Here is a 57,078-nt window from a genome sequence, read left to right as displayed (position 1 = left end):
GGTGCAGAAGGCCGTCGATTGCTACAACGCCGGCGCCACCGTGCTGCACGTGCACGTGCGCGAATCGGACGGCAAGGGCTCCAAGCGGCTGTCGATGTTCAACGAGATGCTCGACCGCCTGCGCACCGCGGTGCCCGACATGGTGCTGCAGGTGGGCGGCTCGATCTCGTTCGCGCCCGAAAGCGAGGGCGAGACCGCGCGCTGGCTCAACGACGACACGCGTCACGGCCTGGCCGAGCTCACGCCCCGGCCCGACCAGGTCACGGTGGCCATCAACACCAGCCAGATGAACACGGCCGAATTGAAGGCCGACACCGACGTCGTCGGCACCTCCTGGGAAGGCCTGGAGAACAGCCCCTACCGCGAAATGACCATCCCGGCCGGCCCCGCCTTCGTCGACGAGCACATCCGTCGCCTGGTGGCCAACGGCATCCAGCCACACTTCCAGATCGGCCACCTCGCGCAACTCGAGACGCTGGGCCGCATGATCCGGCGCGGCAAGTACATGGGCCCGCTGGTGCTCAACTGGGTGGCGATCGGCGGCGGCATGGACGGCCCCAACCCGCGCGCGATGATGGAGTTCATCAACCACGTGCCCGACGGCGCCGTGCTCACCATCGAGGGCACCAACCGCCCGACCTGGCCGCTGACCACCATGGGCATCTGCCTGGGCATGCACGTGCGCTGCGGCATCGAAGACACGCTGCAGGACGACCTGGGCCAGCGCATTCCGTCGGTGCGGCAGGTGGAGAAGCTGGTGCGCATCTCGCGCGAGCTCAACCGCGACATCGCCACCGGCAAGGAAGCCGGCCGCATCTACCAGATCGGCGTGCAGTACCACAGCATCGAGGAGGCGCTGGCGAAGAACGGCTATCCGCCGCTGCGCAAGCCCGGCCAGCGCGGTTTTCTGCACTACGACGGCGCCTACGTCGCGGGCGAGAGCCAGCGCGCGGTGGAAGCGCCGCGCCATGCGCGCGTCGAGCGGCGCCTGGCACTGCTGGCCGACCGGGCGTGGAGCGCGACCACGGCCGAGGCGCTGCCCTCCTGAGCGCGAGGCCGCACATGCGTCGATTCATCGCATCAGGCGCTCGCGCGTGGCTGGCGGCCGGCCTGCTGGGCCTGGCCATCGCCGCGGCCCTGGCGCCGACCAAGGCCGCGCGGGCGGCGGACTGGCCCGACAGGCCGATCCGCATCATCGTGCCGGCGCCGCCCGGCGGCATCACCGACGGCGTCGCGCGCCTGCTGGGCGACCAACTGCGCACCCACCTGGGCCAGCCGGTCATCGTGGACAACAAGCCCGGCGGTTCGGCCGTGGTGGCGGAACGCGCATTGATGGCGGCGCCGGCGGACGGCCACACGATCATGGTGGCGCCGTCGAGCATCCTCACGGATTTTCCGCTCACCGTGAAGACGCCCTTCGACCCGCTCGCGACCTTCACCTATGTGTCCGACGTGGCGAGCATGGTGCACGTGCTGGTGGCCAACCCGGCGCTGCCCGCCGCCACGGTGCGCGAGGCGATCGCGCATGCGAAGCGCACGAAGAACGCGGTCGCCATCGCCAACCTGAGCGCCGGCACGCGTTCGCACCTGCTGGGCGAGATGCTGCGCGAGAAGAGCGGCGGCGGCATCGTGAGCGTGCCCTACAAGGGCTCGGCGCCGGCCCTGGCCGACCTGATCGGCGACCAGGTGCAGTTGACCTTCGAGGTGGTGAGCAACGTGGCGCCGCTGGTGCGCAGCGGCAAGCTCAAGGCGCTGGGCGTGGTGTCGCGCGAACGCTCGGCCCTGCTGCCGGACGTGCCCAGCCTGGGCGAGGCGGGCTACCCCGAGCTCGTGATGCCCGACGCCAGCGTGGGCGTGTTCGTGCTCGGCAGCATGTCGTCGGCGATGCAGAAGCGCATCCGCGATGAGACCGAACGCATCAAGAAGTCGCCGCGCTTCCGCGAGATGCTGGCGGCCCAGGGCCTCGAAGCGCCGGTGCCGAGCAGCCATGCGGAGCTGCAGCAGAAGCTTGCCGGCACCATGGCGCAGAACCGCGCGATCCTGGGCCGGCTGGAACTGTCGACCGCAGCGAAATGAGTCAAGGCTGCGCGCGGCTTTCCTTGGCGCTGCGGTTGAACTGCGACTGATACCAGCGCGAGAAGCTGCTGGGCGTGAAGCCCAGCAGCTCCGCCACCTCGGTGAGCGGCCGGTCGCTCTCGTGCACGTAGCGCACGGCCAGTTCCTTGCGCAGGTCGTTGACCAGGCCCGAGAAGCTCTGCGATTCCTCCGCGAGCCGGCGCTGCACCGTGCGCGGTGCCAGCCCCAGGTGCTCGGCCACCTTCTCGATGCTGCAACGGCCTGTGGGCAGCAGCAGCATGACGGTGCGGCGCGCGTCGTCGAGCATGCTCGCTTCGCGTTGACCCAGCGAGGCATCGACCAGCGGCTGCGCATAGCGCACCATGGCCGGGTCGGCCCAGGGGTTGCGCGTGTCCAGGTCGGACCGGTCGCACACGATGCAGTTGAACTCGCAGTCGAATTCGACATTGGGGCCGAACAGTTGCACGTGCTGGGACAGATCCTTCGGCGCCGCATGCTCGAAGCGCACCCGGCGCGGCCGCCAGTCGCTGGCCAGCAGCTGGCGGATGGCGCGGACCATGACGCCCAGGGCCAGCTCCACGCGCTGGCGCGTCGGCTCGTGCGTGCCGCCGGCGATCAATGCCTCGCGGATCACCACCGTGTGCTCGTGCTCTTCGATGGCCAGCGTGAGCGCGCCGTTCAGCATGGCCTGGTAGCGCATCAGCAGCGCGAGCGATTCGCGCAGCGTGGGCTGGTCGCGCATCAGCAGGCCCACCGCGCCGAGGTTCGACAGGAAGCGCGAGCGCGCCATGTCCAGGCCGAAGCACTCGTTGCCGGAGGCCTGGGCGCAGGCCTGCAGCAGGCGGCCCGCGCGCTCCACGGGAATCATTAGGTCGGGTTCGTCGAGCACGGCCGGGTTCAGGCCCGCATCGAGCAGCATGCGCTCGGGGTTGAGCCCGGAAGCGCGCGCGACTTCACGGAAGTTGGTCAGGCAGGCGGCGCGGACAAGCGTGGCCATGGGTCGTGGGTCCACTCGGTGACGTGAAATGCCAAGCGCATGTCATCGGAAGACAAGCGTCGAACGTGGGGGCCGTCGACACTCGATGCATCGAACGATTCTACAAAGAGGCATGCTGGCATGACGCAAGACAGACGAGCCGCGCCGGCCCTGATGCGGGCGACTTCGCGCGCCACATCCATCCGGGTCGAAGCGTTGACCGGCACCATCGGCGCCGAGCTCTTCGACGTGCACCTGGGTGCGGTGGCCGAGGACGACGACCTGTTGGCCGAGGTGCGCCGGCTGCTGCTGCAGTACCGCGTGATCTTCTTCCGCGACCAGGACATCACGCGGGCCGAGCATGTGGCCTTCGCGCGGCGCTTCGGCGAGCTCGAAGACCACCCCGTGGTCGGCAGCCATCCCGACCACCCGGGCCTGGTGCAGATCTACAAGACGCCCGAGAGCCCCCCCGAGCGAAACGAGAACTCGTGGCACACCGATGCGACCTGGCGCGACGTGCCGCCCATGGGCTGCGTGCTGCGCTGCGTCGAATGCCCGCCCGTGGGTGGCGACACCATGTGGGTCGACATGGTGGAGGCCTATCGCCAGCTGCCCGAGGACATCAAGGCCAAGATCGAGCCGCTGCGCGCGCGCCATGGCATCGAGGCCAGCTTCGGCGCGGCGATGCCGATCGAGAAGCGCCTGGCCTTGAAGGAAAAATACCCCGATGCAGAGCACCCGGTGGTGCGCACGCACCCCGAGACCGGCGAGAAGATCCTGTTCGTGAACGGCAGCTTCACCACGCACTTCGTCAACTACAACACGCCGGCCAACGTCCGCTTCGGCCTCGACAAGGCGCCGGGCTCGACGCAGCTGCTGAGCTACCTCGTGAGCCAGGCCAACATCCCCGAGTACCAGGTGCGCTTTCGCTGGCGGAAGAACAGCGTGGCCTTCTGGGACAACCGCTCGACACAGCATTACGCCGTGATGGACTACCCGCCCTGCCACCGCAAGATGGAGCGCGCGGCCATCGTGGGCGACCGGCCCTTCTGAACGCACCCATGACCATGCCGAACCACGACATCTCCGCCGTCGACGACATCGACGACATCCAAGACTTTCCCGACGCGACCGTGCTCATCGTGCCGGGCCTGCGCGACCACGTGCCCGACCATTGGCAGACGCTGCTGGCGGCCCGATTGCCCAAGGTGCGCAGCGTGGCGCCGCTCGAGCACGACAAGTTGAGCTGTGCGGCGCGCGTCGATGCCATCGACCGCGCGCTGGCCGACATCGAAGGCCCGGTGATCATCGTGGCCCACAGCGCCGGAACCATGATGGTGGCGCACTGGGCGCGCCACGCCGCACGCGAGATCCAAGGTGCGCTGCTCGCGGCGCCGGCCGACGTCGAAACGCCGATGCCCGCGGGCTACCCGACGCGCGACCAGCTGCAAGCCGAGGGCTGGCTGCCCGTTCCCTTGACCCGGCTGCCCTTCGCGAGCATCGTGGCGGCGAGCAGCGACGATCACCTGACGACGCTCGCGCGGGCGCGACGCTTCGCCGATGCATGGGGCAGCCGATTCGTCGAGCTGGGCGCGGTGGGGCACTTGAACCCTGCGTCGGGCTTCGGAGAGTGGCCGCAGGCACTGGCGTTCATCCGCGAACTGGGCGGCGATCCGGTTTCTGGGCTGCGCCAATCGGGTTCAGTGCAGCACGAGAAGGCAGCATGAAGACACGCAAGCACACGAAGCGGCACGCGGTCGCGCTGATCGTCGCTACCGCGCTCGCAGCGTGGAGCGGCGCGTCGATGGCGCAAGCCGCGTGGCCCACCAAGCCGATCCGCCTGATCGTCGCCGGCCCGCCGGGCGGCACGGCCGATGCACTGGCGCGCCAGGCGGCCGAGGGCTTGAAGGGCGAAGGGCAGCCCGTCGTCGTCGAGGCCAAGCCCGGTGGCTCGGGCGTCATCGCCATCAACGACCTGCTCGCCAACGGCCAGGACGGCCACACGCTGCTCGTGATCCAGGTCGGCGCCGTGAGCGAGATGCCGCTGGTCAACAAGGTCAAGTTCAAGCCCTTCGCCGACCTCAAGCCCCTCGCGCAGATCAGCCGCACCGGCCTGGTCCTCGTGGCCAACAAGTCGCTCGGCCTGACCCGGATCGACGACGTGGTGAAGTACGGCCAATCGCAGAAGGACGGCGTGGATTTCGCCTCGTACGCGACAGGCATGAAGGGTCACACGCTGGGCATGCAGTTCGGCCACCTGAGCAAGGTCAAGATGCGCCACGTGCCCTACAAGGGCTCGCCCCAGGCCCTGGTCGACCTGATGGGCGGCCAGGTGCCGCTGATGTTCGACGGCGTGACCACCTCGCTGCCGCTGATCAAGAGCGGCAAGATCGATGCGATCGCCGTGAGCTACCCCACGCGCATCGGCGCACTGCCCGAGGTGCCGACCTTCAAGGAACTGGGGTACCCGCAGCTCGCGCAGGCCAGCTGGTTCGCGGTGTGGTCGCGCCCCGACGTCGCGCCGGAGATCCAGCAGAAGATCCGCGCTGCGACGCTCAAGCATTTCGACCAGGCCTCGGTGAAGCGCAGCCTGCGCGACATGGGCATGGAGCCGGGCGAGCCACTGAGCTCGCAGGCCATGATGGCCGACGCCAAGGCGGCCTACGACGAACAGGCGGCGCTGCTCAAGGCGATCGACTTCCAGCCGGAGTAGGCGCGCCTGCCCGACGCGAGCGGTGGCTCTGCGATACCTGTGTCGGCTGCGCTGCCGCGCTGTCTCAGGGCAGCAGTTGCGCGAAGCGCAGCAGGTCCGTCAGCTTCACCTTCTGCTCGGCGGCAGGCGCCGCGGTCGGAATGCGGGGTCGCCACTCCGGCGCATGCAGGAAGTTGCCTTCGGTGAGCCGTGCGAGCTGCACCAGCACGTCGGCGACGATGAAGCTGCCGGTGGTGCCGAGCCGGCCATCGTTGCGCGTCGCCGCCTCGGCCAGCACGTAGTACCACAGCGGCGTGGCCTGGTCGAAGCCGCCGGCGGTGAGCGCGGCGAGCTGTCCGGCGGCGCCGTCCGCATCGGCGGCAGTTGCCACGTCGCGCAGGTCCTGCGGCGTGAGCGGCACGATCACGCTGCCGCCCAGCCTGTCGCGTGCGGCATTCGCCACGGCCTGCCCGGTCGGCAGGCGCAGCAGGTAGCCGCGGATCAGGTTGCGCACCGCGAGGATGTTGACGTCGTTGCCGCCGATCACGCCCTGGTGCTGGGGCAGCGTCATGAGCCCGGCCGCCAGCAGCGTGTCGACACGGCGCGTGGGGTTGAGCGTCGACCCGTCCTGCGCCGCGACCCAGCGCGACCAGTCGATGATCCAGTTCTGCGGCAGGGTCTGAAAGCCGGCGTTCTGCCCGCTGAAGGCCGTGAAGGTGAACAGCAGGTCGAGCGTGGCGATCGGCGTGCCGTCGGCGCCCGAGAAAGACGAGTTGTAGTTGTAGGCGTTGCGCACCTGCGAATGGCCGAAGCGGAAGGCCGCCACCGCGAATTCGAGCGGCATGAAAGGGTCGGCCGCGGTGGGGCGGTAGAACACGCCCTGTGTTTGTTCGAGCACGGCGCTGACCACTTCCGGCACGCAGACGGTGGGCAGGTAGTCGTGCACGACGATCGATTGATGCAGGCGCTGCAGTTCCAGGTCGGCCTCGGCCGCCGTCAGGCCCAACTCGTGCACCAGGCGCCGGTGCGTGCGCAGGAAGGCGACGTGCAGTTGCGCGACGACCAGGTTTTCGTCGTTGCGCGGGTCGCCGATCTTCGCGCGGCGGTCCAGGTCTTCGTTGACGGACTTGGGCTCGCGCGGCAGGTCGTGCAGCGCTGCGAGTTCGGCCGGCTCCTGGAAGGGCAGCGTCGGACGCGGCGGCGCGCCGTCGGCCGTCACCGTACCGACGACCAGCGCGCCGCGGTCGTCGCGCGGCGCCGCGCTGGAGAGCACGCTGTCGAGGTTCAGGGTCGGCACGCGCTTGTTGACGAGCAGTGCCATCGACTCGTCGTCGAGCGGTCTAATGTCGCGCCCGGCCATTGCGACGTGGAAGGCCGCTTCCATGTTGGACGTGAGCGCGGGCAGGGTCTCGGTCTTGGTGATGTCGTGGTCGATGAACTGGCCGAGGTAGGTGTAGACGGCAGGTATCGGCGTGTTGCGGCTCGCGTTGCGGTCGCCGCCCTGCATCGACTGGGCCAGGTCGAACAGCCTGGCCGCCATGCCCGGGGTGTCGGGAAGACGGTCGTTCCACAACGCGGGAAACATCGGCCCGAAGCGGAAGACGTTGGGCCGCGCCGGCGTCTTCGCGGCTTCTTCACGCGAAAGGATGGTGGAGTAGCGGGGTACGCCGTCTTCCGTCGCCGTCAGCGCAGCGTCGAGTGGCACCTGCGTGACCTGTCCGTGGATGCTCGATTTCATGGAAAAACCTCTCCTGAAGCCCTGACGACCTTGCCAGTCGAGCGATTTTTCGTGCGGGGTCGCCGTGCGTCATCCTCCGCGGTGGTGATGAAGCGAGTTCGCGGCCGCGCAATGGGTCGAAGCGCCTACTCCAAATCTCGCGGTCGTGCAAGAGCACTCACGAAGGAGGCGCGACGGCTTTTTCGGGTCCACACTGGCGCACAGTGAGGAAGAAACGTTGATGAAAAAGATCCAGCTCAACGATGAACAGTGGCGCACGCTCGAAGCGCTGCGCGACGCGGCGTCCAAGCAGCGTCCACCCAACACGATCAAGGTTTCCAGCCGGCTGCGCTCCAACGGCCTGGTGGTGGAAGACCGCCACGGCAGCTGCATGCTGACCGACCAGGGAATCAGCCGGCTGAACCAGGGCCGCTGAAACCCGGGCGGCCGAGGCCCAGGCTGCAGTTTTCGCCGACGCTCAGCCAGCGATCGGGTCGAGCGCCCAGAGCGCGGCGCCCGGCAGTTGCGCGAACGCCTCGGTCAGGCGGATCACGCCGTCGCGCAGCACGACGGTCTCGCCCGTCAGCGCGTTCTCGAAGCGCGTGCCGTCGGGCATTCCATCCAGCCGGACGACCGTGTCGTCCCAGCACGCGCCGACAGGCGGCTCGCGTTGCGGTGCCAGGGTGCTGTACAGCCGCGCCGTGGCCAGCACCAGCAGCCGGCCTTCATGGCGCCGCGCGAAAGCCACCACGTGCGCAGCCTTCGGGCCCTGCGCTGCCAGCCCCTGGTAATCGCCTTCGCGGAAAAGCTCGGCCTGGGCGCGCCGCAGCGACAGCATGCGCCAGGTGAACCACAGCTTGGCGCGTCCGTCGCCCACCGTGCGCAGCAGCTCGGTCGCCTGCTGCGCGAGGTTTGGCGCGCGGGCCATCGCATCCAGTTCGTCGAGGCCGCGCGAGCGGGCGTCGTAGTCCACCGGGCGGCGGTTGTCCGGGTCGACCAGGCTCAGGTCCATCATCTCGTTGCCCTGGTACAGGTCGGGCACGCCGGGTGAGGCGAACTTCAGCAGCGTCAGCGACAGGCTGTTGAGCGCGCCGTACCAGGCCAGCGTGCGGCCCAGCGCCTGCAGGTCGTCCAGGAAGCGAGGGTCGGCATCGGGGCCCAGCAGGGCGCGCACGAAGCCTTCGAGCGCCTTTTCGTAGGCCTCGTCGGGGTAGGTCCAGCGCGTGTGGACCTTGGCCTCGCGCGCGGCCTTCTGCATGTAGGCCACGATGCGTTCGGTGAAGGGCGCGCGCGCTTCGGCGTCGAAGCGGCCTTCGGGGAGGGTGCCGAGCAAGGTCTGGTAGAGCAGATATTCGTCGCTGCTCGACGGCGCACCGGCCGGCGCGCCTTCGGCTTCGAGCCGCCGCCGCACGTTGCGCGTGAGGTTGCGCCAGCGGCGCAGCGCCAGGCGCCAGGTGGCCGGCATCTCCGACAGCACGTCGATGCGGCAGCGCACGTCTTCCGAGCGCTTGTTGTCGTGCGTGGAGCTGGCCAGCATGGTGTGCGGCCAATGCTTCGCGCGGTCGGCGCTGGCTTCGTGGAACTCGTCCAGCGTCATGCCGAAGCGGGCCGGCTCGCCGCCCACTTCGTTGAGCGCGGTGAGCGGAAAGTAGCGGTAGAACGCGGTGTCTTCCACCCCCTTGGCCGTCACCGGCGCACTGAACTGCTGGAAGCGTATCGCCAGCCGCAGCACGCGCGCCTGCAACGCCTCGTCGGCGCTGGGCACGGCGCGGCCCAGCAATGTCTGCTCCACGAAGTCGTAGATGGTGCGGTCGGCCTCCAGGCTGCCGCGGCGCGCCTCGCGCACGGCCCAGGCGATGAAGCGTTCGTCCTGCGCAGAAGGCGCTTCGAGGATGTAGGTGCGATACACCTGCAGGCAGGCCGCCACTTCGCCGAGCGCACGCTGCATGGCGTTGAAGGTGTAGTCGCGCGTGTGCCGGTCGGCCCGGGCGATGCGCAACAACTCGGTGGCCAGCACGGTCAGCTCCGAGGCCAGCGCGCTGCGCATGATGTCGCGCTTGCCTGCGCGTGCCAGTTCCTGGAAGCTGTCGCGCACGCCGGTGAAGTTGCGCCAGATCTTGCCGAACTTGTCGGCTGCCTCGGTATCGATCAGCACGCCGTTGGCGACGTTGGCGAAACGGTAGCCGGTGGTGCCGTGGATGTGCCAGTCGCTCGGCACTTCCTCGTCGTCGGCCTTGATCTTCTCGGCCACCACGTAGAGCGGGCGCATGGGTCGGCCGGCCTCGTCGCTGTCGGCCAGCACCAGGCCGGCGCGGCGCGCGTAGCCTTCCTGCAGCTGCCGGAAGTACTGCGCCGGGTCGTACAAGCCGTCCGGGTGGTCGATGCGCAGGCCGTCCACCACGCCGGCCGCGGCCAGGTCGAGCGCGAGCGACTGGGTGGCCTCGAACACGTCGTCGCGTTCCATGCGCAGCGCGGCCAGGGTGTTGATGTCGAAGAAGCGGCGGTAGTTGATGTCGTCCGCCGCCACGCGCCAGTAGGCCAGGCGCCAGGCCTGTTCCTCGATCAGCGCGTGCAGCTCGTCGCGCGCGCTCGGCATGTTGAGTTCGGCCACGCGGGCCGCGATGGCGCGTTCCACCGCGGGCTGGCGCGCCGCGAGGCCGGCCAGCTGCGTCTTCAGCAGCTCCTTGTCGCGGGCGCGCTCGGCGCGCGCGCCGTCGTCGCTGGCGTCGCGGCCTTGCAGCCTCGCGAAGCCCGAGGCGGCGCCGGCCAGCTCCAGCGCGAGCTGCGGATCGTCCAGCCGCAGGCTGGCGGAGGCAAGCACGCGCGGGTAGCTCTCGGGGGCCAGCGGGAATCGGTTCTCGAAGTAATACACGGCCAGGCTGCCGCCTTCGGGTTCGAAGCGCAGCACCAGCTCGCCGTGCTCCAGCACGTCGCCGTAGTGGTCGCCCAGCACGGGCACCAGCACCTTGCCGGCCAGCTCGGGGTTGAGCGGCTGCCAGTCGATGTCGAAATGTTGGGCGAACAGCGAGGCCGGACCGTTCTCGAGCACGTCCATCCACCAGGCGTTGTCGGCACCCATCACGCCCATGTGGTTGGGCACCAGGTCGAGCAGCTGGCTCATGCCGTTCGCGCGCAGGGCCGCGGCGAAGCGGTCGAAGCCTTCGCGCCCGCCGAGTTCGGGGTTGACCTCGTCGTGCGCCACCACGTCGTAGCCGTGCATGCTGCCGGCGCGCGCCCGCTGGATCGGCGAGCAATACACGTGGCTGATGCCCAGGCGGGCCAGATAGGGCAGCAGCCGGATGGCGTCGTCGAAGCGGAAGTCGTGGTGGAACTGCAGCCGGTAGGTGGCCCGCGGCACGCGCGTGCGCACCGGTGCGCCACCCTTGCGGCCGGCGCGTGCATGCGGGCGCAGGCGCGTGAGCGTGCGGCCGAGCGAGGCCATCGCGTCGCTGCGGGCCAGCGCCTGCAGGTCGGCGGGCAGCTTGCGGCGCCAGTTGGGCTGCTCGTGCGTGGTGCCGGGCATGTTGATCTGCTCCGCGGCGCCGAGCACGTCTTCGAGCTGGACCATCATCACGGCCGACGGCGCGGCGGCCAGGAAGGCATGGATCGCCTCGACGACGGCCGGCGTGAGCGTGGCGCCGGCGCCGCCCTGCGCGATCTCGTCGGTGCCGATCAGGCCCGCGCGCTGCAGCGTGAAGAGCAGCTGCAGCCGCTGGCGGGCGCGCTCGATGGTCTGCTGCTCGAGCTGCGCCGCGTCGGCGATGAGGCCGAGCGACAGGCGCAGGCGCAGGTCTTCGCCGCGCCACCAGCCGGCCAGCGTGGGCAGGTCGTGCGTGCCCACGGCGGCCAGTGCCTGCGCCGGGTAGGCCGCGGGTGCGCGGAAGGCGCCGTCGCCCTCGCGTTCGAAGAAGAGCAGGCGGTACGACAGCACGCCCGCGCGCGACAGCGCCTCGCGCATGGCAGGCGCGACGGTGCCCAGGTCTTCGCCGATCACCAGGCAGCGCAGGCGCTGGCTTTCGAGCGCGACGATGGCCAGCAGCTCATCGAGCGGGTAGTGCACGTAGCCGCCTTCGCGCGCCGTGCGGCCGGCGGGAATCCAGAACAGGCGCATCAGGCCCATGACGTGGTCGATGCGCAGCGCGCCGGCGTGCCGCATGTTGGCGCGCAGCGTGTCGATGAAGAAGCGGTAGCCGGCGGTGCGCAGCCGGTCGGGCCGCAGCGGCGGCAGGCCCCAGCCCTGGCCGCCGGGATTGAACTCGTCGGGCGGTGCGCCCACGCTGGCATCGGCCGCGAAGCCGGTGCCCTCGGTCCACACATCGGAGCCGCCGCGGTCGCTGGAGACCGCGAGATCCAGGTACAGGCCGATGCCCAGGCCCAGCGCCTTGCACTGCGCCGCGGCGCGCGCGAGCTGGGTGTGGGCCAGCCATTGCAGGTACTGGTGGTACTGCACGCGCGCGGCATGCGTGCGGGCGAACTCGGCGACTTCGGCACTCGCCGGGTCGCGGTAGGCCTCGGGCCACATCGGCCAGCCCCACACCTGCCCATCGGCGGCATGGAAATGCGCCTGCAGCGCCTCGAAGAGCGCATGGCCCCGCAGGGCCGCGCCGCCTTCGGCGACGAAGCGAAGGAACGCGCGGCCGGCATCGTCGCGCGCGGCCGTGCCGTCGGCATCGAGGTGCTGCGCGCGGAAGTGCGCGAACAGCAGCTCGAGCGCCTCGAACTTGGCCTGCGACACGCCGGCGTAGTCGACCAGCTCGGCCTCGCGCAACGCTGCCAGCCGGCCCTGGAAATCGGGCGAGCCCACGAGCCGCTGCGCGGGCTCGCAGCCGGCGAAGTCGGCCACCGCTTCCACGTCGATATAGAGCACGTTGAGCCAGCGGCGCGACGACGGGCTGTAGGGGCTCGCATGCGCCGGGTTGTGCGGAAACAGCGCGTGCAGCGGGTTGAGCCCGATCACCTCGGCCCCGTGCTGCGCCATCTGCGACACGAGCGTGACCAGGTCGCCGAAGTCGCCGATGCCCCAGTTGCGGCTGGATCGCAGCGCGTACAGCTGCACGGCCGTGCCCCAGACGCGGCCGCCGTGGTCGAGCGCGGCCGGGCTCCAGCAGCGCTCGGGTGCGCTGACGACCAGCGTTTCGCCGGCCAGGCCGTCGATGCGCAGCCGGTGGTAGCCCATAGGCAGGGCGATGCCCAGGCGCAGGGGCCGGTCGCTCCAGCGCTCGCCGGCGATGTCGGCGCTACCGGTTTCGTGCAGCGCATAGGCATCGAGCTCGCCCTGCTGGTGCACGGTGCCGGCCTCGTCGATCAACTGCCAGCGCAGCTGCTGCATCGACGAGGGCATGCGCAGCGGCACGGTCCAGTGCGCGTCGAGCGCACGGATCGCGAGCACCGGCGGCAGGGCCGGCGGTGCCGTGGATGCACCGCCCGGCTGGCCCAATCCGAATTCGGCCAGCAGCGCCAGCAGGGTCTCGCGCGGCACCGGCTGGTGCTGGCCCCAGATGTCGTGGTAGTCGAGTGCGATGCCGTAATCGGCGCAGAGGCGGGCGATGGTTTCCGCGTCGTGGTGGGACAAGGTCTCGGACAAGCACTTACTCCTGGAGCGTCACGAACACGCCGGCGCGCGCCAGGCGCAGCGTGTCTGCGGCCTCGTCGTGCTCGACTGCGTCGGCATGCAGTACCCGGCCCGAGGGCGCGGGGATGCCCTCGGCCGGCGCGTCGCCGAAATTGGCCACGAGGTGCAGTCGGGGTCCGCTTTGGCCTTTGGTGGTGTCGGCCAAGGTCCAGTCCACGCGCAGCAGGCCGCCTTCCGCGTGGAAGCTGCCGACGCCGCACTGGCGCTCCAGCAGCGGCACCAGCCAGCGTTGGCGCTGCGCCAGCATCTTGCCGACCTGCGCGCGCCAGGCTTCGCGCGACGGGTCGTCGGACTCTTCCCAGCGCAGCTTGGAAGCCTCGAAGGTGGACGCGGCGTTCGGATCGGGAATGCGCGACCGTGCAGCCTCGTCGCCGAAGAGCGCGAAGCGGCCGAACTCGGCCCTGCGGCCATCGGAGACCGCGCCCGCCAGCTCGGGGCCGAAGTCGCAGAAATACAGGAACGGCGTGGAGGCCTCGAACTCGTCGCCCATGAAGAACATGGGCACGTGCGGCGAGAAGAGTATGCAGGCCCAGGCCGCGCGCACCAGCGCGGTGTCGCCGATCGCGTGGATGCGCTCGCCGAAGGCGCGGTTGCCGATCTGATCGTGGGTCTGCAGGTACGAGACGAAGGAGTGCAGCGGCAGGTGGCTGCTGTCCTCGCCGCGCGGCTCGCCATTGCGGAAGGCCGAAGGCTGGCCCTGGTAGATGAAGCCGCGGGCGAGGGCGCGGCCGAACTGCGCGAGCGGGTCGTCGGCGTAGTCGACGTAGTAGCCGTCGGTTTCGCCGGTGGTCAACACGTGCGCGGCATGGTGCAGGTCGTCGTTCCACTGCGCCTTGGGGGGGTGCTTGATCTCGTCCGTGTAGCTCGGCTCGAGAAAGAAGGCCTGGTTCGCATCGTTCTCCACCACCACGTGAATCTCTCGATCGTCGCCCGGTACGTCCCCGACCACGTCGGAGATTTCGTTGACGATGTGCCGACGCTCGCCCTCGTCCGACACCGAGGTGTCGCAAATGGCGTGGATCGCATCCATGCGCAGCCCGTCGAACTGGTATTCCTGAAGCCAGAAGATGGCGTTGTGAAGGAAGAAGTCGCGCACACCACGCGAGCGCTCGGCGTCGAAGTTGATGGCGGAGCCCCACGGGGTCTGGTGTTCGGGGTTGAAGAACTCGGGGCAGTAGGCATGCAGGTAGTTGCCTTCCGGGCCGAAGTGGTTGTAGACCACGTCGAGCATCACCATCATGTTCAGTCCGTGCGCCGCATCGACGAATGCCTTCAGCTCGTCAGGCGTGCCGTAGCTCGCGGCGGGCGCGTAGTGCAGCACGCCGTCGTAGCCCCAGCTGCGCTTGCCCGGAAAGGCGGCGATCGGCATCAGCTCGATGGCCGTGATGCCCAGTTGTGCCAGCGCGGGCAGCCGCTTCGCCGCCGCCGCGAAGGTGCCTTCCGGCGTGAAGCAACCCACGTGCAGTTCGTAGATGACGGCTTCCTGCCACGGGCGCCCCTTCCACTCGTGCTGCCATTCGTAGGCGTTCGGGTCGACGACGACGCTCGGCCCGTGCACGCCTTCCGGGTTGCTGCGCGAGGCGGGGTCGGGCACCAGCAATCCGTCGGGCATGCGAAAGCGGTAGGTGTCACCGGCCCTTGCATAGAGCAGCGTGAACCGGTGCCAGCCGTTTTCATCGCGCGTCATGAAGTACTCCTGCTCCAATTCGCCGTGGACGAGCACCACGAGAGGCACACTCGGCGCCCACAGCGAGAAGGTCACGCCCATCCCTTCGAGGACGCGGGCGCCGAAAAACATTTCATGGCAGAACTTCATGCGGCCATCTCCGTCGTGGCTGGCGTCGAGGCCGTGTTGGTGTTGGTAGTGGTGGTGGCCGACGTCGCGCCGGCCGATGAGCTTGTGTGCGCCGTTCGGCTCATGAGCACGAAGGAACGGCTTTGCAGGCGATAGCCGGGTTCTTTCCAGGGCGTCAGCGACAGGGCACGGGTCTCGCTCTCTTCGGGCGGAAGCGTGCCGGTGGCGGTGTCGATCAGCAGGTGCCAGGGGCCCGACGCCGCGGGCAGCGTGAACACCAGGTCGTCGTGGTGGGCGCTGAAGAGCAACAGGAAATCGTCGTCGCGCACCACTTCGCCGCGCGGGCCGCTGTCGGTGATGCCCATGCCCGAAACCAGCATGGCCAGCGCGCGGGCTTCGCCGTTGTTCCAGTCGTCGGGCGACATCTCCTGGCCGTCGGGCCGCAGCCAGCAGACGTCCTTGATGTCGCTGCCTTCGGGTGGCCGGCCCACGAAGAAGCCGCGGCGGCGGAAGGACGGATGCGCGCGGCGCAGCGCGATCACGCGCTGCACGAAGGTCGTGAGCGCCGTGCGCTCGGGGTCGTCGTTCCAGTCGAGCCAGGCGCGCTCGTTGTCCTGGCAGTAGACGTTGTTGTTGCCGCTCTGCGTGTGGCCGCGCTCGTCGCCGGCCAGCAGCATCGGCACGCCTTGCGACAGCAGCAGCGTGGCCATGAGGTTGCGCATCTGGCGTGCGCGCAGCGCGAGGATGGCCGGGTCGTCGGTCGGGCCTTCGACGCCGCAGTTCCACGACAGGTTGTGGTTGTTGCCGTCGCGGTTGTCCTCGCCGTTGGCCTCGTTGTGCTTCTCGTTGTACGACACCAGGTCGTTGAGCGTGAAGCCATCGTGCGCGGTGACGAAGTTGATGCTGGAGTTGGGATGCCGGCCCGACCAGCCGTAGAGGTCTTGCGAGCCGGTGAGGCGCTGCGCGAACTCGCCGAGCGAACCGCCGTCGCCCTTCCAGTAGGCGCGGGCGCCGTCGCGATAGCGGTCGTTCCATTCGGCGAAGCCGTACGGAAAGTTGCCTACGCGGTAGCCACCGTGGCCCAGGTCCCAGGGCTCGGCGATCAGCTTCACCTGATTGAGCACCGGGTCCTGGCGGATGGCGTCGAAGAAGCCGCCGAGGTTTTCGACCTTGCCCGACTCGCGCGCCAGCGCCGCGGCCAGGTCGAAGCGGAAGCCGTCGACGTGCATCTCTTCGACCCAGTAGCGAAGCGAGTCCATCACGAGCTGCAGGGCGCGCGGATGCTCCAGGTTGACGGTGTTGCCGCAGCCCGTGAAGTCGTCGTAGAAACGGCGCTGGTCGGCGGTGGTGATGTAGTAGCTCGCGTTGTCGACGCCGCGCATCGACAGCGTGGGGCCCATCTGGTTGCCCTCGCAGCTGTGGTTGTAGACCACGTCGAGGATCACTTCGATCCCCGCGCTGTGCAGCGTCTTCACCATCGTCTTGAATTCCTTCACCTTCTGCGATGCGCTGTAGCGCATCTCGGGGGCGAAGTAGCACAAGGTGTTGTAGCCCCAGTAGTTCTGCAGGCCCTGCTCGGCCAGGTTGCGGTCGTTGATGAAGGCGTGCACCGGCAGCAGCTCGACCGTGGTCACGCCGAGACGGCGCAGGTAGTCCACCACCGGCGCGGTGCCGAGTGCCGCGTAGGTGCCGCGCAGCTGCGGCGGCACGTCGGGATGCGTCATGGTGAAGCCGCGCACGTGCATCTCGTAGATGACCATGTCCTGCCACGAGATCTGCGGCCGGCGGTCGTCGCCCCAGGTGAAGGCGGGCTCGAGCACGCGGCCCTTGGGCATGAGCGGCGCGCTGTCGCGCCGGTCGAAGGACAGGTCGTCGCGCTTGCTGCCCACGGTGTAGCCGTAGAGCGCATCCCCCCAGCGCAACTGGCCGACCAGGTCCTTGGCGTAGGGGTCGATCAGCAGCTTGTTGGGGTTGAAGCGGTGCCCTTCTTCGGGCTTGTAGGGGCCGTGCACGCGGTAGCCGTAGGCCAGGCCGGGGCGTGCCTCGGGCAGATAGCAGTGCCACACGTCGTCGGTGCGCTCGCGCAGCGTGATGCGGTGCCGCTCGTGGCGGCCCTTTTCATCGAAGATGCAGAGCTCGACCTTGGTGGCGTGCTGCGAGAACAGGGCGAAATTGACGCCTTCTCCGTCCCAATGGGCGCCTCGGGGATAGGGGCGGCCCGGCCAGACCGCGTTGATCATGTCATTGGTCTTCATCGACGAAACTTGCGCTCCTCCATGCGTTCGATTGGATCCTTGCGTTCGCGGGGCCACCACGACTCGATGCGCTCGGCCGCCCAGTCCTTGCCGCCCAGGCCGAAGGCCAGGGCGAGCGCGAACACGACGCCGGCGAGTATCACCAGAAAACTTTCGCGCACGATGTCGCCGCCGACCTTCATCTGGTCGAGCGCGATCAGCACCACGAAGATGAGGATCGCGTACTGCGCGAGCTTGCCGAGGAAGATGGCGTCCTGCAGCTTGGCGCTGCGGCCGTAGTTGGTGACGGTATCGCCGACGAAGCGCGCGAAGTAGGCGCCGAAGGCGAGGATCAGCAGCGCGACGAAGACGTTGGGCACGAACCAGACCACGCGCGTGAGCAGGTCGGTGATGTAGGTGAGCCCGAGGCCGTTGAAGGCGATCAGCAGCGTCGCGAGGATGACGAGCCAGAACACCAGCAGCCCGAACACGTTGGTGGTGTCGCCGACGGTGCCGCCCTGGCGCAGGAAGTTGTCGAGCCCTGCGCGTTCGGTGAGCACCGGAAAGTTGATGGCGCGCAGCGCCTTGACGACGGCGAAGCGCGCGAGCTTGGCGAACAGCCAGCCGACCCCCACCACGACCACCGCGATCAGGAGCCGCGGCAGGAAGGCGCCGATCTGGAACAGGATGGCCCGCAGGGGCTCCAGGTGGATTCCGAAGTTTTCCATGTGTGTATCTCCAATGGCCCGCCGTGGGGACGGCGAGCGAACTTCAGGACGAGGCGGGCCGGCCCGCCAGTGCGATCAATCCCTGCAGCGGGACCTGGACCCAGTCGGTGCGATTGTTGAGTTCGTACCGCAGCTCATAGAGTGCCTTTTCGAGCTCGAAGAGTTCCAACAAAGGCAGATCGATCGGCGCGATGGCCTCGTGGCCACCCATGGTGGCCGCATAGGCGTCGAGAAAAGCCTCGCGCGTGACGGCCTCCCAGTCTCGCACCGGTCCGTCGAGGCGCTGCAGTTCGTCGGCGTTCTGCGCCACCCGCTTCAGCGCGGCCCAGCGCGCGTAGTTGAACGAGCGCAGCATGCCGGCCACGTCGCGCAGCGGCGAGCTCTTGGCACGGCGCTCGTCGAAGCTGCGGGTGGGCTCGCCCTCGAAGTCGATGATGACGAAGTCGTTGTCGCTCACGAGCACCTGGCCGAGGTGGTAGTCGCCGTGGAAGCGCGTCTTGACGCCGCGCGTGCCGCCGGCGGCACCCGCCGTGGCCGGCCGTGCGCGTGCGAGCAGTGCTTCCTGGCGCGACAGCAGCGCCTGGGCGTCTTCCTGCGCCAGCGCCGGCAGCTTGGCAATGCGTTCGCGCAGCTGCGCCAGCGTGGACTGGGCATCGGCCAGCGCGTGTTCGTGCATGGCCTGCACGTCCTCGGCCCGCAGCGGCTCGGGGTCGAAGGCGGCATCGCCTCTGCCGCTGGCCAGCGCCAGGTGCAGCTCGGCGGTGCGCCGCCCCAGCATGGCCATCAGGGCGGTGAAGCCGCCATGGGCATCGGCCGGCGTGGCGTTGGCCAGCGTTTCGCTGCCGGTCAGCAGCTCGTTGAGGAAGCGCTCCAGGTAGCTCAGCGTGTAGTCCCAGCCGTCGCCCTGGTTGGCGACGTAGCGCTGCACCATGGCCAGCGTCATCGTCCGGCCGTCGTCGCCGACGTATTCGAGCGCGCCCAGCACCGGCACGCAGTGCGGGAAGCGCGCCACGCTGGTGAGGAAGCGGCCCAGTTCGACCTCGGGGTTCACGCCCTCGCGCAGGCGGCGGTAGGCCTTGAGGAAGAGCGTTTCGTCGAAAGTGACGACCGTGTTGCTGCTCTGCGCGCCGGGCCGGTGCACCGGCAGCGTCTCGAGGTCGGCCGTGACGGTGCGGAAGGCGTCGGTCGGCACGAAGCGCAGGCGGCCCTTCGCGGCCTTGATCTCTCGGCCGTCGCGCACGGCCTGCACCATCGCGCGGCAGAAGGCCTCGTCGTAGAAGGCATCGGCCATCACGCCGACGTTGGCCTGCTGCCGCACCTTGGCGACGCCGGCCTGCATCAGGCGGTTGAGGCGCTCTTCTTCATGGTCTTCCCACGCCAGGGCGAGCGGCACGAAGTAGGTGGAGTCCTCGGCCGGGCCGTCGAGCGCGACCAGCGGCAGCATCCAGCTGAAGCCGTTGCTGTCCCACACCGCGTGGTCGCGCATTCGGGCGCGCGTGACCGGCGAACCCTTGGTCGCGTACCAGCGCTGGATCTCGATGAAGCGCGGCAGCGTGTCGGTTTCGAACTGCGTGCCCATGCGCTCGGCCATGCCGATGCGCCAGGGCATGACGCGGTCGCGGAAGAAGCTGGTCCAGCCGTCGAAGAGCACCAGGGTCGGCCGGTCTTGCAGGCCCACGCTTTCCTGGTGCCAGGCGGGCATCTCGGCGTCTTGCGCCAGGCGGAACCAGTAGAAGCCGTAAGAAGGCAGGGTCAGCAGGTAGGGCAGCTCGCCGATCGGCGGGAAGGACGTGCGCCCGAGCATCTCGACCGGGATCTTGGTCTTGTGCTCGGACAGGTCGAGCTCCACAGGCTGCGCCGCGCGCGAGAGGTTGAAGACGGTAAGGATCGTGTCGTTCTCGTACTCGCTCAGGTACGCCAGGATCTTGCGGTTGCCCGGGCGCAGGAAGATGCGCTTGCCGCGGCCGAAGGCGTGGCTGGTCTTGCGCACGGCGAGCATGCGGCGCGTCCAGTTCAGCAGCGAGCTGGCATCGCGCGCCTGGGATTCGACGTTGAGCGCCTCGAAGCCGTACATCGCGTCCATGATCGGCTGCAGGTACAGGCGCTGCGGGTCGGCGCGCGAGAAGCCGGCGTTGCGGTCCGGGCTCCACTGCATGGGGGTGCGCACGCCGTTGCGGTCGCCGACGAAGAAGTTGTCGCCCATGCCGATCTCGTCGCCGTAGTAGATGATGGGCGAGCCGGGCATGGACAGCAGCATCGCGTTCATGAGCTTCACGCGGTCCATGTCGTTTTCCATCAGCGGCGCGAGCCGTCGCCGGATGCCCACGTTGATGCGTGCGCGCTTGTCGGCCGCATACATGTTGTACATGTAGTCGCGTTCCTTGCTGGTCACCATTTCGAGCGTGAGCTCGTCGTGGTTGCGCAGGAAGATGGCCCACTGGCAGGTGTCGGGGATCTCGGGCGTCTGCTGGATGATCTCGACGATGGGGTGCCGGTCTTCCTGCGCGATGGCCATGTACATGCGCGGCATCAGCGGGAAGTGATAAGCCATGTGGCATTCGTCGCCGTCGCCGAAGTACTCTCGCACGTCCTCGGGCCACATGTTGGCCTCGGCCAGCAAGAAGCGGTTCTTGTACTGCGCGTCGATGGCGGCGCGCAGCTTCTTGATGACTGCGTGCGTCTCGGGCAGGTTCTCGTTGCTGGTGCCGTCGCGCTCGATCAGGTAAGGAATGGCATCGAGCCGGAAGCCGTCGACACCCATGTCGAGCCAGAAGCGCATGGTCTTGAATACCGCCTCCAGCACCGCCGGGTTGTCGAAGTTCAGGTCGGGCTGGTGGCTGAAGAAGCGGTGCCAGAAGTAGGCCTTGGCGACCGGGTCCCAGGTCCAGTTGGAGGTCTCCGTGTCGGTGAAGATGATGCGCGTGCCCTGGTAGATCTGGTCGGTGTCGCTCCAGACGTAGAAATCGCGCTCGGGCGAGCCGGGCGGGGCGCGGCGCGCGGCCTGGAACCAGGGGTGGTCGCTCGAGGTGTGGTTGATGACCAGCTCGGTGATGACGCGCAGGCCGCGCTTGTGCGCCTCGTCCAGCATCTCGCGGAAGTCGGCGAGCGTGCCGTAGTCCGGATGCACGTCCTCGTACCCGGCGATGTCGTAGCCGTCGTCGCGCAGCGGCGAGGGATAGAACGGCATCAGCCAGATGGTGTTGACGCCCAGCTCCTTGACGTAGTCGAGTCTCGCGGTCACGCCCTTGAAGTCGCCGTAGCCGTCGTTGTTGGAATCGAAGAAGGCCTTGACGTTGAGCTGGTAGATGACGGCGTCGCGATACCACTGCGGATCGTCGCTGCTGTCGATTTCGACGTTTTCGAGAACCAGATGAGAAACGGGTGCGTTCATGGAGCCATTCTCACAGGAAATAATCGAAGTCCCGTTCGTCGCGGGAGCGGCGACGCACCAGGAACACGTGGGCAGGCACGCTGTGCGGATCGAGCTGCACGAACTGCCGGCCACCCTGCCACAGGTAGCGCTGGTTGCTCAGCAGGTCGTGCACCTGGAAGGAATGCGCAGCATCGCAGCCCAGGTGCTCCAGGTCCAGGTCGACCCAGCCCGACTGCACGTTGTGCGGATCGAGGTTCACCACGCACAGCACGACGTTGTCGCCCTCGGGCGAGCGCTTCGCATACGCGATGAGCTGGTCGTTGTCGACCGGGAAGAAGCGCAGGTCGCGGTCCCATTGCAGGGCCGGGTTGTCGCGGCGGATGCGGTTCACGCGGGCGATGAAGGGAGCCAGGCTCTTCGGGTCGTCATGGTTCCAGCGGCGCAGCTGGTACTTCTCGGAGTCGAGGTATTCCTCGCTGCCCTGGCCGCGCGGCAGATGCTCGCCCAGTTCGTAGGCCGGGCCGTAGATGCCGTAGCTCGCGGCCAGCGTGCCGGCGAGCACCAGGCGCGCCATGAACACCGAGGTCTCGCCGCCCTGCAGCCGCGCATGCAGGATGTCGGGCGTGTTGGGCCAGACGTTGGGGCGGAAGTACTCGCTGCCCAGGCCCTCCGAGAGCTCGGTGAAGTACTCGGTCAGTTCCTGCTTGGTGTTGCGCCAGGTGAAGTAGGTGTACGACTGCGAGTAGCCCAGCTTGGCCAGCCGGTGCATCACCTTAGGGCGGGTGAAGGCCTCGGCCAGGAACAGCACGTCGGGATGCGCGCGCTTGAGTTCGGTGATGGCCCACTCCCAGAAAGGGAAGCCCTTGGTGTGCGGGTTGTCGACGCGGAAGATCTTCACGCCCTCGCCGATCCAGTGCTCGAAGATGCTCTTCAGCTCGGTCCACAGGGCCTGCCAGTCCTCGGTTTCGAAGTTGAAGGGGTAGATGTCCTGGTATTTCTTGGGCGGGTTCTCCGCGTACTGCACGGTGCCGTCGGGGCGCCAGCGGAACCAGGCCGGATGTTCCTTGACGTACGGATGGTCGGGCGCGCACTGGAAGGCGATGTCGAGCGCCAGTTCGATGCCCTGGCTTTCCGCCGCCTCGCGCAGGCGACGGAAGTCCTCTGCGGTGCCCAGTTCGGGCAGGATGGACTTGTGGCCGCCCTCGTCCGCGCCGATGGCCCAGGGGCTGCCGACGTCGTCTGCCGTGGGCGTGAGCGTGTTGTTCTTTCCCTTGCGCTGAATGCGGCCGATCGGATGGATGGGCGGGAAGTACAGCACGTCGAAGCCCATGGCGGCGATGGCCGGCAGGCGCGTCTCGACGTCCTTGAACGTCCCGTGCCGGTCGCCTTCGGGCGCGGTGGAGCGTGGGAAGAGTTCGTACCAGGTGCTGAAGCGGGCACGCTCGCGGTCGGCGATCAATGGAAGCTCGACCGTGTGATGCGTGGCGAGGCTTCGGTCGGGGTAGCGCTCGGCCAGGGCCGAAAGCGCCTCGTCGAGCGCGAAGGCCTTGAGCGCGCTCGCGTCCATGTGGCCTTCGGTGGCGGCGGCCTGCAGCTCGCGGCTCCAGCGCTCGAGCGATTCGCGCTCGCTGCCCTGCGCGCGCCCGGCCGCGGCAGCGATCTCCTGCGCGCCGACTTGCGAGGCGATGCGGATGTCCTCGGGCTCGACGCGGCGCGTCATGTCGTGGTGCCAGGAGGCGAAGCTGTCGACCCAGGCGGTGACGGTGTAGCGGTAGCGGCCAATGGTCGGCGGCGCGAAGTCGGCTTCCCAGATGTCGTTGTGCAGCAGCTTCATCGGCAGCTCGGTGAAGGCGGTGTCGGCCTCCGCGCGCCAGCGCAGCACGACGCGCAGCACGTCGTGGCCGTCCGCGAAGCAGTGGGCCTGCACGTGCACGGTTTCGCCGGCCACGCGCTTGATGGGGAAGCGGCCGTTGTCGACGTTGGGCAGCACGGCATCGATGACCGCGCGCACGCGGCCGTCTTCGCCGTCGGCGCGCCGGATCGTCGGCGTGGCCGGTGCGGCGGACGCTGTCGCAGTGGTGGCGGTGGCTGTGGCTGTGGCTGCGGCAGCGGCGGCCGGCGCAGCCGCCTTGACGGCCTTCGGCGCCTTGGCCGGCTTGTCGGAAGCGGCCGTGGCGACCTTCGCGGCCTTGGTGGCCTTCGGCGCAGCGGTCTTCACGGCCTTGGCAGCCTTGGCAGGCTTCGCTGTGTCCGCTGCCTGTGCAGCGACTGCTGCCGCAGCCTGCGCGACGGGCGCCAGCGATTCGGATGCGATGGGTGGCGTATTTTTCTTAGGCATTGGGTTGGTGCTCCAGCATCAGGGTGGAGAGCGGAGGAAGCGTGAGGCACAGCGACTGCATGCGGCCGTGCGCGCGCACCGGCGCGGCTTCGACCGTGCCGAAGTTGCCCCAGCCCGCGCCGCCGAATTCGCTGGCGTCGCTGTTGATCAGCTCGCGCCAATTGCCACCGGCCGGCACGCCCAGCAGGTAGTTGTTGCGCGGCACCGGTGTCAGGTTGCACACCACCAGCACCGGCGGCCCGGCGCCCTTGCGCGGCTTGCGCAGGAACGCGAACACGCTGCGCTCGGCATCGTCGGCCGCGACCCATTCGAAGCCCTCGCCCGAAAAGTCGAGCTGGTGCAGGGCCGGCGTGGATTGGTAGACGCGGTTGAGCTGGGCCATGTAGCGCTGAAGGCCCGCATGATCCTGCAGCGCGGCCACCCACCATTCGAGTTCGCCGTCGTGCGTCCATTCGCGCCGCTGGCCGAATTCGCCGCCCATGAACACCAGCTTCTTGCCGGGATGGCCCCACATGTAGCCGAACAGGGCCCGCAGGTTGGCGAACTGCTGCCAGTTGTCGCCCGGCATCTTGTTGATCATCGAGCCCTTGCCGTACACCACCTCGTCGTGCGAGAGCGGCAGCACGAAGTTCTCGCTGAAGGCGTAGACCAGCGAGAAGGTCAGCTGGTGATGGTGGTACTGGCGGTGCACCGGATCCTGTTGCATGAAGGCCAGGGTGTCGTGCATCCAGCCCATGTTCCACTTCATGCCGAAGCCCAGCCCGTCCATGTCGGTGGGGCGCGAGACGCGCGGCCAGGCCGTCGATTCTTCGGCGACCGTGACCGTATCGGGGTGCTCGCGGTAGACGGCGCGGTTGAGGTTCTGCAGGAATTCGATGGCTTCGAGGTTCTCGCGGCCGCCGTTCTTGTTGGGAATCCACTCGCCGTGCTTGCGGCCGTAGTCGAGGTAGAGCATCGATGCGACCGCGTCGACGCGCAGTCCGTCGAGGTGGTACTTCTCGAGCCAGAACAGGGCCGACGAAATCAGGAAGCTGCGCACCTCGTGACGGCCGTAGTTGAAGATGCTCGACTTCCAGTCGGGGTGGAAGCCCTGGCGCGGGTCTTCGTGCTCGTAGAGGTGCGTGCCGTCGAAGTAGCCCAGGCCGTGCTCGTCGGTCGGAAAGTGCGAAGGCACCCAGTCCAGCAGCACGCCGATGCCGCGCTGGTGCAGGTGGTCCACGAAGAACATGAAGTCCTGCGGCGTGCCGTAGCGCGCCGTGGGCGCGAAGTAGCCGGTGGTCTGGTAGCCCCACGATCCGTAGAACGGGTGCTCGGTGATCGGCATCAGCTCCACGTGGGTGAAGCCCATCTCGACCACGTAGTCGGCCAGCAGGGGCGCGAGCTCGCGGTAGTTCAGGAACTGGCCGTCGCGCCGCTTCCATGAGCCGGCGTGCATCTCGTAGACGGACATCGGCGCGTCGAGCGCGTTGCGCGGGCCGCGGCTGGACATCCAGTCCGCGTCCTGCCACTCGTAGTCGAGCGGCCACACGCGCGAGGCGGTGTCGGGGGGCATCTCGCAGTAGAAGGCGAAGGGGTCGGCCTTGTCGACCTGGTAGCCGCCGTGGCGCGAGCGTATGCGGTACTTGTACGACTGGCCCGGCGCGGCGTCGTCGACGGTGCCGGTCCAGATGCCGCTGTCCTCGTGCGCCTGCAGCGGGTGCGCTTCGCCGTTCCAGCCGTTCCAGTCACCCACCACCGAGACCGACTCCGCGTTCGGCGCCCACACCGCGAAGTGCGCGCCACCCCCGGGGCGGGGATGGCAGCCGAGCTGGTCGTACAGACGCGCGTGCGTGCCTTCGCTGAAGAAGTAGCGGTCCTGGGCATTGAAGGAGGGGGTGGTCTGGTGCACGGGGGACTTCCTTAGCGTTCTTGGCGCTCGGACCGTGGCGGCGCGCGCAGGTGCGCGGCAGCAGGCCGTAGCGAACAGACGTTTTTATAAGCCCAGAAGCCCGGTGCAAGCGCCGTGCCCGCGCTTGCGCCTGTCGGACAGCGGCCCGACCTGCCGCGACGGCTGCGATCGGGCGGGAGGATGTCCGCGAATCACATGATTCACACGCTCGACACGATCACCATCGCCCGAAATTACGCCGTCACATTTGCCGGTAGGCCGCGGCCAGCGCCGGCACGAAGTCCTCGAAGCGAGTGGAGGTCGTGTTGCCTGCGTTGCGGCGCCCTTGCGATCCGATGCGGCCGTCGTTGAAGGCGCGCGTCATCTCCAGGTAGAGCGACACGAAGCTGGGCGACAGGCCGGCACCGATCATCGCCTCTGCGAACCGGGCCTCGTCGAGCTGAACGTAGGGCAGAGCGGGCAGGCCGATCGCGCGGCCGAGCTGGCGGGCGATGTCGGCATGGGTGAGGTCGCGCTCGCCCAGCAGCTCGCGCACCGCCACGCCACGCCAGTCGCGCGCGAGCAGCGCACGCGCTGCCGCCTCGGCGATGTCGTCGGCCGCGACCATCGGCGTGGCCAGATCGGGCGCGACGGTGTCGGCGAGCATTCCCGCTTCCTTGACCATGCCGAGCGCGTCGTAGAAGTTCTCGAAGAAGGAGACCGGGCGCAGCAGCAGCAGGTCGATGCCGTCGATCGCCTCGAGCCGCTTCTCCTGCGCATGCAGGCCGACGATCACGCCAGTGCCTGATGGCAGGTCGGCCCCGAGGCTGCTGAGCGCGACCACGCGCCTCAGGCCGCTTCGGCGCACGGCGTTCGCGATGGCTTCGCCTTCTTCGTGCTGGCGGGCGGCGTAGTCGGGTGCCTGGCGGTCCGTGGCGAGCAGGGTGTAGGCGCCATCGGCGCCGCTGAATGCCTCGGCCAGGAAGGCGGGGTTCCGGCTGTCGCCGGGGCAGGGCTCGGCACCGGCCTTCGCCAGCGCGGCCAGCTTGTCGGGATTGCGGCCGATGGCGCGAACGCGGGCGCCGGCCGCGAGCAGGCGGTGGGCGAGCTTGCCGCCGGTGTGGCCGGTGGCGCCCATGACGGTGAACAGGGGCGTGGACGCCGAGGAGGTGGTGGTTGCGGTCATGTCGATGGCTCGATGAGCGGGTTGAACATGGCGTCCACTATCGGCGGGCCGAGCGGGTGCATCAATGTCCTGGCATCGCGTTTCGATGCTCGTTCGTCCACGCGTGCTGGACGATGGATGCGCGCTCTTTCATACTCGCCGAATGCAAATCGAAGACGCATTCGCTCCCGTGGATCCGCTGGGCGAGGCCCTGCATCACCTGAGGATGAACGGGGTCTTCTATTGCCGCTCCGAGTTCAGCGCGCCGTGGGGTGTGGCCATGCCGCCGATCGAGGGCTGCCTGATGTTCCACGTCGTGACCAGCGGACCCTGCTGGCTCGAGATCGAAGGCGTGGAGCCGCAGCAGCTGTCGCCGGGCGACTTCGCCTTGGTGCCGCACGGCGCTGGCCACCGGCTGGTGTGCGAGCCGGGCGCCGAGGCCGCCGCGCTCTTCGATCTGCCGCGCGAGTTGCAGAGCGAGCGCTACGAGGTGCTGCGCCATGGTGGCGGCGGCACGGCCACCGCGCTGGTGTGCGGCGCGGTGCGCTTCGACCATCCGGCCGCGCAACGGCTGATGCACTTGCTGCCGCCGGTGATCCGCATGGATGCGGCCGATTCGCCGCAGGCCGAATGGCAGGCCAGCACGCTGCGCTTCATGGCCGCCGAGGCACGCGCCATGCAGCCGGGCGGCGAGACGGTCATCACCCGCCTGGCGGACGTGCTGGTGATCCAGGCCATCCGCGCATGGATGGCCCGAGACCCGGCCGCGCGCAAGGGCTGGCTCGGTGCGCTCCAAGACCGCCAGATCGGCCGCGCGATCACGTCGATCCACCGCGAACCGGAGCGCCCCTGGACCGTGGCCTCACTGGCCGCCGAGGTCGCGATGTCGCGCTCGGCCTTCGCGGCCCGATTCACCACGCTGGTCGGCGAGCCGGCGATGCAGTACGTGGCACGCTGGCGCATGCAGGTCGCGTTGACCTTGATGCAGGAGAAGGGCGCGCGGCCCGCAGAACTGGCGAGCCGGCTGGGCTACCAGTCGGAGGCGGCGTTCAGCCGGTCGTTCAAGCGGTACATGGGCGTGCCGCCGGGGGCAGCGCGGCGGGCGCGGGGTATCAGCGCGGTGGCCTGATCACGTCTTCCAGAAGCGCCGCGCCTTCGCCACCTCGCTCAGCGCTTCGCGGCATTCGCGCGCGCTTTGCGGCTGGCGTGCGGTGAGCCAGCCGACGGCGAACCAGGCGCGGCCGTCGTGGTCGGCGGCGTTGCGGTAGGTGTCGATGGCGACGGCGTCGTCGTTGTGGGTGCCCAGGGCGTCCTGCGCGGGCTTGAGCGCCTTCAGGTAACGGTCGGCGTCCTCTTGCCCGAACATGGACGCGACGAATTCGCCCAGGTAGCGCAGGCGCTTGAGGCGCTTGCGCACACGGTGCTGGGCGTCCGGGGCCAGGCTTTCGAACTTCTTGCCGTCGCGCGCGACCTGGCGGTGCAGCTTTTTCAGGCGCGCGCGCAGCGGCTCGCGTGCCGGGTCGGCTGCCTCCACCGGGGCAGCGGCTTCGTCGGATGGCGGAGGCTCGGGCAGGGATGCGGCGACGAGGCCGATCAGCGTGAGCTGGAAGGATGGCTGTCGCACGACGTCGGCGGGCACGGGCACCGGCGTTTCGCGCGGCGGCCATTGCACCTGAGGACCGCCGGCGGCTTCGATGTGCGGCTGCACGTTGGCCTGCAGCTGCTCGAGGTCGCGCTGCTGGCCGAGCGCGCGGAAGGCATCGACCAGCGCCGGCTCCCAGGCCGGGTCGATGCCCGGCGCGAAATCGGCCATCTCGCGCAACGCCGTGCGCAGGCGGCGGATGCCGATGCGAAGCTGGTGCACGTGTTCGGGGTCGGGGCTGCCGGCAGCCACTTCGGCGGCGTTGGGCAGGATCTGCGCGAGGCAGGCCTCGAGCACCGCGCGGAAGACCTGCGGGCCGGTCGCCTTCTTGCCGAGCGCGGGCGCCACGGCCTTCACGGCTTCGGCATGCACGATGCCCTTGGCGAGCCGTTCGCCGCGCTGGGCCTTGGAGACGGTGTCGAGCCACAGCGGATAGCGCATGCGCCACCGGCGCGCGAGTTCGAGCACCGACTGCGGGCTGCCGCTCTTGAGCTCGATCTCGAGTTCGCAGATCGGGTGGGCGCGCTCGGCGGCGCGCACCTCGCCGCGGTCGAAGGCCAGCTCGACGCGGGCGTCGCCGGTGCGCATCTCGCGGGTCGTGCGCCGGATGTCGGTGCCGTACAGCGGTACGAGCGCAATGTCGGCAGGTGTGTGGCCGGATGACTGGATGGCCCGCGCGATCAGCTCGCCGACCGGCGTGCCGGCATGCCGATCGAGCTGCGGCAGCGGCGTTTCGCTGGCGCGTTCGGTCGTGATCTCGACGTTGTGCTCATGGCGCTCGAGGGCATTGCCGCCCGGCGCTTTCGCCGTCTGCACCCAGCGCCGACCTTCCTTGCGGATGCGCAGCACGATGCGTTGCGCGGCGAGCGTCCCGTCGGCGGTGTCGTAGTAGCGGGCTTGCAGTCGCTCGCTGCGCGAACTGCCGCGAGCGACAGCGCCTTCCACGGCGGCCCGGCTCTGCGGGTCGACTTGGAACTTGATCTCGAACTCGGTCACCGCATCGGCGACGCGCGCCGGCTTCAAGCGCCTTCCGGCAGTTCGCTGACCTGCAGCGAAAGGTCGTACAGCTTGGACTTGCCCGCGTAGTAGCGGTCGAGCCGCCACTCCTTGAGGATGTCCATTGCGATGTCGAAGCTCTTGTAGTCCAGGTCGTAGAGCTTCACGAGTTCGAAGCTGCGTTCCGATTCCAGGGCGAGGACCAGGCGAGCGAGGATCTGTGCCGATTCGTTGGCCGGGTCCGTCTCGATGAATCGGCGGGCGGTCTTGATGGCGTTCATGGGGCTGGGTTCCTCCTAATAGACCTGGAACTATAGCCAGCCCGTCTTGCTTGTTTTATGACAATGCCATGACAGTGTAGGTCTTAGGTTTGAACTTGACGGCCTACCTTGGGCGCCTCTGTAGTCAGATCGTTATTGGATCGGCCTTTGCATCGGCGGCATCACGGGCATCGGTGCCGTGATCGGTGCAGGCGCATAGGCCGGCGCTGGCGCGTACGAGGGCGCGGGCGCATAGGTCGACGAGGGTGCCGACATCGGGATGGGCGCGATGGCCGGCGCCGGTACGGGTGGGAGCGGCGTGACGGTCTCGCGGATCACGCCGCCGCCGAGCACGCTGCCGTTGAGCGAGGTCATGCCGGTGCCGCGCACGCGCGCTTCGCAGTCCGCACGGTCGCTCGGCGGTTGCAGGCCGCAACGGGCCAGCGCGTTCTGTTCGTAGTTCGTGGGTGGCGCGCTGGTCAAGCCACCACGCTGTGCTTCGAAGCGTGCCGCGCCCGCTTCGCGCAGGCACGCGGCGCGGTCTTGCTGGATGCCGTCGCAGACGGCGCGTTCGCGCATGAAGGTGCGGTCGCTGCCGGCCTGGGCGGCGCTCAGCGCGGGGATCGCGAGGCCGGCTGCGGCGACCGCGATGGCGAGGCTGGAACGGATGACTTGTTTCATGAAGGCACTCCTAGTCGGCGGCAGCGCAACAGCGCAGCCTGTCAAAGGAGTGTCGACCGCCTGGAGCGTCCGGCAGTGTGGGACAGGAAAGCCGCCCGCCCCGGCGCCGTGGCGCAGCTTCGCGTCGGACAGTTCCGGCAAGCGCGCCGGAACCGAACCGTCACTGCGGGCTTCAGCCTTCGGCGATGCGCTTCGCGAGGTGAGCCAGCGCTTCCTCGACCTGGTCGACCAGCACCAGGGCCAGGTCGCCCGGCTGCAGCCTGGCGAGCGCCGTGTCGATGGCGATGAACTCGCCGCGGATCTCGTCGATGTTGCGCGTGCGGCTGGCGCCCTGCAGGCCCTGGCGCAACAGGCCCATCACCTCGCCGTCGGCGCGGCCGCGCTGGGCGGCGTCCTGGTAGAGGATGACGTCGTCGAAGGCCTCGCCGAGGATGGCGGTCTGGTCGCGGATGTCGCTGTCGCGCCGGTCGCCGGCGCCGCTGATGACCACCGAGCGCTTCTTCGCGGGCATGGTGTCCACGGCCGACACCAGCGCGCGCATCGCATCGGTGTTGTGGCCGTAGTCGGCGATCACGGTGGCGCCGCGGTAGTCCATCACGTTGAAGCGGCCGGGCACGCCGCCCGGGTCGCTCTTGAAGCTGGCCAGCCCGCTGCGGATGCTGTCCCAGTCCAGTCCCACGGCCCAGGCGGCGGCCACCGCGGCCATGACGTTGTCGACCTGGAAGCCGATGGTGCCGTTGCGCGTGAGCTGAACGTCGCGCAGCGGGATGCGCTCGCGCCACGAGCCCTCGGCCGCGACGATCGCGTCCTGGTCGACGAAGACGGTGCGCTTGCCCTGGGCGCGGTGCGTGGCCATCACGGGGTGCTGGCGGTCGCGCGCGAAGAAGATCACGCTGCCGGGGCAGGTCGCGGACATGGCGGCCACGTTGTGGTCGGCGGCGTTGAGCACCGCGTAGCCGTGCGGCGCCACGTTGCGCACGATCACGCGCTTGAGCACGGCCAGGTCTTCCACGGTGGTGATGTAGTTGAGGCCCAGATGGTCGCCGCTGCCGATGTTGGTGACCACCGCCACCTGGCAGCGATCGAAGCCCAGGCCTTCGCGCAGGATGCCGCCGCGCGCCACCTCGAAGACGGCCGCGTCGACGTCGGGATGCAGCAGCACGTTGCGCGCGCTCTTGGGGCCGCTGCAGTCGCCGCTGTCGGTCTGGCGGCCGTCGATGTAGACGCCGTCGGTGTTGGTCATGCCGGTGCGCAGGCCGCTGCCGGCCAGCAGGTGGTTGACCAGCCGCGCGGTGGTGGTCTTGCCGTTGGTGCCGGTGACGGCCACCACCGGGATGCGGCCGTCGTCGCCGTCGGCGAAGAGCGTGTCCATGACCGCCTCGCCCACCGGGCGGCCGCGGCCGAAGGACGGCGAGATGTGCATGCGCAGCCCCGGCGCGGCATTCACCTCGACCACGCCGCCGTGCTGTTCTTCGAGCGGGCGCACGACGTTCTCGCACACCATATCGACGCCGCAGATGTGCAGGCCGACCATCTGCGCTGCGTCGATGGCGCGCGCAGCCACTTCGGGATGCACGGTGTCGGTGACGTCGGTGGCGGTGCCGCCGGTGGACAGGTTGGCGTTGTTGCGCAGCACGACGCGCTGGCCCAGCGCGGGCACGCTGTCGGGCGCGAGGCCCTGCGCTTCCAGGCGGCCCACGGCGATGTCGTCGAGGCGGATCTTGGTCAGCGAGGTCGCGTGGCCCTCGCCGCGGCGCGGGTCGAGGTTGACCGTTTCCACGAGCTGGCGCACGGTCTGGCGGCCGTCGCCGATGACCTGGGGCGGATCGCGCCGCGCGGCGGCGACCAGCTTGTCGCCCACCACCAGCAGCCGGAAGTCGAAGCCCGGCAGGAATTTCTCGACCATCACCTCGCCGTGCTCGGCAGCCGAGTCGTAGGCCGCGGCGAGCTGCTCGCGCGTGACGATGTTGACGGTGACGCCCTTGCCCTGGTTGCCGTCCTGCGGCTTCACGACCACCGGCAGGCCGATCTCCTGCGCGGCGGCCCAGCCGTCGTCGACGCTGCTCACCGGGCGGCCCAGCGGCACCGGCACGCCGGCGGCGTTGAGCAGCTGCTTGGTGAGCTCCTTGTCCTGGGCGATCGATTCGGCCACGCCGCTGGTGCTGTCGACTTCGGCGGCCTGGATGCGGCGCTGCTTCGAACCCCAGCCGAACTGCACGAGGCTGCCGCTGGTGAGGCGGCGGTAGGGGATGCCACGGGCCACGGCGGCATCGACGATGGAACCGGTGCTCGGACCCAGGCGCTCGTCCTCGTCGAGGTCGCGCAGCTCGGTGATGGCGGCGGTGGCGTCGAAGGCGGTGTTGTTCTGCGCGGCGGCGATCAGCTGGCACGCCAGTTCGAGCGCGCGCCGGCCGACGGCTTCTTCGGTGTACTGGAAGGTGACCTGGTAGACGCCTTCTTCCGTGGTGCGCGCGGTGTGGCCGATGTTGACCGCGCAGCCGGCCTGCGCCTGCAGCGCCACCGCGGCGTTTTCGAGCACGTGGGCGAGCGACAGCGGCTGGCCCAGCACGATGGGGTGCAATTCGCCGATGGTCGGGAACAGCGCGCGCAGGCGGGGCTCGAAGCCGGTCAGTCGCTCGACCGCGTTCTCGTCACCCGCGCAGGCCACGACGGCCTCGATGCAGGTGTGACGGCTCCAGAGATTGGGCCCACGCAGGGCACGGACGCGTTGAACTTCCATGATGAAGAAGGCAGTGCGCCGCCGGCGGCCCCGTGGCGGGGCCGGCCGGTCAGGCGAGTTGTTGCTCGGGCGAAAGAAGGGACTGTTGGGACAGCTGCAGCGAGGCGAGGGCGGCTTGCAGGTCGGCTTCGAAGGCTTCGGCGCCGGCGCCGATCAGGCTCAACGGAATGCCCATGGCCCAGCCGGTCGCGACCGCGGCCAGCAGGCTGGCCAAGCTGACGCCGGCATGCGTGGCGCGCCAGATGGTCAGGCGGCCCAGGCCCGGCAGGAAGGATTCGCTGGTGCCGGTGGCCAGCACCACGCGGTCTTGCCGCACGATCACGGCCTTGCCGCCCGCGGCACGGTGCGCTGCGAGCGCCTCGGCTTGCGGGTCGACGCTGTACAGGATGACGTCGCCGTCGCACAGCGGCGCCAGGCCCGCGACGCGCGGATCGGCCGCGTTGAGCACGGCCGTGCCTTCGGGCAGCACCACGTCGACCTGGGTGCGCAGCACGCGCACCATCTGGTCGCTTTCGAAGATGTCGTAGTGCGACAGCGCTTCGGCGCCGTCGAGGTCGGTGACGATGCCGACCTGGCAGCGGTCGTAGGCCAGCCCGTCGCGCAGGATGGACTCGGCGCCGTTTTCGATGACCACGGCCTGCACGGTGCGGTTCATGAGCAGGCGGCGGCCGGCTTCCCAGCCGGCGCTGTCGCGCGCGTCGACGCGGCGGCGTTCGAGGAACAGGCCGTCGGCGCAGGCCAGGCCGGTGTAGCGGCCGGAGAGCCCGACCAGCCAGGCCACGAGACGAGCGATGACTTCGGGGTCTTGCGAGCCCGCGACGCCCACCACCGGAATGCGTCCTTGCGTCTCGCCGGGGAACAGGTGGTCGCAGATGGCGCGGCCCACGGGGCGGGGCGAGCCGACGGCGGGCTTCAGGTGCATCAACAGGCCGGGGCCGGCATTGACTTCGACGATGCCGCCGCCCTGCGGGCCGAGCGGCTGCGCGATGTCTTCGCACACGAGGTCGATGCCCGCGATGTCCAGGCCGACCACGCGCGCGGCCAGCTCGACCATGTGGGCGACTTCGGGATGAACCGCATCGGTGCAGTCGATGGCGACGTTGCCGTTGCGCTGGATCAGCACGCGCTGGCCGGCATCGGGCACCGACTCCGGCTCCAGGCCCTGGCGATGCAGGTCGGACAGGATGGCGCCGTCGCGCGCGCCCAGGCGGGACAGCGGGAAGTCCTCGGTGTCGCCGCGGCGCGGGTCGCTGTTGATCTGGCTTTCGATGAGGGCGCGCACGTCGGAACGGCCGTCGCCGGTGATCCACACGGTCTCGCCGCGCGCGGCGGCCACCAGGCGGCCACCGACCACCAGCAGGCGGTGCTCTTCGCCGCGGATGTAGCGCTCGACCAGCACTTCGCTGCCGTGACGTTCGGCGACGCCGAAGGCGGCTTCGATGTCTTCCTGCTTGCTCAGGTCGAGGATGACGCCGCGGCCATGGTTGCCGTCGGAGGGCTTGACCACCACCGGCAGGCCCAGCTCCTGCGCCACTTCCCAGGCCTCGGCCGGGCTGGCCACCGCCTGGCCCTGGGGCACCGGGATGCCGCAGCCCGCCAGAAGCGACTTGGTGAGCGGCTTGTCGCTTGCGATCGATTCGCCGATGGCGCTGGTGTAATCGGTCTCGGCCGTCCAGATGCGCTGCTGGTTGGCGCCGTAGCCCATCTGCACCAGGTTGCCGCTGTTGAGGCGCATGTAGGGGATGTCGCGGTCGATCGCGGCATTGACGATCGCCTCGGTGCTCGGGCCGAGGTAGCAATCGTCGACCTTGTCCTTGATGAGTTCGATGGCCTTCTGCACGTCCTGCGGGCCGATCGGGTCGTTGTTGATGGCGGCCATCATGATGCGCAGTCCCTCGGCCAGCGCAACCCGGGCGACTTCTTCGTCGCGCGAGCGGAACACCATCCGGTAAATGCCCGACACCGAGGTCTCGCGGGTCTGGCCGAAGCCGGTCGCCATGCCGGCCAGGTTGAGCAGCTCGATCACGACGTGCTCGAGCACGTGGCCCGACCAGGTGCCTTCGACCAGCCGCTGGATGAAGCCGCCGCGCTCGCCCACACCGCAGTGGTGTTCGATGAGCGCCGGCAGCAGGCCGGTCAGGCGGTCGGCGAAGCCCGGGATCTTGTTGGACGGGTATTCCTCGAGCCGGCCCAGGTCGAGCCAGACCTCCAGCACCGGGCGGTAGGTCCAGATGCTCGGGCCGCGCAAATAGTTGATGCGAAGCAGGCGAATGTCGTCGAAACGGGTCATGGGAACGTTCGTTGTGCTTTGGCCGAGCACTGCGGCGCTGTCATACGCGCCCATGGCCATCGGTCAGAATCGGCGCCCGGCGGGTGCCATGAAGTGGCCCTTTGCTGGCCGAAGACACAGAAACACAATGCAACATCACGATCCAGTCGAGGCCCCGGAGGGCGTTGAAGAGGAGGCTTCAGGCGCGCTGAAAAGCCGGCTTCGAACCGCGGAAAACGTTCTGGCGACAGTGCCGGTTGACCTTGATAGTGAACTTCGGTTTAACCCCGGACTTCTTGCGCTGACCGATCGGCGGGTGCTCGCCCGCGATGCCAAAGGGCGCTGGACGGAGTGGCCGCTCGAGCATTCCGGCCTGGAACTGCAGTTCGGCGACCATGCCGGAATAGGCACGCTGGACCTGTGCGACGGGCGGGTCCGACTGGCCCGCTGGCGTTACACACTGGCACATCAAGCCGCAGCCTTGCGGCTGCAAAAGGCGTTCGAACAGCGGGCTGCCGGTGTCACGCAGGCGACAGAAGTCGACTCTGACGAAACGTCTTCGGAGGCCGAGCTCCAGACCCCGCCGTCGACCTGGGTATTGCTTCGCCTCGGCCGCTTCGCGAGGCCTTATCGAAAGCAGCTTCTCATCGGGTTTCTCCTGACTTTGGCTTCGACCGGCGCCACGCTGGTGCCGCCCTACCTCACGATCCCGCTGATGGACGACGTGCTGATTCCGTTCCAGAACGGCCAGCAGATCGCCGTCGGCAAGGTTGCCATGTACCTGGGCCTGTTGCTGGCCGCGGCCCTCACCGGCTGGGGGCTGGGCTGGGCCCGCACCTATCTGCTGGCGCTGGTGTCCGAGCGCATGGGCGCCGACCTGCGCACCACCACCTATGAACACCTGCTGACCTTGCCGCTCGATTACTTCGGCGGCAAGCGCACCGGCGACCTGATGGCGCGCATCGGCTCGGAGACCGACCGCATCAACGTCTTCCTGTCGCTGCACGCGCTCGACTTCCTCAATGACGTGCTGATGATCACGATGACCGCGATCATCCTGATCTCCATCAACCCGCTGCTGGCGATGGTGACCCTGGTGCCGCTGCCCTTCATCGCGTGGATGATCCACACGGTGCGCGACCGGCTGCGCACCGGCTTCGAGAAGATCGACCGGGTGTGGAGCGAGGTGACCAACGTGCTGGCCGACACGATTCCGGGCATCCGCGTGGTCAAGGCCTTCGCGCAGGAAAAGCGCGAGGCCGGGCGCTTCCGCGCAGCCAACCAATACAACCTGCAGGTCAACGACAAGCTCAACCGCACCTGGTCGCTGTTCACGCCCAGCGTGTCGCTGCTGACCGAGATCGGCCTGCTCGTGGTCTGGGGCTTCGGCATCTGGCAGGTGGCGCGCCACAACATCACGGTGGGTGTGCTGACGGCCTTCGTCGCCTACATCGGCCGCTTCTACACGCGCATGGACTCGATGAGCCGCATCGTGTCGGTCACGCAGAAGGCGGCGGCCGGGGCCAAGCGCATCTTCGACATCCTGGACCACGTGAGCAACGTGCCCGAGCCGCTCGACCCGGTGAAGGTCGAGCGCGTGGAAGGCCGCATCCGGATGCGCGACGTGGGCTTTCGCTACGGCAGCCGCGCCGTCATCCGCGACCTCGACCTGACGATCGAGCCCGGCGAGATGATCGGCCTGGTGGGCCACAGCGGCTCCGGCAAGAGCACGCTGGTCAACCTGATCTGCCGCTTCTACGACGTGACCGATGGCGCCATCCTGGTCGACGGCACCGACATCCGCCGCTTCGCGGTGGCCGACTACCGGCGGCACGTGGGGCTGGTGCTGCAAGAGCCCTTTCTGTTCTTCGGCACCATCGCGCAGAACATCGCCTACGGCAAGCCCGATGCCTCGCGCGAAGAGATCGTGGCTGCGGCGCGCGCGGCGCATGCGCACGACTTCATCCTGCGGCTGCCGCATGGCTACGACTCGCTGGTGGGCGAGCGCGGGCAGGGCCTGTCGGGCGGCGAGCGGCAGCGCATCAGCATCGCGCGGGCGCTGCTGATCGACCCGCGCATCCTGATCCTCGACGAGGCCACTTCGGCGGTCGACACCGAGACCGAAAAGGAGATCCAGAAGGCTCTGGACAACCTGGTGCAGGGCCGCACCACCATCGCCATCGCGCACCGCCTGTCGACCTTGCGCAAGGCCGACCGGCTGGTGGTGATGGACCGTGGCGAGATCGTCGAGGTGGGGCCGCACGATGCGCTGATGGAGCAGCAGGGCGCGTACTGGCGGCTCTACCAGGCGCAGCTGCGGCAAGCCGACGACGAGAGCCCCGGTGCGGTGGCCGAGCGCACCGGCGTGGCAATCGCGCTGGGCGGGCATGCGGCGCATCCGGCGGGGGATGCGTGATGCTGCCGATCGAACTCGAACGCGATCCCTTCGGCCGCCTCGTCCTGATCGACGCAGAAGGCGTTCGCCACAGCGGCGTCGTCCCTGTGCGCGCCTTTCCCCTCACCGCACCCGACGAAGGCTTGTCCCTGGTCGGCAGCGAAGGCCGCGAGCTGCTGTGGGTCGACCGCGTGGCCGACTTGCCCGAGCCCATGCGCACGCTGCTCGCCGAAGACCTGTCGGCACGCGATTTCGCGCCCACGCTGCTGAAGCTGCACGCGGTCTCCAGCTTCGGCGTGCCCAGCACCTGGACCGTGAGCACCGACCGCGGCGACACCAGCTTCGTGCTCAAGGCCGAAGAAGACATCCGCCGGCTCGAAGGCGGTGAACTGCTGATCGCCAGCGCGCACGGCGTGCAATTTCGCATTCCCGACGCGAAGGCGCTCGACCGCGCGTCGCGCAAGCTGCTGGAACGTTTTCTCTAGGCCGCGGTCGATCCAGCCCATGCACACTACCGCCCTCGTCCTCTTCTCCGGCGGCCAGGACTCCAGCACCTGCCTGGCCGACGCGCTCGCCAAGTACGAGCGCGTCGAAACCATCGGCTTCGACTACGGCCAGCGTCATCGCATCGAACTGCAAGCGCGGCTGACAGTGCTGGTGCACCTGCGTGAACGCTTTCCCGATTGGGCGCCGCGGCTCGGCGAAGACCATCTGCTCGCTGTCGACGTGCTGGGCCAGATCAGCGATTCGTCGCTGACGCAGGCGATCGCTTTCGAAATGCAGACGGGTGGACTGCCCAACACCTTCGTGCCGGGGCGCAACCTGCTCTTCCTCACGCTGGCGGCCGCACTGGCCTACCGGCGCGGTCTCGAGGTGATCGTCACCGGCGTCTGCGAGACCGACTTCTCGGGCTACCCCGACTGCCGCGACGACACGATGAAGGCTATGCAGATCGCCCTGTCCCTGGGCATGGAGCGGCGCTTCCTCATCGAGACGCCGCTGATGTGGATCGACAAGGCCGACACCTGGGCCATGGCGCACCGGCTGGGCGGCGATGCGCTGGTCGAGCTGATCGTCGAAGACACCCACACCTGCTACCTGGGCGACCGCACGCACCGCCAGGCCTGGGGCTACGGCTGCGGCAGCTGCCCGGCATGCGAGCTGCGCGTTCGCGGCTGGGAGCGCTACGCCGCGGCCCGTGCAGAGCGCGCCAACTAGGTCCGCGCGCTACGAGGCCGCGGGCTGCGCTTCCTGCAGCCGGAAGGCGGCACCGTCCGCCTGGTCTTGCGGCTGCAGCTTCCAGCGCCGACCGTGGTGCTCGCCCAGCGTGCTGCGATGCGCGATCGAGACGATGCCTCCGCCGGCGCGCTTCACCATGTCGATCAGCCGTTGATAGACGGTCGCCTCGGCGGGCTCGTCCAACGCGCTAGTGGCCTCGTCCGCCAGCACCCACGCAGGCTTCTTGAGCAGCACGCGGGCGATGGCCAGGCGCTGCCGTTCGCCGCCCGACAGCTTCTGGCTCCACGCGTCCTTGCGGTCGAGCTGATCCGCCAGTTGCGGCAGCAACGCCTGCTGCAGCGCTTCGCGCAGGGCCGCATCGTCGTAGCCATCCGCAGGCTCGGGGTAGGCCAGCGCGTCGCGCAGGCGTCCATCGGGAAAGTAAGGCTGCTGCGGAATGAACATGGTGTCGGCCGGCAGCGCCACCTTGCCGCGCGCATGCGGCCAGATGCCGGCCAGTGTGCGGAACAGGCTCGATTTGCCGCTGCCCGAAGGCCCGTGCACCAGCACCGTGTCGCCTGGCGCCACATGCAGCGTGGTCGGCGCCAGCAGGGCCCGGCCGTTCGGCAGACCGATGCTGACGGCGCTGGCGTCGATCGCACTGCTGGCGGGCGTGCGTTCGAAGCCTTCGGCTTCCCTGGACTGGACGGTCAGGCTGTCCTCGAAGCCGGCCAGGCGGTCGCTGGTGGCCTTCCAAGTTGCCAGCGTCATGTAGTTGTCCACGAACCACGACAGCGAATCCTGCACCCGGCCGAACGCCGAGTTGATCTGCATCAGCTGCCCCAGTTGGATCGCGCCGCTGAAGAAGCGGGGCGCTGCGACGACGAGCGGAAAGATGATGGCGGCCTGGGCGAAGAAGGTGCTGAACCAGGTGAGGTTCTTCTGGTTGCGGATGAGGCGCAGGTAGTTGTTCATCACGTCGGTGAAGCGCAGGTCGAGCTGGCGCCGCTCCACGTGCTCTCCATTGTCCAGCGCGATGGCCTCGCTGTACTCGCGCACGCGGATGAGGTGATGGCGGAAGTTGGCCTCGAGCATCTGCTGCTGGAAGTTGAGGCCCACCTGCGGCTTGCCGATCCAGTGGGCAATGGCGCTGCCCACCACGCAGTACACCACTGCGGCCCACACCATGTAGCCGGCGATCTCCCAACTGCCACCGCCGGGCAGGGGCACGGTGAGCGAGCCGCTCAGCGTCCACAGGATGCCCACGAAGCTCACCAGCGTCACCAGCGCATTCAGGATGCCCATCGACAGTGTCACCGTGTAGGTGGTGAACAGGTTCAGGTCTTCCTGGATGCGCTGGTCGGGGTTGTCGGGCAAACCCTCGTGGCCGGAGGTGTAGCGTGCCAGCTCGAGTCGGTAGAAAGCTTTGTGCTGCAACCAGCGCTGCAGGTAGTGCTCGGTCATCCACACGCGCCAGCGTAGCTGGAGCATCTGCGTCAGATAGAACTTGTAGACCGCGATCACGATGTAGATCAGCGCCAGCCAGCAGAAGCGAACGATCTGCTGCCAGAACACGGCCTGGTCCTTGTTTTGCAGCGCGTCGTAGAACACGCGGTACCACTCGTTGATCTGCACGAGCATGAAGACCGCGCCGAGATTGAGAAGCACGATGGCCAGCAGCAGCCCGCGCGCGCGCCATTTCTGGTCCGACTTGAAGTACGGCGACGTCAATGCGCCGATGCGGCGCAGTGTCGAAAGCAGGCTCTGCGAGCGGGTGGAAGCATCGTTCATGGGCGGCCCGTTGGGATTGGTGGCGCGCAGGACGGCGCCCTGCGGGCATCGTAGCGCCCGCGGCCGCTGCAGTCTTAAGCCGTGCTGAAACCGCTCCGCGTCTAGGCTACGCAGCGGCAGGCGGCACGAGCACGTTGCTGATGCCGCTCGACACATGCCCCGCCGGCACATGGCGCGCGGCGGCATCGACGTGGCCGGTCTGGTCGTCGAAGAAGAAGTCGGGTTCGAACTCGCGCAGGAACTCGCCCTTGGGCAGGCCACCAAGGAACATGGCCTCGTCGACGCGGATGTTCCAGTTCATCAGGGTCCGGATCGCGCGCTCGTGGGCCGGTGCGCTGCGCGCCGTCACCAGTGCGGTGCGGATGCGCATGCTGGCGTTGCCGGCCTGCTGCAGCCGGTGCAGTGCCGACAGCAGTGGCTTGAAGGGGCCTTCGGGCAGCGGCAGCTGGGCCTTGGTCGACTCGTGCTTCTGGAATGCGTCCAGCCCCTGGGCCTGGAACACGCGCTCGGCCTCGTCGCTGAAGAGCACCGCGTCGCCGTCGAAGGCGATGCGCACTTCGTTCGGGTAGGCGTCGCTCGCATGCACCGACTCCACCAGCACACGCGCCGCCGGAAAGCCCGCAATGAGCGCCTCGCGCACGTCTTCGGCGTTGACCGACAGGAACAGGTGCGCGCGCAGCGGCCGCAAGTAGCCGAAGGGCGGGCGGCCCTGCGTGAACACGCCGCGCTGCAGCGAGATGCCGTTGGCGCTGCCGGAGCGGAACACGCGCATGCCCGACACCGGATCGTTGCGCGAGAGGATCACCACTTCGACCCGCTGCACGCCGTCATCGTTGAAGCGCATCAGCTTGCGCACCAGCGAATACGCGATGCCTGGCCGCGCCGGCACGTCGAGGCGTTCGAGCTGCAGCTTCATGTAGCCGGCGTCGTCGCCGGACTCGAAGATCTTGTTCTCTTCTTCGAGGTCGAACAGCGCCCGCGAGGAGATCGCGACCACCAGCTTGTCGTCGAGGGAGACCGGCATCGGAGGCTACTTCACGAATTGATTGAGCTGGATGATGGGCAGCAGGACGGCCAGCACGATCAGCATCACGACACCGCCCATCGCAACGATCAGCAAGGGCTCGAGGACCGTGGCCAGGTGCATCGCGCGGCGCTGCACTTCGGCACCGAGCTGGTTCGATGCGCGCTGCAGCATCAGGGGCAGCGTGCCGGTCTGCTCGCCCAGGCGCGCGAACATCGAGACGATGCCCGGAAAGCGCTTCTTCTGCGCCAGCGCCGAGGCGAGCGGCGCACCTTCGCGAACCAGCACCAGGGCATCGAGCGCGTCGGCGCGCATGGCCTTGTTGCCCAGCGTTTCGGAGGCGGCTTGCAGCGCGCGCAGGATCGGCACGCCGGCCGTGGCCAGCATGGCCAGCGTGCTCGCGAAGCGCGCCGCGTTGTAGCCGCGCGAAAGACGACCGACCAGCGGCAACTCGAGCCATGCAGCGTCGAAACGTTCGCGAAAGGCGGCACGGGCCAGGGCCATGCGTGTGCCGATGGTCGCCAGCACGATGACGCCGAGCATCAGCCAACCGTAGTTGCGCACGAAGGCGCTCAGCGCGAGCATCGCCACCGTGAGGAAGGGCAGCGCCCGCTTCGTGCCCGCGAAGACGTTGGCCACCTGCGGCACCACGTAGCTCACGAGAAAGATCACGATCACGATCGCGACCAGGGTCACGATGGCGGGATAGAGCGCGGCGCCGACCAGCTTCTGCTGCAGGGCCTGGCGCTGTTCCAGGTCGTCGGCCAGGCGTTCGAGCACCAGGCCGAGATTGCCGCTCTGCTCGCCCGCGCCGATGACGGCCGTGTAGATGGGCGAGAACTCGCGCGGATGCTGCGACAGCGCGCGGCCGAAGGGCGACCCGGCGTTGACTTCGGCGCGCAGCGAGGCGACGAGGTTGCGCTGCTCTTCGGTTTCGGATTCGTCGGTCAGCGCGGTCAGGGCCCGTTCGAGCGGCAGACCGGACGAAACCAGACCTGCAAGCTGTCGGGTCCATACCGCGAGGTTGGTGGCGTTGAAGACGCGGCGCCGGCCCAGCACGCGGTTCCATCCGCTTGCTGCGGGCGCGCCGCTCTCGACGCTGCCCACCACCGTCACCGACAGTGGCACGAGGGCTTGGGCGCGCAACATGCCGCGTGCGCTGCGCGCGGTGTCGGCCTCGAGGACGCCCTTGCGGGGCTGCCCCTGTTGGTCTATGGCTTCGAAGGAATAGGCGGGCATGGGGACTGGCGGCAAAATGCGCGAGCCCGCATTGTCGGCCTTCGGCGCGGCTCTTTCCGCGGCCCGGCCGTCATGGGGCTTTCACCAACTCGAAACAAGGAGTCTCCATGCTTCGCCTTACCGCCCTGGCCGCTGCTGCCATGCTGGGCGCGCTCGCGCTGCCTGCCGCCGCGCAGGACCGCCCGACCTACAACGGCTTTCTCTGCTGCAACCTGCGCACCGACGGCAGCTGGATCAGCGACAGCAACTATGCCGAAAGCGGCAAGCGCGTGATTCCCGTCGGCACGCCGGCGCAGGTGACGGGCTACGGCCGCAGCCGCGTCAACGTGCTGATCGACGGCAAGAAGCAGGACATCGGCAACGACTACAGCCGCGACCTGGACCTGGGCGCCTTCGCCAAGCGCTACGTGGTCACCGAAGACCCGAACGCACGCATGGCGAGCTTTCCGCCCAAGATCCGCGAGGCCATCAAGACGGCCCGTGTGACCCGCGGCATGACGCGCGAGCAGGTGGCCATGGCCGTCGGCTACCCGATCAGCAGCGAGAACCCGAACCTCGACGCGCCGGTCTGGCGCATGTGGCTGGGCAGCTTCAGCGAATTCCAGGTGCTGTTCGACGGACAGGGCCGGGTGCGGGCGGTCGAGACCGATCCGCAGACGCGCAATCTGGTCGTCCTCGAGTGAACAAGGCCCCCGCCTTTTCGCTTCGCTGCGTGTAGCTCCCCCGAGGAGGCGGCCCGGCGGCGGCCGGTCTCTCAGGCGGCCGGTTATTCGCGCGTCACGCGCAGCAACTCGGCGCGCGAGGTGATGCCGGCCTTGACCAAGCGTTCTCCATCCTCGCGCATCGAGCGCAGCCCGCCGCGCTCGGCGGCCACGAAGAGCTGGCTTTCCGGCGCGCGGTTGTGTACCAGCGAACGGATGGTGTCGTCGGCAACGAGCAATTCGAAGATGCCGGTGCGGCCCTGGTAGCCCGTCTGGCCGCAGGCGTCGCAGCCCACCGGCCCGGCCTCGTCGCCAGCCGACGTGGGCGTGGCGCAGACCGGGCAGAGGCGCCGCACCAGCCGCTGCGCGAGCACGCCCAGCAGCGATGAACTGAGCAGGAAGGGCTCGACGCCCATGTCCGTGAGCCGGGTCACCGCGCTCACCGAGTCGTTGGTGTGCAGCGTGGCCAGCACCAGGTGACCGGTGAGCGAGGCCTGGATCGCGATCTGCGCGGTCTCGAAGTCGCGGATCTCGCCGATCATGATCACGTCCGGATCCTGCCGCAGGATGGCGCGCAGGGCCTTGGCGAAAGTCAGGTCGATCTTGGCGTTGACCTGGGTCTGGCCCACGCCGGATAGCTCGTACTCGATGGGGTCTTCCACCGTCATGATGTTGCTCTGCGCGCTGTCGAGCCGCTGCAACGCCGCGTAGAGCGTGGTGGTCTTGCCCGAACCGGTCGGCCCGGTCACGAGGATGATCCCGTGCGGCTGGCCGATCAGCGTTTCGAAGCGCGACAGCGTGTCGCCCTGCATGCCCACGGCCTCGAGCGTCAGCCGGCTTTCCGACTTGTCCAGCAGGCGCAACACGGCGCGCTCGCCGTGGGCCGAGGGCAGGGTCGACACGCGCACGTCCACTGCGCGGGTGCCGATGCGCAGGCTGATGCGTCCGTCCTGCGGCAACCGCTTTTCGGCGATGTCGAGGTCGGCCATGATCTTCAGCCGAGAGATCAGCGCCGCGTGCAGTGCGCGGTTGGGCTGCACCACTTCGCGCAGCGTGCCGTCGATGCGGAAGCGCACCGACGACGTGCGCTCGTAAGGCTCGATGTGGATGTCGCTGGCGCCGTCGCGCGCGGCCTGCGTGAGCAAGGCGTTGAGCATGCGGATGATGGGCGCGTCGCCGGCGCTTTCGAGCAAGTCCTCGACCGCCGGCAGCTCCTGCATCATGCGCGACAGGTCGGCATCGCTCTGCACTTCGCTCACCACCGCAGCGGCGTTCGATTCGCCCTGCGCGTAGGCGGCGCTGATGCGCCGTGCCAGGTCGTCGGGCGGCAGCGCCTCGAAGGCCTTGACCGGGTACTTGCGCGCCACTTCGCCAAGGGCGCTCTTGGGCGGCGTCCGCGGCATCCAGAGCGTGAGCACGCCGTCGTCCGACTCTTCCAGCAGCAGTTGCTGGCTGCGGGCGAAGGCATAGGGCAGGGGGTAGCGCACGGCCATTTCCTAAGGCAGTTCGCGCTGGCTCGACGGGTCGGCCGTGGGCGGCAGCGCGCCCTTCAGCGGGCCGGGCGGCAGCGGAAATGCCTGGGGCGGCATCGGCGGCGGGATCAGGCGCGTGCCCTCGATGCGGCGCGACGGGTCGCCTTGCCGGATGTCGGTGAGCGGCGGCAACACGACCGACTCGCGCACCCCGTTGAGCATCGGGTTGTCGGTCGAGGGTTGCACGCTCTGCTGCAGGGCGCGCAGCGAATCGTAGCGGTCGGCCGTGATGGCATCGCCCGAGAGCTGGTCGCGCACGACGGTGGGGCGCAGGAACACCATCAGGTTGGTCTTCTTGCGGCTGCGCACTTCGCTCTTGAACAGGTTGCCGAGTACCGGCACGTCGCCCAGGCCGGGCACCTTTTCGGTGGAGTTCGAGTACTCGTCGGAAAGTAGGCCGCCCAGCACGATGACGTTGCCGTCGTCGACCAGCACGTTCGATTCGATCGAGCGCTTGGTGGTGGTCGGGCCGTTGATGTTGTTGACGGTGGAGGCGACCACGCTCGACACCTCCTGGAAGATCTGCATCTTGACGGTGCCGGTCTCGCTGATCTGCGGACGCACGCGCAGCGTCAGGCCCACGTCCTTGCGCTCGATGGTCTGGAAGGGGTTGACGGTGTTGTTGCCGCCGGTATTGGTGTACTGGCCGGTCACGAAGGGCACGTTCTGGCCGACCACGATCTTGGCTTCTTCGTTGTCGAGCGTGAGCAGGTTGGGCGTGGACAGCACGTTGCCTTCGCCGTTGGCCGACAGGAAGCGGGCCAGGAAGCCCAGCACGTACTGGCCGTTCGGGCCGTAGCGGTGGCCGATGCCGAAGTTGAAGCCGCTCGACGGCCGCACCGCCGTGTTGCCCGTGGCCAGGCCGACGGCCAGGTCGATGATGTTGGCACCGCCCAGGCTGGAGTTGGTGCCGATCACGCCCACGTTGCGGTCGCCGCTGCTGCCGAGGCCCGACTGCCACTGGATGCCGAACTCGGCCGCCTTGTCGGCATTGACCTCGACGATCAGGCTTTCGATGAGCACCTGCGCGCGCCGGCTGTCGAGCCGCTCGATCACGGCGCGGATCTGGCGGTACTGCGGCTCGGACGCACTGATGATCAGTGAATTGGTGGCAGGGTCGGCCTGGATGTTGCCGCCGGTGGAGGGTGGAGCGGTGGTGCTCACCGGCGTGGTGGCGCCGGTCAGGCCGCCGGCGCTGCCGCTCAGCTGGTTGAACTGCTGCTGCTGTTGCTGCTGCGGCTGCGCTGCAGTGGTCGCCGTCTGCCCTTGCTGGCCCTGCTGGCCCAGGGTGTTGGTCTGGGCCGCCGCGAGCGCTGCGCGCAGGGTGGTCGCGATGCGCACGGCATCGGCGTTCTTCAGGTACACCACGTAGATGTTGCCGGCGTCGCCGTTGCCGTTCTCGGCGGCCTTGCGGTCGAGCCGTTCGATCAGGGAGCGGATCAGCTGGGCCCGTGCGGGGTTGGCGGCCCGCATGATGATCGCGTTGCTGCGCGGCTCGGCCAGCAGCGTGCTGCGGAACGACACGTCGGTGGTGCCCGGCGCGGCGGCGGCCTGGCCCGGGCCGGTGGCGGAGCCGCCTTCGACCAGGCGGTTGATGACGGGCACCAGGTCGGTGGCCACCGAATGCTTGAGCGGGATCACCTCGACATCGGAGGCATTGGGCACGTCGAGCGCGGCGATGATGCGCGCCAGGCGCCGCATGTTCTCGGCGTAGTCGGTGATGACCAGCGAGTTGTTGCCGGGGTTGACATTGATGGTGTTGTTGGGCGCGATGAGCGGGCGCAGCACCGGCAGCAGGTTGTTGGCCGACTCGTAGTTGAGCTTGAAGACCTGGGTGGCGATCTGGTTGCCCGACAGGCTGGCGGTGGCGGAACTCGACGTGGTGACCGCATTGCTCTGCAGCTTGGCATCGGCCTCGGGGACCACCTTGTACAGCCCTTCGGATTGCACGACCGCGAAGCCCTGCAGGCGCAGCGCTGCGGCGAACTGGTTGAAGGCCGCGTTGGGCGAGATGGGGCGATCGGTCTGCAGGTTGATGGTGCCCTTGACGCGCGGGTCGACCACCACGTCGCGTCCGGTCACGACGGCCATCGTGCGGGCGACGGACTCGATCTCGGCATTGGTGAAGTTCAGCGTGATCGGCTCGCCGCGTCGCGGCGCGCCCGGGTCTTGCGCGAAGGCCGGCAGGGCAGCGACGCCCAGCAGATGCACCGCGAGGGCGACGGCGCAGAGGCGCATGGCGCGGGTGGATGGTGATGTCATGGTCAACCCAGGGTGATGATCGAACGCGCGCCTTCGCGTCGGCCGATGATATTCAACAAGTTCGACAGCGCGTCCTCGCGCCCCGGCGCGGCACTGGCTTCGCCGTCGAAGCGCAGGGCCCGCCCGTTCCAGCGGCCGCTGCCGTTGAGCTGCAGGCTGCCCTCGCGCGTGGTCAGCAGCAGGCTGGGCTGCGGCCCGCCTTCGAGCGTGACGCGGTAGCTGCCCATCGGCCGCAGCGTCGACAGGCTGGAGGAGATGTCGGTGGCGTCGAGCGTGGCCCGCCCCGCCAGCCGCGTCAGCTGCCCGCTGAACTGCATGGCGAAGCCCTGCATCGACAGGTCGAGCACGCCTTCGGGCTTGAGCGTGTTCCAGGGCGCGCCGAAGCCGACCAGCAGCGCGGCGGGCCAGCGCGACTGGCCATCCTGCCAGGCCAGCTGCAACCCGTCCGGCCGCGGGTGGGCCCGGAATTGCAGCGGCTTGGGCGCGCAGCAGGGCATGTCGAGCACGGCCGACACGCCGTCCCAGCGCGGACGCAGCGTCCAGGCCACGGCGCCCGGCAAGGAGATGGATTCGGCGCCGCCCGCGCCGCTGGCGAACACCACGCCGGCCGTGCCGTTCCAGACGGTGCCGCGCGCATTGACCAGTTGCAGGTGGCCTTCGCTCCAGCGCCCGAGGCCGGCAGCGAGCCAGCGCGCAGGGGCGTAGATCGACAGCGCCAGCAGCGCGCCCAGCAACAGGCCGAAAACGGCCCAGCCACGGCCGGTGGGGGCGCGGGCTGCTGGGTCGTTTCGTCTGGCCATTGCTTCTGCGGACCTCAGCGGGGCGGAAGGCCCATGACCAGCGTGCCGTCCCAGCGCACGACGGGGCGCTCGGCGTTCCTGGCCGGTGCGGTGCCGCCGGCCGCCGTCGGGACAGGCGTGCTTTCCGCGGTGCGCGTCAGGTGGGCTTCGCGCGGCACCGCGCGTGCATTGCTGCGTGCCTGGGCCAGCCACTGCGCCAGCGTGTCGGCCGGCATGGAACGAACGGCGACGGTGACGCCTTCGCCGGACGCGGCGGGCTGCAGTTGCGCGTTGGGGCCGAAGCTTTGGCGCACCGAGCTTTCGAGTGCACGCATCGCATCGTCGCGGCTGGCGCGGGGCTGCGCCTGCAGCGCCTTGGCCTGCGCCTGCAAGCTGCTCATCTGCTGAAGCTGCGCGTCGAGCCTCGCGTGCTCGGCAGGCGCGGCGGAGAGGGTGCGCAGCGCCGGCGCCAACGCCAGCCACCACAGCAGGGCCAGCAGGACCAGCGCCGCGGCGCCGCCGATCAGGCGCTGCTCGCGCGGCTCGAGTTCGGGCCACCAGGCCTGCCAGCGCGCTTCGAGGGTTTCGAGCCAGTTCATCGGGGCGCCTCCGCCTGCACCAGCAGCAGGTCGCCTTCGCTGCGCGCGTTGTAGCCGCGTGCCGACAGCGTGCCGGCGACGTTGCTGGATTCGGAAGGCTGCAGCCCGAGGCCGCGCAGCCGCAACTGGCCCGCGGTGTAGTCGATGGCCGTGGGGACGCGGCCGGGCGGGAGGCTGGTGGCGATGGCGCTCAACATGGGTTCGAGGTCGATGGCCGCCACGCCGCCGGTGGCCTGCTGCAAGTTGGCAACTTCGCGCGCCATCTGCACCGGTGCGTCGACCACCAGCTGAACCGAGGGAAAGGTCTGGCGCAGGATGTTGTTGACGGCGGCGCGCTTGGCGTCGAGTGCGTTCCGCTCCTTCCATGCCCAGGCGTTCAGGCCGATCAGCTGGGCCACCAGCAGCACCAGCGCGCCCCAGCGCGCGAGCCGCCATTCGGGGCCGTGCCACACCATGCGCCAGATGGCAGCCGCTTTCTTTCCGGCGCGGGCGCGGCCCGTGGACGCGAGGTCGAACTGCGCCAGATCCCACGGCGACTGGCTGGCCTGCCACCAGCGGGCGGCAGGCTTGACGATCGGCATGCGCCGCTCGAGCAAGCCTTCTGCCAGTTCGGCCACCGCAGGCTCGGCCAGCATGGCGGTGCCCTCGGGCACGGTGCCGACCAGGGCGGCGCCACTGGCATCGAGCGGCAACTGGGTCACGCCCTCGGTGTCGCAGACCACCAGCTGCGCGGTGCCGGGCTCGCCGACGGCGAACACCATCGGCGCTGCATCGGGGGGCTGGGGTGCGTATTCGGGAATGATCCGGGTGACGCGGCGGCCGGCGCCTTCGAGTGCCTGCACCACGCCGCGCAGCCATTGCCGATCGCAGGCCGCCACCCAGACGGGCGCGCCGGCACGGGCTTCGGGCTGCAGCGCGAAGTGCAACTGTTCGGGATCGTCGAGCAGTCGGTCTTCGAGCAGGCCGGCCAGCACCGAGCGCAGCTTGACCGCGCCGCTCATGCTGCCCTGCGGCAGCGTGAGCATGTGCCACGACAACATGGTCGCCGGGATGCCCAGGATCACTTCGTCGCTGGTCGGCAGCAACGAAGGCGGTGCGCTGCCCTGCGAACGCAGCTTGCGGCCGTCGCTCGACCAGACCGCCCAGCCGTAGTCACTTCCGACGAGGGCAGGTGGTAAGGGGGCAGTGACGAGCAGCAGGGCCATGAAGGTCTATCGGGGTGGTGATTGTAGGTGGATGGTTTTACATCGCCGCTACCAACTTGATAGCGCCTCGGACTGGCGGATGGGGCGCTTCGATCCGTTTTATCCGATAAGCGTGACCAAAGGTTTCAGCTCGACGGCCTAGGCCCATCGGACGTGGCGCCGGCGCCACGTTCGCGCCACAGGATGCGCAGCTCGACACCGTCTCGCTGCAGCAAGGATTGTTCCTCGACCCAGGTGCGGTCGAGGCGCAGGCGGCCGAGCACTTCGAAGTACCGGGTGCCGATGCTGTGCTGGTTTTCGTTGAACTGCGACGTGCCTTGCGGCAGCTCGGCATTCGCCTCCTGGACGCTGCTGAAGAACTTGCGCGCACGGCGGGCGACCAGGCGCTTGGCGGTGGCGAGGTCCAGCGAGGGCAGGCTGGCCGCCAGTGCCTCTGGGCTGGCGGTGTTGATGTTCAGCGGCCGGCTTTCCGGCAGGATGGTGACGTAGGGCTCCAGGGCCTTCGCGGTCGAGGGCGACAGGCCCAGCCAGACCAGTTGGGAGACTCGCGTCGGCATGAGGGGGGCGTTGGCCGCGCTCGATGCCTGGTCGGACGAAGAGGTCTGGGTTGCTGTGCTGCCGGTCGTGCCGGTCGTGCCGGCGGTCGATCCCGTGCTGGTGCCGGTGTTGCCGGTGGCTGTACCCGTCGTGGTGCCGGTACCCGTGCCCGAGCCCGTCGTGGCGGTTGCCGGCAGTGCCCGGCGAAGCTGGGCCACCAGCACCGGCACTTCGCCGACCGGCAGGCCCAGCAACTCGAACAGCTTGGTGAACGAGGCCACCGCGGTCGGCACCGGAACGCCGTTCGCCACCAGGTTCGTCACGTTGAGCTTCGACTGCGCATCCGTGATCCGGCCGGCCAGGAAGGCCTCGGGCAGCCCTTCCATCGCATCGCTGGAAATGTTCTTGTCGGCGGCGAGAAAGCTGGAGAGCTTGGCCTCCTCCAGCGGGATGGCCCAGGGTTCGGCCAGGTGGTCCGCGCTGCCCGTGGCTCCACTGGCGCGCGCGTCCTCGCGCAGGATCAGTCGCGACCAATCGAGTGCGCCGATCAGCACCCAGGCCGACTGCACCCGCGCGCGTTCGGCCGCCTCGACCTCTACCGCGCGCCACTGCTGCCAGAGCGACGCCGCGGCGAAGGTCGCAACCAGCGTGACGGTGAGCATGGCCGTCAGCAATGCGGCACCGCGGCGATGCCGGCGAGCGAAGCGGGGCGGCTGCTTCATGACGTGGTCTTCGCGACCGCTGCGGTCGGTCGCACCCAGTCGCGGGTGAGCAGCCCGGCCAAGGCGGGGCCGGGCGACAGGCTCAGCACCAGACGCACGCCGTCGGGCAGCTGGGTGCTGGTGGTCAGCGCCTCGGCGCTGACGGCGGGGCCCCAGACGTCGTTGCGAAAGTACAGGAGTTGCCAGTTGTCGACCGGCACCAGGCCGAGTTCGGTGCCGCGAAGGCCGTTGCCGCTGTTGCTGCCGCCGCCATCTTGCGCCCAGGCCGTGGCGCCGTCCCAGGCCTGCTGCCATTGCGGCCGGGTCGTGAGCGCGGGCGATTGCCAGCGGTACCAGCGCGAGATGCCGGTCGCGTCGGCGCGCTGGGTGTACGCGACCACATAAATGGCCGGTTGGGCCGTGTCGGTGCTGCGGCGGGTCAGGCGCAGCACGCGCCCATCCCAGTCGAGTGCGCGGGTCTGCGAAAGCACCGTGATGGCATCGAGGTCGGCCGTCCATTGCGACAGCGTCGATTGCAAGGTGAGCACGGCATCGCCGCGTTCGCGGTTCTGCGACTGCGCGCGCGCCATGCCGTCGAGGCCGCGCCAGCTCACCAGGGCGAGCAGTGCCATCACCGCGATCGCCACCATCAGCTCGATCAGCGTGAAGCCGCGGAGGTTGCGGGAACGGCGGGTACTGCGCGGGGCGTTCATCAGAAGCGGCCCACGACGGTGGACAGGCGCAGCAAGGGCGCCTCGGCCGCGTCGCGCACCTGCACGTCGACGCGGCGGAAGTTGGGGTTCAGCGTCGGCGTGGTCGAGATGGTGACGCCGAAGCTGGTGTTGGCCTGCGTGCAGACCAGGCCCGAGTCGCCGATCGCCGGCATCTGCCTTGCGATGCGGGCCTTGATCAGCTCGTTCTCGGCGCAGAGCTGGGCCAGCAGCATGTCCGATTGCCGCTGCCCATTGCGGGTGAGCGCGTTCGTGGCCTGTGTGCCCGCTGCCAGCGCAATCGCGATGATGCCCAGCGCGACCAGCACCTCGACCAGGGTGAAGCCGCGCTGGCCGGCGCGCGTCGTCGACCTGCATTTGCCGTCGGCGGCGCTATGAGCCGACGGCGGAACGGCGCGGCGAAAGCTCATGGCGCTTGCACCGTGAAGGGCCGCAGGCCGTCGGTCGCGATGCGCAGGCTGCGTGCCGGCGGGCCTTCGGCATTGAGCTGCACCTGCTGCGCACCGATGATCGGTTCTGGGCCGAGCTGCAGTGCGGGCATCGCCGAGCCATCGGCCGCCAGCGGTTGTGCGGTGATGCCCTCGGACAACCAGTTGGTCGGCAGCGTGCCGGGCTGCAGCCCTTCGAAGACGAAGTTGCCGGGGCCTTGCACGGTGACGTGCCAGCGCACGGCGATGCCGCTGGCGCGCGACTGGGCACGGCCGGCTTCGAGCAAGGCCGACAAGCGCTCCGCTTCGCGGTCGAGCGTGGCCTGGCCGGGGTCGCGCATCGCGAGGCCGACGCCGGCCGTGGCCAGCGCGATGATCGCGAGCACCACCAGCAGTTCGATCAGGGTGAATCCGCCGCGATGGCGGCGGCTGGCGCCGTCGAGGACGGAAACAGGGCGCCTATTGCCAGCTGCCGATGTCGGCATTCTTGCCCTCGCCGCCGGGCTGGCCGTCAGGGCCGAAGGAAAACACGTCGATCTCGCCCTTCAGGCCCGGGTTCAGGTACTGGTAGGGGCGGCCCCAGGGGTCGTTGGGCAGCTTCTCGACATAGGGCTTCCAGTTGGGAGCCGCCGGGCCGGTGGTAGGACGGGTGAGCAGGGCCTGTAGCCCCTGGTCGGCCGTGGGATAGCGCTGGTTGTCGAGCCGGTAGAGCTTGAGCGCCTGCATGAGGTTGTTGACGTCGGTGCGGGCGGCGGTCACGCGCGCGTCGTCGGCGCGTTCGATCACGTTCGGCACGATCAATGCGGCGAGCACGCCGATGATGACCAGCACGACCATCAGCTCGATCAGCGTGAAGCCGCGCTGCACGGCGCGTGCAAGGATGCGGGGGGTAGGGGGCATGGGAGTGATGAGGGAGGGTCGGTGACACGGCATTGCCGTCTGCGCTGAATGATAATCCCGGCACCATGTCAGCTTCCTACGCACCCGCCCGCTGGCCTTCGGCCACGGCCACCACCGTCCTGTGGGCGCTGGCCGCCGCGAGCGTCGTGTTCTGGGGGCTCAGGCTGGCGGCTCCGTCCGATGCCGTGGCACCGCCCCCACTCAACAACAATGCCGCTGCGGTCGTCGACCCGGTGGCGGTGGCACAGATGTTCGGCGCGGTGCCGAGCCAGGCGGCTGTCGTGGCCACGCCCGATGCCGCGAGCCGCTTTCAACTGCTGGGCGTCGTCGCCGATGCCGATCAGCAAGGCGCGGCTTTGATCTCGGTCGATGGACAGCCGGCCAAGCCGTACCGCGTGGGATCGCGGGTGATCGATGGCTACGTGCTGCACTCCCTCGACCTGCGCGCTGCTTCACTGGGTGCCAGCGTCAATGCGTCGCCGGCCTTCACGCTGCAGCTTCCCAACCGGCCGCTGGCCGTCAACGGGCCGCCGCCTGCTTCCGCGGGCGTGCCTCCGGTGGTCGCGCCGCCGCCGGGGCGCTGATCAGGCCTGCAGGAACAGCCGGTAGACCGGGTTGTCCGTTTCCTCCACCACAGGGTAGTCCAGCGTTCGCAGGAAGTCGGCGAAGGCAGCGCTGTCGGCCGCCGGAACCTGCAGGCCGACGAGGATGCGGCCGTAGTCCGCGCCCTGGTTGCGATAGTGGAAGAGGCTGATGTTCCAGGTGGGCCGCATGAGGCTCAGGAACTTGAGCAGCGCGCCTGGCCGCTCGGGGAACACGAAGCGCAGCAGGCGTTCGTCGTGCGCGAGGCCAGTGCGGCCGCCTACCAAATGGCGGATGTGCTCCTTGGCCAGTTCGTTGTGGGTGAGGTCGATCGCCCCGTAGCCGTTGGCGACGAAGGTCTCGGTGATGGTCTTCGATTCGCCGCGTGTCTGCGTGGTGAGGCCGACGAACACGTGGGCCTCTTTCGCGTCGCTGATGCGGTAGTTGAATTCGGTGACGCTGCGCGATGCGCCCGGCAGTTGGCCCACGAGCTCGCAAAATCGGCGGAAGCTGCCGCGCTCCTCGGGTATGGTGACTGCGAACAGGGCCTCGCGCTCCTCGCCCACTTCAGCGCGTTCGGCCACGAAGCGCAGCCGGTCGAAATTCATGTTGGCGCCGCAAAGAATCGCCGCGTAGGTCCGGCCCTGGGTGCCGTGGGTCTCGACGTACTGCTTGATCGCCGCAACTGCAAGCGCGCCGGCGGGCTCGACGATGCTGCGTGTGTCGATGAACACGTCCTTGATGCCGGCGCAGACGGCATCGGTGTCGACGGTGATGAATTCGTCCACCAGTTCGCGCGAGATCCGGAAGGTTTCCTCTCCGACCAGCTTGACGGCCGTGCCGTCGGAGAACAGGCCGACGTCGGGCAGCGTAACGCGCTCCTTTGCGGCGACGGAACGCATCATGGCGTCGGAGTCGTTCATCTGCACGCCGATCACTTTGATCTCGGGCCGCACGGCCTTGATGTAGTTGGCCACGCCGGAGATCAGGCCGCCGCCGCCGATGGCGACGAACACAGCATCGAGCGGACCCTGATGCTGGCGAAGCATTTCCATCGCGATCGTGCCCTGGCCGGCGATCACGTCGGGGTCGTCGAAGGGATGAACGAAGGTCAGGCCGTGCTGGCGCTGCTGTTCGAGCGCGTAGCCGTAGGCGTCGGAATAGCTGTCGCCGTGCAGTTGCACCTCGCCACCGAGCGCGCGCACGGCGTCGATCTTGAGTTGGGGTGTGGTCACGGGCATCACCACCACGGCGCGCGCGCCCAGCTTGCGGGCGCTGAGTGCCACGCCCTGGGCATGGTTGCCGGCCGATGCACAGATGACGCCCTTGGCGAGTTGTTCGGCGCTCAGGTGCGCCATCTTGTTGTAGGCACCGCGGAGCTTGAAGCTGAAGACCGCCTGCTGGTCTTCGCGCTTGAGCAGGACCGTGTTGCGCAGCCGCGCGCTCAAGGCCTCGGCGGGCTCCAGTGCGGATTCGACCGCCACGTCGTAGACGCGGGCCGTGAGGATCTTCTTCAGGTAGTCGGCAGGGGACAACGATGCGGGAGACGTGGACATAGGGCCGCGATCATAGGCCCGCCGTTTCGTGCTTCCGGAGCCGCCAAGAAAAAAGCCCCAGGTCTTGCGACCTGGGGCTAAATCCACCAATTGGGAGGGTGGAGGAGACAACCGGTGCACACCCGTTCGTGTGCGATGAAATAAAGTATACCGACTCTTTGTTGCGATGCAACACGAGCGTGATGCTTTTCCAACAAAAAATCGACGTCGGCGTGGTTTTGAACGATTTCCACCCCGAGTCACGACTTATGGAGCCTGATAGGAATGGAATGCACAGTGAGTTGGACCGGCAACACGGGCACGCGCTCGGCCATGGGCTTCGTCGCGGAGACCGGTAGCGGCCACGTCTTGACGATGGATGGGGCGCCCGATGCCGCCAAGCCCGAGAACGGCGGGCAGAACCTTGCCGCTCGACCCATGGAAACGGTGCTGGCCGGCACTGGCGGCTGCACGGCCTATGACGTGGTCCTGATCCTGAAGCGGGGCCGCCACCAGGTCGAAGGCGTCAGCGTCAAGCTGACGAGCGAACGTGCAGAGAAGGATCCGAAGGTCTTCACGAGCATCCACATGCATTTCACTGTGAAGGGCAAGGGCCTCCCGGCGGCTGCGGTCGAGCGCGCCATTGCGCTGAGTCACGAAACCTACTGTTCAGCCAGCATCATGCTCGCCAAGACGGCGCAAATCACGACCAGCTTCGATCTCGTCGAGACCTGAGCGTCTCGTCGGGTGCCCGACGGCGGGCATCTCCCTTATTTAGATGCGATGGGCGACCGTGGTCATCACCCGGGAAGCCAATCGCATCAGCGCCTTGGCAGGCGGCGGTAATTCCTGCGCGCCTGCGCTCCAGGCCTGGGCAGCGTGGCGCGCCTCGTCCAGTTTCATCTGCGTGACGACAGCCCTCGAAGCGGAGTCGGCCGCAGGAAGACGATCCAGGTGGCTATCGAGGTGGGCTTCGACCTGCCGTTCCGTTTCGGCCACGAAGCCCAGGCTCAGCGGGTCGCCCAGCCGGCCTGCCACGAGGCCAAGCCCGAAAGCGCCCAGGTACCAGATCGGGTTGAGCACCGAAGGCCGTGCTCCCAGTTCTTCCAGCCGATGCCGCGTCCAGGCCAGATGATCCGTTTCCTCACGCGCCGCCTCGTCGAAATGGGCGCGGAGCCCGGGATCCCGGGTGACGGCGGCCTGCGCAGTGTAGAGGGCTTGAGCGCAGACTTCCCCGACGTGATTGACTCGCATCAATGCTCCCGCTTCCCGGCGCTCGCCTTCGCTGAGTTCACCGCCTGGCGCGGGCGGCAGAGGCACGGCCCGGGTGGAGTGGGGCTTGGCAAACAGAGTCCGCAGCGCCGCGTCCGCGGCTCCCAGAAACGTGTCCAACGAGGGTTTCATGGAGCCATTGGAACCGATATCGCGGCGAGGTTCGGGCAGCGTGTCCCGCTTCGTATCGTGAAATCTCGCAAGGGTCGCGGGCTTTGTTGCACCGCTGCAACGAAACGCCTGAGCCGCCGCCTTTTTAAGCCGAATTGTTTTGCCCAGACGAGGCGGCTCTGGTGCAATAGCGACAACTTCCCAAAAGGAGGTTGGCCCGGGGTCCGGTGGGAGCACAGAAGTGTTCAGTCACGGTGAGCCCTTCGCACCGGAGCCCTATGTTTAACCTTGGAGAAACTTGCAATGAAAAAATCTCTAGTTGCTCTGGCTGCCCTGGCTGTTGCCGGTGTTGCCT

General features: G+C 68.7%; 44 protein-coding genes and 1 pseudogene (2 of these 45 only partly in view). 14 read left to right on the top strand and 31 right to left on the bottom strand.

Translation table 11 applies throughout. The features are described from left to right. Both B0W80_RS06885 and B0W80_RS06880 read left to right on the top strand, forming a co-directional pair. A pseudogene (locus tag B0W80_RS06885) lies at positions 1 to 901 on the top strand (3-keto-5-aminohexanoate cleavage protein) (its annotated part extends 125 nt beyond the left edge of the window); the annotation flags it as partial. A 161-nt stretch (positions 902 to 1,062) separates the two neighbouring features. Further along, positions 1,063 to 2,076, top strand: coding sequence for a tripartite tricarboxylate transporter substrate binding protein (locus tag B0W80_RS06880; RefSeq protein ID WP_143684510.1), 1,014 nt, complete (start codon positions 1,063 to 1,065; stop codon positions 2,074 to 2,076). Position 2,077: 1 nt separating this feature from the next. On the opposite strand, the gene B0W80_RS06875 is transcribed toward B0W80_RS06880, so the two are convergent. Then, entirely contained in the window at positions 2,078 to 3,073 is a 996-nt protein-coding gene (locus B0W80_RS06875; RefSeq protein ID WP_076998368.1) for an AraC family transcriptional regulator, read from the bottom strand. 180 nt (positions 3,074 to 3,253) lie between these two features. Between B0W80_RS06875 and B0W80_RS06870 the strand changes: the two genes are divergently transcribed. The 3 genes from B0W80_RS06870 to B0W80_RS06860 are packed head-to-tail and all read left to right on the top strand — an operon-like array spanning position 3,254 to position 5,765. Then, positions 3,254 to 4,105, top strand: coding sequence for a TauD/TfdA family dioxygenase (locus tag B0W80_RS06870; RefSeq protein WP_076998391.1), 852 nt, complete (start codon positions 3,254 to 3,256; stop codon positions 4,103 to 4,105). 14 nt (positions 4,106 to 4,119) lie between these two features. Next, a complete protein-coding gene (locus B0W80_RS06865; RefSeq protein ID WP_083745231.1) occupies positions 4,120 to 4,779 on the top strand; it encodes an alpha/beta hydrolase in 660 nt (219 codons plus the stop codon). Then, positions 4,776 to 5,765, top strand: a complete 990-nt coding sequence (locus tag B0W80_RS06860) for a tripartite tricarboxylate transporter substrate binding protein (protein WP_076998367.1) — start codon at positions 4,776 to 4,778, stop codon at positions 5,763 to 5,765. Before B0W80_RS06865 ends, B0W80_RS06860 begins: the two co-directional genes overlap by 4 nt. Positions 5,766 to 5,829: 64 nt before the next feature. Here the strand turns inward: B0W80_RS06860 and B0W80_RS06855 are convergent, their stop codons facing one another. Next, entirely contained in the window at positions 5,830 to 7,482 is a 1,653-nt protein-coding gene (locus B0W80_RS06855) for a peroxidase family protein (protein ID WP_076998366.1), read from the bottom strand. 220 nt (positions 7,483 to 7,702) lie between these two features. Here B0W80_RS06855 and B0W80_RS06850 point away from each other — a divergent pair, with 220 nt between their 5' ends. Further along, positions 7,703 to 7,897, top strand: coding sequence for a hypothetical protein (locus B0W80_RS06850; RefSeq protein ID WP_076998365.1), 195 nt, complete (start codon positions 7,703 to 7,705; stop codon positions 7,895 to 7,897). 42 nt (positions 7,898 to 7,939) lie between these two features. On the opposite strand, the gene B0W80_RS06845 is transcribed toward B0W80_RS06850, so the two are convergent. The 8 genes from B0W80_RS06845 to B0W80_RS06810 all read right to left on the bottom strand — a co-directional run bounded on the left by B0W80_RS06845 (position 7,940) and on the right by B0W80_RS06810 (position 26,614). Continuing rightward, complete coding sequence (locus B0W80_RS06845) at positions 7,940 to 13,045, bottom strand: malto-oligosyltrehalose synthase (RefSeq protein ID WP_076998364.1); 5,106 nt, start codon at positions 13,043 to 13,045, stop codon at positions 7,940 to 7,942. A gap of 4 nt (positions 13,046 to 13,049) precedes the next feature. Continuing rightward, a complete protein-coding gene (treZ, locus tag B0W80_RS06840) occupies positions 13,050 to 14,909 on the bottom strand; it encodes a malto-oligosyltrehalose trehalohydrolase (protein ID WP_076998363.1) in 1,860 nt (619 codons plus the stop codon). After that, the gene (glgX, locus tag B0W80_RS06835) at positions 14,906 to 17,143 is read right to left on the bottom strand and encodes a glycogen debranching protein GlgX (RefSeq protein WP_083745228.1); all 2,238 of its coding nucleotides are present in this window, start codon (positions 17,141 to 17,143) and stop codon (positions 14,906 to 14,908) included. The genes treZ and glgX overlap by 4 nt, the downstream gene beginning before the upstream one ends. After that, entirely contained in the window at positions 17,140 to 17,850 is a 711-nt protein-coding gene (locus B0W80_RS06830; protein ID WP_076998362.1) for a hypothetical protein, read from the bottom strand. Before B0W80_RS06830 ends, glgX begins: the two co-directional genes overlap by 4 nt. 43 nt (positions 17,851 to 17,893) lie before the next feature. Further along, positions 17,894 to 21,241 (bottom strand): maltose alpha-D-glucosyltransferase, encoded by a 3,348-nt coding sequence (gene treS / locus B0W80_RS06825; RefSeq protein WP_076998361.1) that lies wholly within the window; start codon positions 21,239 to 21,241, stop codon positions 17,894 to 17,896. A gap of 10 nt (positions 21,242 to 21,251) precedes the next feature. Then, positions 21,252 to 23,561, bottom strand: a complete 2,310-nt coding sequence (locus B0W80_RS06820) for an alpha-1,4-glucan--maltose-1-phosphate maltosyltransferase (RefSeq protein ID WP_083745227.1) — start codon at positions 23,559 to 23,561, stop codon at positions 21,252 to 21,254. Further along, on the bottom strand, positions 23,554 to 25,449 hold the full coding sequence (glgB, locus tag B0W80_RS06815; protein ID WP_076998360.1) for a 1,4-alpha-glucan branching protein GlgB: 1,896 nt from the start codon (positions 25,447 to 25,449) through the stop codon (positions 23,554 to 23,556). Before glgB ends, B0W80_RS06820 begins: the two co-directional genes overlap by 8 nt. 241 nt (positions 25,450 to 25,690) lie before the next feature. Further along, positions 25,691 to 26,614, bottom strand: coding sequence for an NAD(P)H-binding protein (locus tag B0W80_RS06810; RefSeq protein WP_218668875.1), 924 nt, complete (start codon positions 26,612 to 26,614; stop codon positions 25,691 to 25,693). A 142-nt stretch (positions 26,615 to 26,756) separates the two neighbouring features. On the opposite strand from B0W80_RS06810, the gene B0W80_RS06805 reads away from it, so the two are divergent. Further along, entirely contained in the window at positions 26,757 to 27,722 is a 966-nt protein-coding gene (locus B0W80_RS06805; protein WP_076998359.1) for an AraC family transcriptional regulator, read from the top strand. On the opposite strand, the gene B0W80_RS06800 is transcribed toward B0W80_RS06805, so the two are convergent. From B0W80_RS06800 to B0W80_RS36480, 6 genes are all read right to left on the bottom strand, one after another. Then, the gene (locus tag B0W80_RS06800) at positions 27,723 to 29,258 is read right to left on the bottom strand and encodes a CYTH and CHAD domain-containing protein (protein WP_256856509.1); all 1,536 of its coding nucleotides are present in this window, start codon (positions 29,256 to 29,258) and stop codon (positions 27,723 to 27,725) included. Next, positions 29,255 to 29,512 (bottom strand): hypothetical protein, encoded by a 258-nt coding sequence (locus B0W80_RS06795; RefSeq protein WP_076998358.1) that lies wholly within the window; start codon positions 29,510 to 29,512, stop codon positions 29,255 to 29,257. Before B0W80_RS06795 ends, B0W80_RS06800 begins: the two co-directional genes overlap by 4 nt. Positions 29,513 to 29,644: 132 nt before the next feature. Continuing rightward, the gene (locus tag B0W80_RS36400; RefSeq protein WP_076998357.1) at positions 29,645 to 30,172 is read right to left on the bottom strand and encodes a hypothetical protein; all 528 of its coding nucleotides are present in this window, start codon (positions 30,170 to 30,172) and stop codon (positions 29,645 to 29,647) included. A 172-nt stretch (positions 30,173 to 30,344) separates the two neighbouring features. After that, entirely contained in the window at positions 30,345 to 32,912 is a 2,568-nt protein-coding gene (cphA, locus tag B0W80_RS06785; RefSeq protein WP_076998356.1) for a cyanophycin synthetase, read from the bottom strand. Positions 32,913 to 32,961: 49 nt separating this feature from the next. Next, on the bottom strand, positions 32,962 to 35,202 hold the full coding sequence (cphA, locus tag B0W80_RS06780; protein ID WP_256856508.1) for a cyanophycin synthetase: 2,241 nt from the start codon (positions 35,200 to 35,202) through the stop codon (positions 32,962 to 32,964). Between the two features lie 178 nt (positions 35,203 to 35,380). Further along, entirely contained in the window at positions 35,381 to 35,578 is a 198-nt protein-coding gene (locus B0W80_RS36480) for a hypothetical protein (protein ID WP_373038338.1), read from the bottom strand. A 267-nt stretch (positions 35,579 to 35,845) separates the two neighbouring features. Between B0W80_RS36480 and B0W80_RS06775 the strand changes: the two genes are divergently transcribed. From B0W80_RS06775 to queC, 3 genes are read left to right on the top strand one after another with little or no spacing between them, the layout of a single operon-like run. Beyond that, positions 35,846 to 37,597, top strand: a complete 1,752-nt coding sequence (locus tag B0W80_RS06775) for an ABC transporter ATP-binding protein (RefSeq protein ID WP_373038335.1) — start codon at positions 35,846 to 35,848, stop codon at positions 37,595 to 37,597. Then, positions 37,597 to 38,061 carry a DUF1854 domain-containing protein gene (locus B0W80_RS06770; protein WP_076998354.1) on the top strand — a complete coding sequence of 155 codons (465 nt, stop codon included), beginning with the start codon at positions 37,597 to 37,599 and terminating at the stop codon, positions 38,059 to 38,061. The genes B0W80_RS06775 and B0W80_RS06770 overlap by 1 nt, the downstream gene beginning before the upstream one ends. Before the next feature lie 19 nt (positions 38,062 to 38,080). Then, positions 38,081 to 38,794, top strand: coding sequence for a 7-cyano-7-deazaguanine synthase QueC (gene queC / locus B0W80_RS06765; RefSeq protein WP_076998353.1), 714 nt, complete (start codon positions 38,081 to 38,083; stop codon positions 38,792 to 38,794). Between the two features lie 9 nt (positions 38,795 to 38,803). Here queC and B0W80_RS06760 read toward each other — a convergent pair whose 3' ends face one another. From B0W80_RS06760 to gspF, 3 genes are all read right to left on the bottom strand, one after another. Then, complete coding sequence (locus B0W80_RS06760; RefSeq protein ID WP_076998352.1) at positions 38,804 to 40,585, bottom strand: ABC transporter ATP-binding protein/permease; 1,782 nt, start codon at positions 40,583 to 40,585, stop codon at positions 38,804 to 38,806. 106 nt (positions 40,586 to 40,691) lie between these two features. After that, entirely contained in the window at positions 40,692 to 41,609 is a 918-nt protein-coding gene (locus B0W80_RS06755; protein ID WP_076998351.1) for a 5'-nucleotidase, read from the bottom strand. A gap of 6 nt (positions 41,610 to 41,615) precedes the next feature. Continuing rightward, positions 41,616 to 42,848, bottom strand: a complete 1,233-nt coding sequence (gene gspF, locus B0W80_RS06750) for a type II secretion system inner membrane protein GspF (protein ID WP_076998350.1) — start codon at positions 42,846 to 42,848, stop codon at positions 41,616 to 41,618. Between the two features lie 107 nt (positions 42,849 to 42,955). Here gspF and B0W80_RS06745 point away from each other — a divergent pair, with 107 nt between their 5' ends. Further along, positions 42,956 to 43,531: a hypothetical protein gene (locus tag B0W80_RS06745; protein ID WP_076998349.1), complete on the top strand. Its 576-nt coding sequence runs from the start codon at positions 42,956 to 42,958 to the stop codon at positions 43,529 to 43,531. Between the two features lie 83 nt (positions 43,532 to 43,614). Here the strand turns inward: B0W80_RS06745 and gspE are convergent, their stop codons facing one another. The 10 genes from gspE to gspG form a co-directional block, all read right to left on the bottom strand. Further along, a complete protein-coding gene (gene gspE / locus B0W80_RS06740; RefSeq protein ID WP_076998385.1) occupies positions 43,615 to 45,036 on the bottom strand; it encodes a type II secretion system ATPase GspE in 1,422 nt (473 codons plus the stop codon). Between the two features lie 9 nt (positions 45,037 to 45,045). Next, complete coding sequence (gene gspD / locus B0W80_RS06735) at positions 45,046 to 47,343, bottom strand: type II secretion system secretin GspD (RefSeq protein WP_076998348.1); 2,298 nt, start codon at positions 47,341 to 47,343, stop codon at positions 45,046 to 45,048. A gap of 2 nt (positions 47,344 to 47,345) precedes the next feature. Then, a complete protein-coding gene (gene gspN / locus B0W80_RS06730; protein ID WP_076998347.1) occupies positions 47,346 to 48,143 on the bottom strand; it encodes a type II secretion system protein N in 798 nt (265 codons plus the stop codon). A 14-nt stretch (positions 48,144 to 48,157) separates the two neighbouring features. Continuing rightward, on the bottom strand, positions 48,158 to 48,721 hold the full coding sequence (gene gspM / locus B0W80_RS06725; protein WP_076998346.1) for a type II secretion system protein GspM: 564 nt from the start codon (positions 48,719 to 48,721) through the stop codon (positions 48,158 to 48,160). After that, positions 48,718 to 49,926: a type II secretion system protein GspL gene (gene gspL / locus B0W80_RS06720; protein WP_076998345.1), complete on the bottom strand. Its 1,209-nt coding sequence runs from the start codon at positions 49,924 to 49,926 to the stop codon at positions 48,718 to 48,720. Before gspL ends, gspM begins: the two co-directional genes overlap by 4 nt. A 125-nt stretch (positions 49,927 to 50,051) precedes the next feature. Then, positions 50,052 to 51,185: a type II secretion system minor pseudopilin GspK gene (gspK, locus tag B0W80_RS06715; protein WP_076998344.1), complete on the bottom strand. Its 1,134-nt coding sequence runs from the start codon at positions 51,183 to 51,185 to the stop codon at positions 50,052 to 50,054. Next, a complete protein-coding gene (locus B0W80_RS06710; protein WP_076998343.1) occupies positions 51,182 to 51,877 on the bottom strand; it encodes a type II secretion system protein J in 696 nt (231 codons plus the stop codon). Before B0W80_RS06710 ends, gspK begins: the two co-directional genes overlap by 4 nt. After that, positions 51,877 to 52,305: a type II secretion system minor pseudopilin GspI gene (gspI, locus tag B0W80_RS06705; protein ID WP_076998342.1), complete on the bottom strand. Its 429-nt coding sequence runs from the start codon at positions 52,303 to 52,305 to the stop codon at positions 51,877 to 51,879. Before gspI ends, B0W80_RS06710 begins: the two co-directional genes overlap by 1 nt. Next, positions 52,302 to 52,808, bottom strand: coding sequence for a Tfp pilus assembly protein FimT/FimU (locus B0W80_RS06700; RefSeq protein WP_076998341.1), 507 nt, complete (start codon positions 52,806 to 52,808; stop codon positions 52,302 to 52,304). The genes gspI and B0W80_RS06700 overlap by 4 nt, the downstream gene beginning before the upstream one ends. Continuing rightward, the gene (gene gspG, locus B0W80_RS06695; protein WP_076998340.1) at positions 52,783 to 53,223 is read right to left on the bottom strand and encodes a type II secretion system major pseudopilin GspG; all 441 of its coding nucleotides are present in this window, start codon (positions 53,221 to 53,223) and stop codon (positions 52,783 to 52,785) included. Before gspG ends, B0W80_RS06700 begins: the two co-directional genes overlap by 26 nt. 65 nt (positions 53,224 to 53,288) lie before the next feature. Between gspG and B0W80_RS06690 the strand changes: the two genes are divergently transcribed. Then, positions 53,289 to 53,807, top strand: coding sequence for a type II secretion system protein N (locus tag B0W80_RS06690; RefSeq protein WP_076998339.1), 519 nt, complete (start codon positions 53,289 to 53,291; stop codon positions 53,805 to 53,807). Here B0W80_RS06690 and ilvA read toward each other — a convergent pair whose 3' ends face one another. Continuing rightward, complete coding sequence (gene ilvA, locus B0W80_RS06685; protein ID WP_076998338.1) at positions 53,808 to 55,361, bottom strand: threonine ammonia-lyase, biosynthetic; 1,554 nt, start codon at positions 55,359 to 55,361, stop codon at positions 53,808 to 53,810. Positions 55,362 to 55,625: 264 nt separating this feature from the next. Here ilvA and B0W80_RS06680 point away from each other — a divergent pair, with 264 nt between their 5' ends. Continuing rightward, positions 55,626 to 56,075, top strand: a complete 450-nt coding sequence (locus B0W80_RS06680) for an OsmC family protein (RefSeq protein WP_076998337.1) — start codon at positions 55,626 to 55,628, stop codon at positions 56,073 to 56,075. Positions 56,076 to 56,114: 39 nt separating this feature from the next. Here B0W80_RS06680 and coq7 read toward each other — a convergent pair whose 3' ends face one another. After that, positions 56,115 to 56,744: a 2-polyprenyl-3-methyl-6-methoxy-1,4-benzoquinone monooxygenase gene (gene coq7, locus B0W80_RS06675; protein WP_076998336.1), complete on the bottom strand. Its 630-nt coding sequence runs from the start codon at positions 56,742 to 56,744 to the stop codon at positions 56,115 to 56,117. Positions 56,745 to 57,026: 282 nt separating this feature from the next. Here coq7 and B0W80_RS06670 point away from each other — a divergent pair, with 282 nt between their 5' ends. Then, positions 57,027 to 57,078, top strand: partial view of a porin gene (locus B0W80_RS06670; RefSeq protein ID WP_076998335.1) — the beginning only. It continues 1,193 nt past the right edge of the window; 52 of the gene's 1,245 nt are visible here — the first part of the coding sequence; the start codon lies at positions 57,027 to 57,029; its stop codon lies off the right edge, out of view.

This window comes from Variovorax sp. KK3 (assembly GCF_001984055.1).
Lineage (GTDB): Bacteria > Pseudomonadota > Gammaproteobacteria > Burkholderiales > Burkholderiaceae_C > Variovorax.
This window is presented reverse-complemented; position numbering and strand designations above follow the sequence as displayed.

Bases quoted from the DNA above. Each gene is read 5' to 3' on its own strand.
- gspG (WP_076998340.1), bottom strand. From the start codon at position 53,223: ATGCCCCCTACCCCCCGCATCCTTGCACGCGCCGTGCAGCGCGGCTTC.
- gspD (WP_076998348.1), bottom strand. From the start codon at position 47,343: ATGACATCACCATCCACCCGCGCCATGCGCCTCTGCGCCGTCGCCCTC.
- B0W80_RS06875 (WP_076998368.1), bottom strand. From the start codon at position 3,073: ATGGCCACGCTTGTCCGCGCCGCCTGCCTGACCAACTTCCGTGAAGTC.
- treZ (WP_076998363.1), bottom strand. From the start codon at position 14,909: ATGAAGTTCTGCCATGAAATGTTTTTCGGCGCCCGCGTCCTCGAAGGG.
- cphA (WP_076998356.1), bottom strand. From the start codon at position 32,912: ATGGAAGTTCAACGCGTCCGTGCCCTGCGTGGGCCCAATCTCTGGAGC.
- B0W80_RS06880 (WP_143684510.1), top strand. From the start codon at position 1,063: ATGCGTCGATTCATCGCATCAGGCGCTCGCGCGTGGCTGGCGGCCGGC.
- gspI (WP_076998342.1), bottom strand. From the start codon at position 52,305: ATGAGCTTTCGCCGCGCCGTTCCGCCGTCGGCTCATAGCGCCGCCGAC.
- B0W80_RS06745 (WP_076998349.1), top strand. From the start codon at position 42,956: ATGCTTCGCCTTACCGCCCTGGCCGCTGCTGCCATGCTGGGCGCGCTC.
- B0W80_RS06865 (WP_083745231.1), top strand. From the start codon at position 4,120: ATGCCGAACCACGACATCTCCGCCGTCGACGACATCGACGACATCCAA.
- ilvA (WP_076998338.1), bottom strand. From the start codon at position 55,361: ATGTCCACGTCTCCCGCATCGTTGTCCCCTGCCGACTACCTGAAGAAG.
- B0W80_RS06795 (WP_076998358.1), bottom strand. From the start codon at position 29,512: ATGAACGCCATCAAGACCGCCCGCCGATTCATCGAGACGGACCCGGCC.
- B0W80_RS06810 (WP_218668875.1), bottom strand. From the start codon at position 26,614: ATGACCGCAACCACCACCTCCTCGGCGTCCACGCCCCTGTTCACCGTC.
- B0W80_RS06770 (WP_076998354.1), top strand. From the start codon at position 37,597: ATGCTGCCGATCGAACTCGAACGCGATCCCTTCGGCCGCCTCGTCCTG.
- cphA (WP_256856508.1), bottom strand. From the start codon at position 35,202: ATGACCCGTTTCGACGACATTCGCCTGCTTCGCATCAACTATTTGCGC.
- B0W80_RS06820 (WP_083745227.1), bottom strand. From the start codon at position 23,561: ATGCCTAAGAAAAATACGCCACCCATCGCATCCGAATCGCTGGCGCCC.
- queC (WP_076998353.1), top strand. From the start codon at position 38,081: ATGCACACTACCGCCCTCGTCCTCTTCTCCGGCGGCCAGGACTCCAGC.
- B0W80_RS36400 (WP_076998357.1), bottom strand. From the start codon at position 30,172: ATGAAACAAGTCATCCGTTCCAGCCTCGCCATCGCGGTCGCCGCAGCC.
- gspL (WP_076998345.1), bottom strand. From the start codon at position 49,926: ATGGCCCTGCTGCTCGTCACTGCCCCCTTACCACCTGCCCTCGTCGGA.
- B0W80_RS06710 (WP_076998343.1), bottom strand. From the start codon at position 51,877: ATGAACGCCCCGCGCAGTACCCGCCGTTCCCGCAACCTCCGCGGCTTC.
- treS (WP_076998361.1), bottom strand. From the start codon at position 21,241: ATGAACGCACCCGTTTCTCATCTGGTTCTCGAAAACGTCGAAATCGAC.
- B0W80_RS06860 (WP_076998367.1), top strand. From the start codon at position 4,776: ATGAAGACACGCAAGCACACGAAGCGGCACGCGGTCGCGCTGATCGTC.
- B0W80_RS06855 (WP_076998366.1), bottom strand. From the start codon at position 7,482: ATGAAATCGAGCATCCACGGACAGGTCACGCAGGTGCCACTCGACGCT.
- gspM (WP_076998346.1), bottom strand. From the start codon at position 48,721: ATGAACTGGCTCGAAACCCTCGAAGCGCGCTGGCAGGCCTGGTGGCCC.
- B0W80_RS06760 (WP_076998352.1), bottom strand. From the start codon at position 40,585: ATGAACGATGCTTCCACCCGCTCGCAGAGCCTGCTTTCGACACTGCGC.
- coq7 (WP_076998336.1), bottom strand. From the start codon at position 56,744: ATGAAACCCTCGTTGGACACGTTTCTGGGAGCCGCGGACGCGGCGCTG.
- B0W80_RS06755 (WP_076998351.1), bottom strand. From the start codon at position 41,609: ATGCCGGTCTCCCTCGACGACAAGCTGGTGGTCGCGATCTCCTCGCGG.
- gspK (WP_076998344.1), bottom strand. From the start codon at position 51,185: ATGAAGCAGCCGCCCCGCTTCGCTCGCCGGCATCGCCGCGGTGCCGCA.
- B0W80_RS06690 (WP_076998339.1), top strand. From the start codon at position 53,289: ATGTCAGCTTCCTACGCACCCGCCCGCTGGCCTTCGGCCACGGCCACC.
- B0W80_RS06805 (WP_076998359.1), top strand. From the start codon at position 26,757: ATGCAAATCGAAGACGCATTCGCTCCCGTGGATCCGCTGGGCGAGGCC.
- B0W80_RS06700 (WP_076998341.1), bottom strand. From the start codon at position 52,808: ATGCCGACATCGGCAGCTGGCAATAGGCGCCCTGTTTCCGTCCTCGAC.
- glgX (WP_083745228.1), bottom strand. From the start codon at position 17,143: ATGAAGACCAATGACATGATCAACGCGGTCTGGCCGGGCCGCCCCTAT.
- B0W80_RS36480 (WP_373038338.1), bottom strand. From the start codon at position 35,578: ATGGTCGCCGAACTGCAGTTCCAGGCCGGAATGCTCGAGCGGCCACTC.
- gspF (WP_076998350.1), bottom strand. From the start codon at position 42,848: ATGCCCGCCTATTCCTTCGAAGCCATAGACCAACAGGGGCAGCCCCGC.
- B0W80_RS06850 (WP_076998365.1), top strand. From the start codon at position 7,703: ATGAAAAAGATCCAGCTCAACGATGAACAGTGGCGCACGCTCGAAGCG.
- B0W80_RS06830 (WP_076998362.1), bottom strand. From the start codon at position 17,850: ATGGAAAACTTCGGAATCCACCTGGAGCCCCTGCGGGCCATCCTGTTC.
- gspN (WP_076998347.1), bottom strand. From the start codon at position 48,143: ATGGCCAGACGAAACGACCCAGCAGCCCGCGCCCCCACCGGCCGTGGC.
- B0W80_RS06680 (WP_076998337.1), top strand. From the start codon at position 55,626: ATGGAATGCACAGTGAGTTGGACCGGCAACACGGGCACGCGCTCGGCC.